Genomic DNA, 57025 nt, shown 5'->3' with positions numbered 1-57025 from the left:
CACCCTGGATGAGGACGGCGACCAGGTGACCGCGTACGGCGTTCTCGTGGGTCGAGTCCGCGGCCGGCCAGGTCGTGCGCGGGAAGAGACCGAGGATCTTCTCGTCGCGACGCTTGAGGATGTTGCGGTCGCACAGCCGTGCGGCGAGCGCCTCGTGCAGGCCCTTGCCGAGGTTGGTGACGGCGTTCTTCGCCGCGAGCGGCTTGGCGGCCAGCGAGTCGTATGCAGCGGCAAGGATCGGCTCGTCCGGCCGCCGCCCGGGCACGACGACGGCCTTGGCCGGGGTGAAGCCCGACTTGGGCTCGACCTGGACCGAACCCGTCAGGACGAGCTCGGTGAGGATCGCCCCGCCCAGCGCCTGCTGGACCCAGGAGGAGGTGAGCGTGCCCTTCTCGTCGTCGAGCACGAGCAGCAGCAGATCTTCGGCGATGAGCATGCCTCAGACGTTACGGCGGAGCGATCGCGGACGCCTCCTACGAAAGGCGGAACTTGTCTCGGACCTTCGTCTAGGCCCTCCAAGCGTGAAGTCAGGAGCCGGCTGACTCCGGGCTGGCGACATCGAACATCCAGGTCACGCCGAACTTGTCCTCGAACTGACCGAAGTAGTCCCCCCACGGTGCCTGCTCGAACGGCATGGTGGGCGTCCCGCCCGCCGACAGCTTGGCGAAGTAGTCGGCGAAGCGCGGCTGGTCGCCGGGGTCGGAGCTGGTCATCGCGACGGTGACGCCAGCCGTCGGCGCAACGTACTCCATCCCCATGTCCGGAGGCGTGTCGGCGGCCATCAGGACGAGGCCGTCATCGAGGGTGAGCGAGCCGTGCATGACCAGGTCCTTCGCCGCCGGCGGAACCGGACCCATCGCGTCGCCCATGGAGTCGAAGGTCATCGTCTCGACGGTGCCGCCGAGCACCGACCGGTAGAACTCGAGCGCCTCGGCGGCCTCGGACTTGAAGCTGATGTACGGGTTGAGCGTTGCCATCCGGATCGTCTCCTTTGATCGATTTCCGACCCCGTTGGCTCACAGTAGGCGCACCGAAGGATGCTGAGAAGGGGAATTTGCGTCAGTTTGCCCCAGCTGTGCGTATCTTTCGGCCGCACGGTCAGTGGCGGGCGATCTCGACGCCCAGCCATCCGGCCAGCGCCTCGATCTCGGCCTCGACCGCGTCCCCGATCTCGGCGGTCCAGCCGAAGTCCTCGTGGACGGCGAAGACGTTCAGCACGCCCTTCTTGTGGTCCACCTTCGCGTCGAGCTTCCCGACCAGCCGCTCGCCGTGCAGGATCGGAAGGGCGAAGTAGCCCCAGCGGCGTTTGGCTGCCGGCTTGTACATCTCCAGGACGTATTCGAACCCGAACAGGTCCAGCGCACGGTCGCGGTCGTAGACGAGGCGGTCGAAGGGAGAGAGCAGAGCAGTACGCGGCGCGAAGACGTCCTCGAGGGCGGCCAGCGCCTCCGGGTCGACCCGCCACTCGCCGTCGGCGCCGGCCACGGTGCACGGCACGCCGGTGTCCCCGGCACCGAGCATCTCGCCGCCGGACGACTCCTTCCGACCCGGACGGGCGATCCCGAGCGAGGCGAGTCTGCGCACGGTCTCCACGTGGAGTGCCTCCTCGGGGGAGGGCAGCCGCAGGTCGGCCGGGTAGACACGTTCGGCCAGGTCCCAGGTGCGCAGCTTGCCGCGCCGGCCCGCGACCGCGACCTCGCCCATCCGGTTGAGCAGCTCGATCATCCGTAGGACGTTCTTGTCGTTGGTCCAGCCGGTCGAGGCCCAGGGCACCTCGGCGGTGTCCTCGATCTCGCCGGCGACGAGCGGGCCGTCGGCTCGCAGGCGATCCAGGACCTGCGTACGGAATCTGTTGTTGGCCTCCACCCACTCGACGGCCGTGGGGTGGATCCGGCCCGGAGACAGGGCGAGAACCGTCTCGATCTCGTCCATCGGGAAGACGAAGCTGGAGAACTCCACCAGCGAGCGCTCCTGCTCCAGCGCGAAGGTGAGATCCGAATGATCGTACGCATCACCGAGCCGCGACCACGCCACCAGATCCGCGCTCGGCGCGATCGCCTTGGTCGGGTCGATCTGCAGGAGCGTCAGCTGGTCGACGGTCGCCACCAGCGAGACGGGCCGCCGCGCGTCGAGGAGCTGCGCGCGGACCGCGATCCGGCGTGCCTGTTCCGGAGCCAGGGTGAGCGTCATGGTCGACACATTATGGGGAGTTCCGGACGACCTGCTGCCGATTCGAACCGATCTTCCGATTCCGCTTGACCGCCAGGATGTTAACGCTCACACTGAGTCGCATCGTGACGACGGTCACACTGGGCCGCCGCAGTGAAACACTGGAGGACGACAGTGAAGAAGACCCTCATCTCCCTGTGTGCGCTCGCCTTGGGCGGGATGTCGCTCAGCGCATGCGGTGGCAGCGAAGCCGCCGACGACGGCAAGATCACCATGGGCTTCGCCCAGGTCGGCGCCGAGAGCGGCTGGCGCACCGCGAACACCACCTCGATCCAGGACTCGGCCAAGGAGGCCGGCATCGACCTGAAGTTCTCCGACGCGCAGCAGAAGCAGGAGAACCAGATCAAGTCGATCCGGTCCTACATCCAGCAGAAGGTGGACGTGATCGCGTTCAGCCCTGTGGTCGAGACAGGCTGGGACGCGGTGCTCCAGGAGGCCAAGCGCGCCAAGATCCCCGTGGTCCTGACCGACCGCGCCGTGGACACCGAAGACACCTCGCTCTACGTCACCTTCATCGGCTCCGACTTCGTCGAGGAGGGCGAGAAGGCGGGACAGTGGCTGGTCGACAACGCCGAGGCATCCGACGTCGACAAGGACGGCGCGATCAACGTCGTCGAGCTGCAGGGCACCACCGGATCGGCGCCGGCGATCGACCGTAAGAAGGGGTTCGAGGACGTCATCTCCTCGGACTCGACGATCAAGATCACCTCCTCCCAGACCGGTGACTTCACCCGCGACGGCGGCAAGCAGGTCATGGAGGCCTTCTTGCAGTCCGACCCGAAGATCGACGTCGTCTACGCCCACAACGACGACATGGGCCTGGGTGCGATCGAGGCGATCAAGGCAGCCGGCAAGAAGCCCGGCACCGACATCAAGATCATCACCGTCGACGCGGTCAAGGACGGGATGACCGCGCTGGCGGCAGGAGAGATCAACTTCATCGTCGAGTGCAGCCCGCTGCTGGGGCCGCAGCTGATGGACGTCGCCGAGAAGGTCGTCGCCGGCGAGGAGGTCCCCGAGCGGATCGTCACCGAGGAGACCACCTTCACGCCGGAGCAGGCCGCGGAGGCGCTGCCCGACCGGAAGTACTGACCGTCAACCGAGGCGGTGCCCCGAGCTTGTCGAAGGTTCCCTCGGTGGGTTGTCGCTTTCCTCGTGGAACTCCACGAAAGAAGCGGGCGCCCACCGAGTTACCTCGGTGAGCATCCATCCCGCCGCAGCCGCCCCGAACCGCCAGGAGCCAGCACGACATGAGTCAGGCAGAAGTGAAGCCGCCCCCGCCGGTGGTGGAGATGCACGACGTCTCGATCACGTTCGGGGCGGTCCGGGCGCTCGACGGGGTCTCGCTCCGCCTGCTTCCGGGGGAGGTGCACGCGCTGATGGGCGAGAACGGGGCCGGGAAGTCGACGCTGATCAAGGCGCTGACCGGGGTCTACACGATCGATGCCGGCCGCGTCCGGATCGACGGCGTCGAGACCCAGTTCGCCACCCCCGCCGCGGCACAGCGCGCCGGGATCAGCACGGTCTACCAGGAGGTCAACCTGGTGCCCAACCTCACCGTCGCCGAGAACATGCTCCTCGGGCGCGAACGGCATCGCTTCGGCCGTCTCGGGCCGATCGACCGACGGGACATGAATCGTCGCGCGGCCGCCTCGCTGCAGAGCCTCGGGATCGACGTCGACCCGGGTTCGGAGCTCGGCAGCCATCCGATCGCCGTCCAGCAGCTCGTCGCGATCGCACGGGCTGTCGACACCGATGCTCGGGTGCTGATCCTCGACGAGCCGACCTCCAGCCTCGACGCCGACGAGGTGGCCAGGCTCTTCGACGTGATGCGCAGGCTCCGCGAGCAGGGCACCGCGATCGTCTTCGTCTCCCACTTCCTCGACCAGGTCTTCGAGATCGCCGATCGGATGACGATCCTGCGCAACGGCCGCGTGGTGGGCGAGCGACTCGTCGCCGAGACCACCCAGCTGGAGCTCGTTCAGCTGATGATCGGCCGCGACCTCCAGGTCCTCGAGCGTCTCGACCAGGCCGCTCACGAGGCCACCGAGGAGGCCGCCGAGCAACGCCTCCCGGTGCTGAGCGCCCTCGGGCTCGGCCGGAAGGGAAGCCTGGAGGCCACCGACCTGACCCTGTACCCCGGGGAGGTCGTCGGCATCGCCGGACTGCTCGGCTCGGGGCGTACCGAGCTCGCCCGGCTGCTCTTCGGAGCCGATGCCCCCGACACCGGCGAGCTGACGGTGAAAGGCTCCAGCGGTCGGCGGCTGCGCAGTCCTCGGCACGCCATCGACCGTAAGCTCGCCTTCTGCAGCGAGGACCGCAAGGCCGAGGGAGTCTTCGAGGAGCTCTCCGTGGCCGACAACATGCTGCTCGGGCTGCAGGCCAGCCGAGGCTGGCTACGGCCCATCCCGACGGCGACCCGTTCGGCGCTGGTCAAAGAGTTCATGGCGGCCCTCGACGTACGGCCGGCCGACTCGAGCCTCCCGATGCGAAGTCTCTCCGGTGGCAACCAGCAGAAGGTCCTGCTGGCGCGCTGGTTGATCACCGAGCCCGACGTACTCCTCCTCGACGAGCCCACCCGCGGCATCGACATCGGTGCCAAGACCCAGATCCAGCAGCTCGTCGCCGATCTCGCCGAGAAGGGGATGAGCGTGGTGTTCATCTCCGCCGAGCTCGAGGAGGTGTTGCGGTTGAGCCACCGGTTGGTGGTTCTCAAGGACCGCCGCAAGATCGCCGAACGGCCCAACCGAGGGATCGACATCAACGACGTACTCGAGATCATCACCGGCGAGCCCGGCGGTGTCGCCGAGAAGGAGCGAGCAGATGCCTGAGATCCTCAGATCGGGCAGGGCGATCGGCGCCCGCATGATGGCCCACCGCCTCTTCTGGCCGCTGGCCGCGCTCGGCGCGCTGCTGGTGGTCAACCTGATCGCGACGCCGACGTTCTTCAACGTACGCATCCAGGACGGGCACCTCTTCGGCAGCCTCGTCGACATCGTCCGCAACGGTGCGCCGGTGCTGCTGGTCGCGATCGGGATGACGCTGGTCATCGCCACCCGCGGGATCGACCTCTCGGTGGGCGCGGTGGCGGCGATCGCGGGCGCGGTCGCCTGCGTCTACATCGTCGAGAGCCCCGCCGATGGGGCCGCCGGAGCTGCCGTCATCGCGGTCTCGATGGCGCTCGCGGTCTGCGTCGCGCTGGGGCTGTGGAACGGCTTCCTGGTCGCAGTGGTCGGCATCCAGCCGATCATCGCCACGCTGGTGCTGATGGTCGCGGGCCGCGGGATCGCGATGCTGGTGACCGGCGGCCAGATCACCACTGTCAACAACGACGCCTTCGCCGCCCTGGCCTCGGGCCACCTGCTCACGCTGCCGGTCGCGGCCCTGATCGCGCTCGGGGTCTTTGCGGCCACCCAGATCGTCGTACGCCGCACCGCGCTCGGGCTGCTCATCGAGTCCGTCGGGATCAACCCGGAGGCTAGCCGACTGGCCGGCGTACGCTCTCGCACGATCATCTGGACGGTCTACGTCTTCGCGGCGCTGTGTGCAGGGACCGCCGGCCTGATCATCGCCGCCAACACCCACTCGGTGAACGCCAACAGTCTCGGGTTGTGGATCGAGCTGGACGCCATCCTGGCGGTGGTCATCGGAGGAACCTCACTTGCCGGTGGCCGGTTCTCGCTGACCGGCACGCTCGTCGGGGCCATGCTCATCGCCACCCTCACCCGGACCATCCCCAACATCGGGATCCCGGCCGAGGCGAACTATCTGTTCAAGGCGCTCGTCGTGGTGATCGTGTGCCTGCTGCAGTCGCCGAAGGCGCGGGCGGTGCTGCAACGACGTCGTGAACCCGTCCCGACGAGCCGCGGGGAGGTGGTCGCGTGAGCACCCAGGTCGCTACGGCCGAGGCCGGGTTCCTCGCCCGGGTCTCCCGATTCAGCCCGCCACGGCGCTACCTCCCCGTGCTCGGCACGTTCGCCCTCTTCATCGGCATGTTCGGCGTCGGTGGGATCCGCTACGACGGGTTCGCCGATCCGCAGGTCTTCCTGACGCTGCTGCTCGACAACGGGTTCCTGATCGTGCTCGCGGTGGGGATGACGTTCGTGATCCTCACCGGCGGGATCGATCTCTCGGTCGGCTCCAACGTCGCGCTCTCGACGCTGATCGCGGCCAGGACGCTGGAGGTCGGCTGGCCGGTGGCCGCCGTGATCGGCGTCGTGCTCCTGTCCGGCACCCTGCTCGGCACCGCGATGGGCCTGCTGATCCACTACTTCGACATCCAGCCGTTCATCGCGACCCTGGCAGGCATGTTCCTGGCTCGCGGGCTCTGCTACCTGATCAGCGTCGAATCGATCCCGATCGAGGACGGGACCTTCAAGACGATCGCGTTCGGCTCGATCACCCTGCCCGGTGGCTACTACCTCGGCTGGACGGCGGTCTTCGCGCTGGCGGTCGTCGCCGTGGCCGCGTACGTCCTCTCCTCGACCCGCTTCGGGCGCACCGTCTACGCGCTCGGCGGTAGTGAGTCCTCGGCGCTGCTGATGGGGTTGCCGGTCGCCGCGACCAAGGTCGGGGTGTACGCGATCAGCGGACTGTGCGCAGCGCTCGGAGGGTTGCTGTTCGCGCTCTACACGCTCTCGGGCTATTCGCTGCACGCGGTCGGGATGGAGCTGGACGCGATCGCCGCAGTGGTCATCGGCGGGACGCTGCTCACCGGTGGGCGTGGGTTCGTGGTCGGGTCGCTGCTCGGGGTGCTCGTGCTCGGGACGATCCAGACCTTCATCTCGTTCGACGGCACGCTGTCTTCTTGGTGGACTCGGATCTCTATCGGGGTGCTGGTGCTGGTCTTCGTTGTTGCGCAGAGGGTGCTGACGAGGCGCTGAGAGGGGTGGATGTTCACCGAGGTACCTCGGTGAAGAGTCGCTTCCTTCGTGGAATTCCGCGAAGGAAGCGATGCTCGACCGAGGTACCTCGGTGAACATCCACTGCTCGACCGAGTTACCTCGGTGAGCGTTCAGAGCCGAGCCAACGCCGCCCGCAGCGGATCCAGCCCGAGCGAGCCGAGGTCGAGCGCAGCGCGGTGGAAGGCCTTCATGTCGAACGCGGCACCGGCACGGGCCCGCGCGTCCTCGCGGGCCTGGAGCCAGATCCGCTCACCGACCTTGTAGGACGGCGCCTGGCCCGGCCAGCCGAGGTAGCGGGCTACCTCGAAGTCGAGGAAGGCGTCCTCCATCAGGCAGTGCTGTCCGATGAACTCGCGGCCGAGAGCGGGCGTCCAGACCTCGCCGGGGTGGAAGCCGAACGGGTTGTCCTCCGGGATCGTCAGCTCCAGGTGCATGCCGATGTCGATGATCACCCGTGCGGCCCGGAAGGACTGGCCGTCGAGCATGCCGAGACGGTCACCGGGATCATCGAGGTAGCCGAGGTCGTCCATGAGGCGCTCGGCGTAGAGGGCCCAGCCCTCACCGTGGCCGGAGACCCAGCACATCAGCCGCTGCCAGCGGTTGAGCAGCTCGGCGCGGTAGGCGGTCTGGGCGACCTGGAGGTGATGACCCGGCACGCCCTCGTGGTAGACCGTGGTCAGCTCGCGCCAGGTGCCGAACGAGGTGACCGACTCGGGCACCGACCACCACATCCGGCCGGGACGGGAGAAGTCCTCGGAGGGGCCGGTGTAGTAGATCCCGCCGTCGGTGGTCGGAGCGATCATGCACTCGATCCGGCGGACCGGCTCGGGGATGTCGAAGTGCACGTCGGCCAGCTCCGCGATCGCGCGGTCGGCGGTGGTCTGCATCCACTTCTTGAGCGCGTCGGTCGAGGTCAGCTGCCGCGCGGGGTCCTTGTCGAGATGGGCGGCCGCCTCGACGACGCTCGATCCCGGCAGGATCCGGTCGGCGGTGGCCTCCATGTCGTCGGAGAGTCGCTTGAGCTCGTCCCAACCCCAGGCGTACGTCTCCTCCAGGTCGATCTCGGCGCCCAGGTAGCGCCGTGAGGCCAGCTGGTAGTGGTTGCGCCCGACGGCCTCCTTCGGCAGCCCGTTGGGGAGCAGGTCAGCGGCCATGAAGCGGCCGAACTCGGCGAACGCCTCGTTGGCCTTCACGGCCGAGGCCTCGAGGTCGGCGCGCAAGGACGCGGGAACGGCCTCGGGGACACGTGAGACCAGGCCGGTGAAGAAGTCGCCGGCCGTCTTCTGTCCGGTCCAGCTCAGGATCTGGTCGACGACCTTCTCGTACTGAGCCGTCGCCGAGACTCGTCCGGCCGCGGCCTCGTCCCGAAGGGTCGCGGTGTAGCCCGCGACGGCGTCCGGCATCCCGGCCAGCCGGGCGCCGATCGCGGCCCAGTCGTCCTCGGTGTCGGTCGGCATCAGGTCGAAGACCTCGCGCAGGTTGTGGATGCCGCTGGTGATGACGGAGACGAACTTCCGGTCCAGCTGCGCCTCGGCGAACTCGATGTCGAGCCCGACCCGCTCCAGGAATGCATCCTTGGCGACCTGCTCGCGCTCGTCGACCGGCTTGATCGCGGCCACGTCGGCGTAGGCCGCCCGGTGGAGCTCCTCCACCGCCTGCATCCCGTCGGGGGAGAGGTCGGGGAGCTCAGCGTCGTGGCCGGCGACACCGACGAACGTCGCGGTCAGCGGGTCGAGGGCACAGAGCTCCTCGACATAGCGGTCGGTGCGGGCGTCTACTTCTCGGGTCACCCGGCCAACCATAGGTGTGGGGCCGGTCACGGCAACTCAATTCCGGGCTACACGCAACGAACGCGCCAGACTTCGCGTAGGAGGTGTGTGAACGTGCCAGAGGAGGTGTCCGTGGATGCCGACGAGCAGGAGGGGAGCCTGGCCAAAAATGTGGATTTTGGGGCCTGGGTGGCCTCGAGGGGGCCCGCGCTGCAGCGGTTCGCCTATCTGGTGACCGGCAACAACTCCGACGCTCCTGACCTGGTGCAGGACGCCCTCGCCCGTGCGCTGCCGCGGTGGGAGTCGCTGGCGGCGTCCGGGACGGCGGAGGCGTACGTGAAGAGGAGCATCGTCAACGGGTCGATCAGCGGCTGGCGCAAGCGGCGCCGGCTGGTGCTGGTCGAGGACGTCGAGCCGATGGCGACCAGCCATGAGCCCGGCCCCGAGGAGCGAGACGCGGACGAGGCGTGGGAGCTGGTGCAGACGCTCCCGTCCAACCAGCGAGCGGCGGTGGTCCTCCGGTTCTACGAGGACCTGTCGTTCGCGCAGATAGCGACGGTGCTCGACTGCGCCGAGGCGACCGCCCGCTCACATGTGCACCGGGCGCTGGCCAAGCTGAGGCAGCGCTTGAACGAGCAAGGCTCTGTTGATCAGAGAGGGAACGAGGGGGTTGACAATGAGTGACTTCGAGCGCGAGGAGCGGGCCTTCCGGGCCGCCTTGGCACGCGCGGCCGACGGCTTCGAGCCGCGGGAGCTCGCGATCCCCGGGGCCGCTGAAGAGCCCGACGGGGCGACCGAGGCCGAGGAGAAAGCACCCGTACGCCGGCGGAGCACCTGGATCCTAGCCGCGGCCGCCGCGGTGGTGGCCGTCGTCGGACTCGGCGGGGTGGTGACCAGTCTGCAGAACGGCGGCAGCAGCGGGGACGGCACGGTCGCGAGCGACGCGTCCGGTGACGAGGACAGCGCCGGCGACGCGCCCAGGCCGCTCGGCAAGAAGGAGGCTGCGGCGCCGGAGGGTACCTATGACGAGGGTGGCCGCAACGACCTTCCCGCGCCCGCGGAGGGGAACCGCTGGGCGGTCCGCTACGACATCGCCTTCCAGGTGCCGGAGGAGTGGGCCGACGCGACGGCACCGGCGCTGCCGGAGTGCATCGCGAAGCCCGGCGACCGGTGGGACACCGTTCCGCGGACGCCGTACGTCGCGAACGTGACCAACCAGCCGGTCCCGAGCATCGCCTGCAACGAGACCGATGACCGAGACTTCCCACCGCAGTTCGGCAAGGTGCCGTTCGCGTTGTGGCAGCCCTACGTCCTGATCGAGAAGCCGGACAAGGGCGCCAGCCTCCAGACCGGTTCCTTGAAGCACGAGGGTTGGCTGCTGACCCGGGTCTTCATCGAGGATGCATACGCCACGATCCTCACGGGTCCCGGAGACGACGAGATCAACAGCCAGATCAAGAGCTCGCTGCGGACGACACCGAAGGACCCCTACGGCTGCGAGACCGCCTCGCCGCTGGCTGAGGGCGACCCGGTGCGCCCGAAGACCGAGCCGAAGACCTCACCGCTGGAGGGCGATGCTCCGGAGTCGATCGCGATCTGCCGCTACGAGCCGTCCTCGGCATCGCTGACCGGCTCGCGCGAGATCTCCGGCGCCGAGGCTGCCGGCCTCGTGGAGGCTATTCGGAGTGCGCCTGACCGCTCCGGTCCCAACACGCCGCAGAACTGTGCGCCCGCGCAGCCGGTCACGGCGTACGTGATCCTGCGGATCTTCCGTGACGGGGACGAGCCCCAGGACGTCTACGTGAACTACGAGAACTGCGACGACCACGGGTTCTACGACGGGATCGGCGTGCACGAGCTCACCGCGGCGGCCTGCCGGCCGGTCTTCGCCGAGGAGCCGGTCACGATCTACTCGGTTCAGGGCGACGTCGCCAAGGTCTGCCTCTCCTGACCCTCGGTTGCTGGCCGGCCCCGCTCGGGGAGGGCGGCCAGCAACCGAGTGGTGCGCCACGCGGCGTAGAGGAAGAGGAGCACCAGCAGGCCGTTGCGCCACGCCAGCACCTCGGTGATCCACGGTGTGCCGACGTCATTGAAGGTGAGCATGTAGCCGTACATCCGCGGGAAGATCTCATGGGTCAGCAGCGTCACCGCGACCAGCACGACCGACCAGATCCCGAGCCGTCTGCGGGCACGGCCGCGGAGCAGGACCAGGCCGGCGGAGGCGGCGGGGAGCAGCCAGAGCATGTACTGAGGGCTGAGCACCTTGTTGGTCACCAGGAACGCGGCCACGGTCGCGAGCACCAGCCACACGATCGTCTCCTCGGTCTTCTCCCCGTTGGGAAGGCGGCGCCAGGCGAGGACCCACCAGACGATGACGAGCGCCCCGGCGACCACGGAGGCAACCGTCGCCGCGAGGAGCAGCGCCTCGACCATCGGGCCGCTGACGTCGTACGCCTTCCACTCGGTGTAGTCGACGGTGAGACCGCTCGCCGGACCGTCGTGCCCCCACGCGACCATCGCCGGGGTCGCGAAGACCGACTCGATCTGAAGCCCCCGTTCGCCCTGGTAGTTCAGTGGTGTCCAGAGCCGGTCCCAACCGCCGAGGACCAGACTCAGACCCGCCAGTACGACGCCGGTGCCGGCGACGGTCAGGACGACCTGTCGGCGCGTGGTCCGATTGGCTGCCAGCGCCGGGATGACCAGGATCGGCCAGTACTTCGCGCCGGTCGCGAAGGCCGCGAACGCAGCCGCCACCTTCGGCCCCCTGATCGCGTAGAGCACCGCCAAGCCGACCATGATGCCGGGGAAGAGGTCGAAGCGGGCGTACGCCGTCGCTCCCAGTGCGGGCACCGCGGCGAGCCACAGTGCCTCGCCGCCGGAGACCCCGAACCGGGGGTGCTCCCGGCGCCGGTTCCAGACGATCAGCACCATGAAGAGCAGATCGGTCAGCACCGCCATTGCCAGCACCGCCACGATGTAGGCGTCGCCGCCCAGGCCGAACAGGTCGATCGCTGCGTACGGGACCCAGAGCAGCAGCAGCGCCGGCACCGGATACTCGATCAGCGTGCCCGCGACGCCATCCTGGGTGAGCGCGTCGAGGCTGTCTCGGTAGTAGTTGACGTCGCCCACCACGCCCCACTCGGCGCCCCACCAGTCGAACCAGCCTTCAGCTGCCTCTGGGAAGCCGTAGAGGACCACCACCCACCCCCGGGTCACCAGCCATGCCAGGGTGACCAGGAGATATCGCCGAGAGAACGTGATCACCCCGGGATCATATGCAGGTCAGCCCAGGGTGAGCGCGGTGTACGCCGCTTCCGCGAGCCGACTCTCCGGGGTACCCACCGGTGCGTTGCGCAGATAGTCGTAGGTCGGTCCGTCGTAGCGGATCTGGCCCTTGCTCATCACGGTCACATGGGTTGCGTCCTCCGCGAGGTCCGCGACGTCGTGAGTCGACATCAGCACCTTGACGCCGCGATCAGCGATCGTGGTGAGGATGTCGCGGAACGTACGCCGCTGAGTCGGGTCCATCCCAGCCGTCGGCTCATCGAGGAGCAGGACGCTGCTGCGGTGAATCGTCGCGGATGCAACGCCGAGACGGCGCAATTGCCCGCCGGAGAGAGTCTTCGTCTTGTGATCGGCTTGGTCGGCCAGGTTGACCGTCGCGAGTGCGTCCAAGGACGCCGCCCATGCCTCCGAACGGCTCATGCCTTTGAGCCATCCGGTGTACGAGACCTGTTCGCGAGCGGTCAGTGCGGTCATCGCGGTGACGTTCTGCGGCATCCACGAGACGTGCCGCCGGAACTCGCGGGTCTTGGAGGAGATGCCATCGACATTGACCTGCCCTCGTCGCGGGTACGTGACCGACGCCCCGAGCCGAAGCAGGGTCGACTTTCCGGCACCGTTGGGTCCCAAGAGGATGGTGAGTCCATCTGGGAGTTCATAGTCGAACCCGGCGAGCACGTCCGTGCGCCATGGCCGGTAGCGATAGCTGATGTTGTCGAAGTGCAGGGTCATGGGAGCTTCCTTGCGGTGAGGTAGGTCAGGAGTACGCCGAGGGTGATCGCGACGACGGCGGCGATCGTCGCGTGCCAGGCGCCGATCGGCAGGCCGGTGACTGCCCATGAGAAGAACTCCGTGGGTGTGCGGTGGCCGACCAGAATCACCACCAGCACCCAACCGGTGGCCACGACGATGCCGCCTCGCGCGGTGAAGGATCTGGCGGCCAGCATCAGACCGGTCAGGAAGACGGTATTGCGGGCGAGGACCAGTGCCTCGTCGGCGTGGGTGAGGAGGTACCCCACTCCAGTGATTGCGAGAGTGCCGGCGAGCGCGGTCGTGATCAGGAGGGTGTCCAGGATCGGGACAGGGCGGATCGAGGTGAGCTCAGCCTCGGGCAGCCGGGACTCGAGACAGAGCGCGAGGGTCGCGGCGAGGATGAGCGGCGCGAACGTCAAGACTGGGACGGTCTGGTGGCTGACGGTCCATGAGACCAACGGTGCGCTTACATCGGTGAAGAGGGCAGCGGCGAAGGCGATCAGCACCAGCCCGGTGCCCAGGACCGCGGCGACCCTGCGTGCCCTGATCCACAAGATCATTTGGCGTCCTCGCAGGCTTTGGACTTGATCCTCTGGAACCATTTTCGCTGCGCCGGATCTGGCTTGGCGGAGACCGTCGCAACCGTCCGCATCAGGTCGGCGTGCTGTTTGCGGGTGTAATAGGGGTCCTCGCCGGCGTACGACTCGAAGGTGCGCGTGATGCCGAGCTTTTCGCCGAGCCACATCTGGACGACGCGGTAGGCAAGGTGATCGTCCGCATCGCAGCCGAACCGAACCTCTTCGACGAGCAGTGGGCCGACGACCGAGCCGTTCTTGTGTCCCTGAAGCAGAAAGACGTACCTCGTTCCGTCGATCGCTGGGGGATCGAAGCGGCCGTAGATGCTTCGCTCGGTGACGGTTTCAGGCACGGTTGTTGTCACACCGTACGCCGTGAGTACTTTGTAGGCCGAGTGCACGGTCCGACGGACCTCATCGAGGTCCCCGCCCGCCTGCACAGGAAGACAGACCTTCGGGCGTTCGCCCGCGCAGGTGAGCGGGACGTTGCCCGCGTTCATGCTGGGGTTGTAATCCCAATCCTTGACGATCGAGTAGCTGGCGAAGGTCGAGACCAGTATCAAGGCGCCACCGGTGACGAGCGTGACCAGCTTCGGAAGCCGACTCCACAGCAACGCAACTGCCGTGGCCAGGCCCGCGGTGGGCAGGACTTGCGCAACCATTGAATCGATGGTGGCTGACTCACCGAATCCGGGGCCATCCAGGTAGTAGCCACTCATGTGGCGTACGAACATCGGATCGACCGCAACCGTCACGGACACCAGATAGAACACGGCGCACGCCAGAATTGGTGCCGCAATGATCGGGCTGACGTTTCGACCTACGGTGAACCCGATGACGGCCCAAGATGCGGAGAGCGCAAGGCCGAGGAACAGAGGCTGCGGGCTGTCCCATGTCGGCATCGTCGGTCGCTCGACGAACGCGGCGACGACCGGAACCAAGAACATGAGCCAAGCCATCGCAACGACGGGGGTCAAGGCGGTCGCGATGACAGTCGCAGACTGTCGCAAGGGAGCGATCCCCCAAACTCCGTCGCGGTTGAGACGAGCGCCCTGCCATGCCCCAGTTGCGGCAGCGAGAGCATATGCGACGGGATACACCGTCGCGACCGGGGCCGCGACGAGCATGGGAGCTGAGGCAATGGGGACGTAGAGGACTTGGTCTCGACCATTGACGAAGTAGTAGAACACCGCTGCGGCGAGGGCGACTGGGAGGATCGGCAGAGCAGCGGAGGAACGGAATAGCGCGCGGAAACGCATGCGGATCTTTCATGTTCGCGCGGGGCGCCGGCCGAGCACGGCAAGGCGGTTGGACCGACGCCCCGGTTGTCCGAGAGATGTCTCGGCTAGTCGGCCAGGGAGGTGTCCACGCCAACCCAGCTGACGTGGAGGAGCCCGTTGTTGTCGGTGCCGTAGGTGCCTACCCGCGGGGTTTTGAAGTAGTACGGGTAGGTCCCACTCGTAAGGTTGTTCCACTCGCCGATGCTTCGCGTCGTGTCGCTGTTGAAGCACTTCACGTACTCCTTGCTCCCGTAGTGCACGTCGGGTTGGAGATTGATATCGCGCCACACGCGGACGTCAGCTTCCTGCGCCTGGCCATAACCCTGGACCTCGCAGTCCTCCCACTTGATCTGGGTATAGGGCCCGGTGTCGTTCCATCGCCGTGACTCGCCGACGCCGTCTGACCAGCCGGACAGGGAGCCGGTCCAGTTCGCCATGGCGGCGGGGGCTGAGACGGCAAGGATGGCTCCTACGGCTCCTACGGCGGCTACGGCGAACAGGCCACGCTTGACGCTACGGGTGGGGAATACTCGCATCGAGACTCACTTCCATAGATGGGTGCAGGGGTATGGCGGCCCGGAATCTATGGTTCCCGCGTTGTCCTTGCCGGTGTAGTGCTGAGGTCGTGGGGAGCGTGTGTATGAACTGTGGACATGGGTAGTCGAGTCGCGGCTCGAACGGTCGCGTGAAAAGCGCCCGTTCGCGACCAGAGGTCACGAACGGGCGCGGGTGATGCGATGGCGGTCTGTCAGTGCGGGAGGCCGCTGGCGCGCCAAGCATTGGAGCCGGGGTGGAGGGGCGTACGTAGTTGGGGGGTTGCCCAGAGGGAGCGCTGCTTCTTCTTCGGTGCCCCGCCGGCGGAGCCCAGGGCTGAGAAGACGGCGACGATCGCGGCTACGTCTTCGGGGGTGGCGTTCTGGTCGATGACCTTGAGCAGGGGCTTCTGCTCTTCGTTGTCGGTCATTCCGTGACCACCTTTCGTTGCTTCGATTGCCTTACGTCGGGCTTTCGCCGAGTCGGCGCAATACGGTCCTCGCTCGCTTCGCTTCGCTGCGGTCCGTTTGCGCCGACTCGGCGCGCTCGCGAAGAAGCAGGCAATATCCCGCTCCTCGCTTGCTTCGCTCACATCAGAGCGGGATATTCCCATGCTTCTTCGCGGGAAGGGTCTCGCGCTTGGTGCGCAGGAGACGGAGCGCGCGGGTGACCTCGGCGCGGGTCTCGTGCGGCGGGATGACCGCGTCGACGTAGCCACGCTCGGCGGCGATGTAGGGGTTGGCGAGCGTGGTCTCGTACTCGTCGATCAGCTCGGCGCGCTTGGCCTCGACGTCGCCGCCGGCGGCCTCGACCTCGGCCAGGGTGCGGCGGTGGACGATGTTGGCCGCGCCCTGGGCGCCCATGACCGCGATCTGGGCGGTGGGCCAGGCGAGGTTGATGTCGGCGCCGAGGTGCTTGGAGCCCATCACGTCGTAGGCGCCGCCGTAGGCCTTGCGGGTGATGATCGTGACGAGCGGGACGGTGGCCTCGGCGTAGGCGTAGATCAGCTTGGCGCCGCGGCGGATGATGCCGTTGTGCTCCTGGTCGGTGCCGGGCAGGAAGCCGGGGACGTCGACGAAGGTGATGACGGGGACGTTGAAGGCGTCGCAGGTGCGGACGAAGCGGGCGGCCTTCTCGGAGGCGTCGATGTCGAGGCAGCCGGCGAACTGCATCGGCTGGTTGGCCACGATCCCGACGGGACGGCCTTCGATGCGGGCGTAGCCGATGATGATGTTGGGCGCCCACAGCGCCTGGACCTCGAGGAACTCCTCGTCGTCGACGATGTGCGAGATGACCTCGTGCATGTCGTAGGGCTGGTTGCCGCCGTCAGGGATGAAGGTGTCGAGCTCGCGGTCGAGGTCCGAGATCTCCAGGTCCGCGGTCTCCTCAAAGGCCGGCGGCTCCTCCATGTTGTTGGAGGGGAGGTGGGAGAGCAGCGCCTTGACGTACTCGATCGCGTCCTCCTCGTCGGAGCCCATGTAGTGGGCCACACCCGACTTGGAGTTGTGGGCGAGCGCGCCGCCGAGCTCCTCCATGGTGATGTCCTCGCCGGTGACGGTCTTGATGACGTCGGGGCCGGTGATGAACATGCCGGAGGTCTTGTCGACCATGATCGTGAAGTCGGTGACGGCCGGGGAGTAGACGTGGCCGCCGGCGCAGTTGCCCATGATCAGGCTGATCTGCGGGATCACGCCGGAGGCGTGGACGTTGCGCTTGAAGATCTCGCCGTAGAGCCCCAGGCTCACGACGCCCTCCTGGATGCGCGCGCCGGCGCCCTCGTTGATGCCGATCAGCGGTGAGCCGGTCTTGATCGCGAGGTCCATGATCTTGGTGATCTTCTCGCCGTAGACCTCGCCCAGCGAGCCACCGAAGACGGTGAAGTCCTGGGAGAAGACGCAGACCTGGCGGCCGTCGATGGTGCCGTAGCCGGTCACCACGCCGTCACCGAAGGGACGGTTCTTCTCCAGCCCGAACGCCGTCGAGCGGTGGCGGGCCAGCTCGTCGACCTCCTGGAAGGAGCCCTCGTCGAGCAGCATCTCGATGCGCTCGCGGGCGGTCTGGCGCCCCTTGGCGTGCTGCTTCTCGACAGCCTTGGCGGAGCCGGCGTGGACGGCCTCGTCGAGACGACGCTCCAGCTCGGCCAGCTTCCCGGCGGTCGTGTGCAGGTCGATCTCGGTCTCAGGGGTTGCTTCGGCGCTCACGGTGCTCCTTTGGACTTCGGGCGGTGCGGAGGCCAATCTAATGCCCGTGCCACCTTCTGCGATGCGACGCCCGTCACTTGACCACACCCGGCTCGATGGTCTATCGGGCGGGTGGCGGGTCGAGATCCTCGAGTCGACCCCGTCGACGAACGCCGAGCTGGCCTCGCGGGCGCGCTCGGGCGAGGCATCGGGACTGGTGATCACCACCGAGCACCAGACCGCGGGCCGGGGACGCCTGGATCGGGGCTGGACCACCCCGGAGCGCTCGGCGCTGACCGTCTCTGCGCTGCTCCGTCCAGACCCGTCGATCTCGGTGGAGCGGTGGCCGTGGCTGCCTTTGATGACCGGCGTCGCCGTTGCTTCCGGGTTGCGGAAGATGGGGTACGCCGCCGGGCTGAAGTGGCCCAACGACGTACTCATCGAGGGTCGCAAGGTGTGCGGAATCCTGATCGAACGGATCGAAGGAGCGACCGCCGAGTCGGGGGCGGCAGCCGTGATCGGGTTCGGGCTCAACACCTCGCTGACCCGCGAGGAGCTGCCGATCAAGACCGCCACCTCGTTGGAGCTGGATAGCGGTGCACCCGTCGACCGCACCGCGGTGCTGGCGGCGTTGCTCGAAGAGCTGTGGGCGGCGTACGAGATCTGGGGGTCCGATCCTGCCGAGCTCGCTCGCCGATACCGCGAGCTGTCGGTGACCGTCGGCGAGCAGGTGCGGGCCGAGCTGCCGGGTGGGGAGGTCTGGGAGGGCGTGGCCACCGAGATCGACGACTTCGGTCGGCTGGTCATCGCGACCGGTCAGGGGTCGCGGGTGGTCGGCGCGGGCGACGTGATCCATGCCCGGCTCCGTCCCCGGCCGTGACCAGCGCTCGTACGAGCCGGATGGCATGATCGGTTCGTGGCGAAATCGAAGCAGCCCGTCAACCTGACCTCGGCGGAGGTCGCCGAGAAGGCAGGCGTGAGCCCCGACCAGGCGAAACGTCTGTGGCGCGCGCTGGGGTTCCCGGAGATCGGGGATGACGAGGCGTTCTTCGACGAGGCGGACGTGAACGCTCTCACCAAGGCCAACGAGATCGCCGGCAACGGGCTGGTCAGCTTCGACCTCGTCGTCAACCTGACCCGCGGCATCGGACAGTCGATGGCGCGACTCTCCGACTACGAGGTCTCCGCGCTGCTGCACCACGTCGAGACTCAGAACGAGGACGACCGTACGCCTGCCGAGCTGCTGAAGGCGACCGTCTCCGTTTCAGAGCAGTTCGAGAGCGCCTTCGAAGAGATGATGATCTTCGCCTGGCGGCGGCACATGCGCGCTGCCCTGGCCAGGGCCGAGGCGTCGGTCGCCGGGCCCGAGGAGCAGCTCGGCACGGTCTGGCAGACGGTCGGCTTCGCCGACATCGTCTCCTTCACCGCGCTGTCGAACACGCTGACCGAGGAGAAGATCGGCGACCTCGTCGAGCTCTTCGAGTCGCGGTGTGCCGACGTGGTCGCGACCTGGGGCGGCCGGATCATCAAGTCGCTTGGCGACTCGGTGCTCTTCGTCAACGACGACCCGCTGCAGGCCTACGGCACCGCTGAGGGGATCATCAACGTGATCGGCCGCGACCCGCGGATGCCTGACGTACGGGTCGGGCTGGCCTCTGGCAACGTCGTCTCGCGCCTGGGGGACGTCTTCGGGCCGCCCGTGAACATGGCCGCGCGGCTGACCGCCGTCGCCCGTCGCAACCGGATCATCGTCGACGAGGCGACGGCCGGGACCATGCCCGAGGACGAGTTCGAGACCCGGCGGCTGGCTGCTCGACCGGTGCGAGGCTTCGGGATCGTGGAACCCGTCGCGGTCCGTCGTGTCTGAATCGTTACCATCCAGGGTGCTGCTGACCTGCGGTTTCGTAAATTTGTTCACATTCTGTTGTAGTTAACAGTCGACCAACGAGGCGCCCTGATTCCTTTACCTCGTCGGGCCTTCGTGGGCATGGTGGAGAGCGCCGTTCGGGGGTGCACGTTTGTCATGCCCAATTCGTTGCGCTGTGGCATGAAGATGTCACTGGCAATATCGTGCAATCCTTTGCCAAGGGCTCTTTACCTCCCTAATGTCGATCTCATGATCGAGGTACAGGAGATCAAGCTCGACCCCGAGACGCGGCGAGCATGGCGGAACGATGAGGAGCTGACGCTCTCTCGCAAGGAGTTCGACCTGGTTCATGCCCTGATCAAGAGGGCTGGCAACGTCGTCTCCCGTGACGAGTTGATGAGGGACGTGTGGAACGCGACCTTCTACACCTCGTCGAAGACCATCGACGTACACCTGGGATGGGTGCGTCGCAAGCTGGGCGACGACCCCCGGAAGCCCCATCTGATCACCACGCTGCGCGGCAAAGGGCTGCGCTTCGAAAAGGCCTGACCCCTCTCGGGGCCCGCCGCGGCCGGTTTCGCGGATAGCGTGAGGGGGATCCGCGAAATCGGCCCCGGCGGGGCAGTCTCATTATTCTGTCGGTCGTGACCCTCGCACCGACACTTGCGATCATCGGCGGCGGCCAGCTGGCCCGCATGATGGCTCAGCCTGCAATCGCGCTCGGCCTCCCGCTCCGGCTTCTCGCCGAGGGCGAGGGCGTCTCGGCGGCTCAGGTGATCCCTGACCAGCTGGTCGGCGACTACCGCGATCTGGACACGTTGAAGAAGGTCACCGAGGGCTGTGCGGTTGTCACCTTCGACCACGAGCACGTCCCGACCGAGCACCTGCACGCGCTCGAGGCTGCCGGCGTCGCGGTCCGCCCCGGGCCTGACGCCCTCGTGCACGCCCAGGACAAGGGCGTGATGCGCGCTCGGCTGACCGAGCTCGGCATCCCGTGCCCGCGCAACGCCATCGTGTCGTCCGTGGCCGAGGTCGAGGCGTTCGGTTTCCCGTGCGTCCTCAAGACCACCCGCGGCGGTTACGACGGCAAGGGCGTCTGGGTCGTACGCGACGTCGTCGACGTCGCCGAGCCGCTCCGCGTCGCGGAGGAGGCGGGTGTCCAGGTCCTGGCCGAGGAGCTGGTCGACTTCCGCCGGGAGCTCTCCGCGATCGTCGCCCGTTCGCCGAGCGGCCAGGCCGCTGCGTACCCGGTCGTGCACACCTACCAGGAGAACGGCGTCTGCAAGGAGGTCATCGCGCCGGCGCCCGACCTCTCGCCCGAGCTCGCCGTCCAGGGCGAGCAGATCGCGCTGCGCATCGCGGGTGAGCTCGGCGTCGTCGGCATCCTGGCGGTCGAGATGTTCGAGACCGTCGATGGCCGGCTGCTCGTCAACGAGCTCGCCATGCGTCCGCACAACACCGGCCACTGGACCCAGGACGGCGCGGTCACCTCGCAGTTCGAGAACCACCTGCGCGCGGTCATGGACCTGCCCCTGGGCTCGCCAGCACCCCGCGCCAAGTGGTCGGTGATGGTCAACATCCTCGGCTCGACCAGGGAGAACGTCGGCCGCCTCTACGACGGCTACCCGCACGCCATGGCCCGCGACCCGCACCTCCGCGTCCATCTCTACGGCAAGGAGATGCGGCCAGGTCGCAAGGTCGGCCACGTCAACGTCTACGGCGACGACCTCGAGGAATGCCTCGAGCGCGCCCGCCACGCCGCCGACTGGTTCCAGGGCGACCTCGGCAACGACTCCGACTGATCGCCGAGGCGTCACTCGCGTCGGTCGAGACGTCACTCAGGTCGGCCGATATGTCGCACCGGTGCCAACTCGGCCTGCGGAAGTGACGTCTCGGCCGACGTACCTGACGTCTCGGCGGGGCTGGGATTGTCAGACGCCGAGGCGCTGGCGTTCGGTGGCTATGACGTCGCGGGCGATCTCGGCGTCGGAGGCTTCGGCGGCGAGGGCGGTGGAGAGGTCCTCGGGGTGCGAGGTCTCGTACGCTTCCGGGCTGCTGGCTGCGGTGGCGCTGACCCGGGCGAAGTCGTCGAAGAGCTCGGCCTTGGCGGCGAGGATGTCATGGACGCGCTGGTCGACGCCGACCTCGGAGAGCAGGCGGTGGACCTGGACCGACTGGAGCTGGCCCATCCGGCGCGCGCGGGCGATCGCCTGCCACTCGATGGTCGGTTTGAGCTGCGGCTCGCAGATGACGACGACGCTGGCCGACTGGATGTTGAGGCCGACGCCGCCGGCGACGATCTGGGTGACCAGGACGGCGCCGTGGCCGGCCGCCGAGAACTCGTCGACCATCCGCTGGCGGTCCTCGGCCGGAACCGACCCGGTCAGAGGCCCGAAGACCTCGCCCGGCAGCAGCGTGACCAGGTCGTCGAGGACCTTCCTGAAGTGGGAGAACACGATCACGCGGCGCCCGTTCTCCTCGGCCTCGCCGACGATCTCGACCAGCCGTTCGACCTTGGCCGACGCGATGCCCTGGAGCATCGCGGCCTGGCGCATGGCCATGAAGTTGCCGTCGCGGACGCACACGGCGTACGCCTGCACGTCGGCCGCGGACAGCGGCAGCCAGTCCTCGATCTCGACGAGGTCGGGCAGCTCGGTGAGCACGTCCTCCTGGTTGCGGCGCAGGTAGACGGGTGCGACCTGCTTGCGGAACCGATGGGGGTTGAACTCGTCGGCGGAGAGGAGCAGGTCGGGGCGGAGGTAGGAGACCAGATTGCGGAACTCGTCGATCCGGTTCTCCAGCGGCGTGCCGGTGAGCAGGATGGCGCGATCGGAGGAGTCCAGCACTCGGCGTACGCGTTCGGTGCGCTGGGTGCGTGGCGACTTGATCATGTGTGCCTCGTCGACCACGACGCAGGCGATCTCGACCTGGTCGAGGAAGGGCCGGATGGCATGGAGCGTCTCGTAGGTGGTGACCGCGACGCCGCCCTGCTCGACCCAGGTCTTGGCTGCTTTGAGCCGCCGGTTGCCGTGGAGCCGGTGGGGGATCAGGGTCGTCTTCGAGTCGGTCTCGCGCACCCAGTTGGTGACCACCGCGGCTGGACAGACCACCAACGTGTGCGACGCGCTCATGGCATGCAGGTGGGCGAGCACCGCCAGCGACTGGAGCGTCTTGCCGAGCCCCATCTCGTCACCGATGATCACCTTCATCTGCACCAGCGCGAAGCGGACGCCGAAGTGCTGGTAGCCGCGCAGCGATGCGGTCAGGTTATTGGTGCGCAGCTCTTGGGCCCGGACCGCCTCGATGATCTCGGCGGACAGGTCGCCGTGGATCTTGTCCTCGTCCTCGGTGAGAAAACCGAGCTCGGAGAGCATCGCGTAGTAGTCGGCCGGTCGCTTCTGGAAGTCCTCCCAGGGGTCGGCCGGCCGGTTGCCAGGGCGCACCCGCCGCGCCATCTCGGCTCGGTGTGCGATCGCCCGCAGCGCGCTCTGGAAGTCGTCGAGGCTGGCCGCGGCGGCCAGGATCAGGTGGAACTTCGCGGCGCCGTTGGCGGAGTGGGTGAGCGACCGGGTCAGCGGCCGCAGCGACTGGACCAGGGCGAGCTCCGCTCCCGCGTCCTTCGTACGCCGCCCGGCCTCCCACTCCGCCAGGCGCGCGAGCAGCCTGGTGGCTGCAGGGGTGCGGCGCTCGTTGTCGATGGCGAGAGGCATCTCGTCGTAGGTGCGCTGCCACAGCGCCTGCGCCGCCTCCTGCATCCGCATCGCGGTGGCAGGGCCAACTCCGGGGAGCTCGCGCAGGTCGGAGACGGGATGGATGACCTCGTGGACGGTGCGGATCCCGGCCGCGAGGAGGGGCTCGATGCGTACGAGGTCGGCGAGCTCCTCGACCGGGATCGACCTGACCGCGATGTCGGTGTCGGCGCTCCTTACCGCGTTGCCGGCCTCGGTCGCGGCCCGGCGAGCGGGTTCCTCGGAGCGCCTGGCCTCGTCGAGCGCCTCGCCCTCGTTGCGCAGGGCCTCGATGCCTTTGCGATGGGAGAGGACGGCGTCCGAGCCCAGACTTTCGAGGGCAGGGATCAGACCGACGCTCGGCAGCAGTGCCTCGCGGATCCGGACCCGGCGCCGATCCGGCAGCTTGGACAGCTCACCGAGCAGCCGGGTGGCATCGATGTCGCTCGCCCACCGGTGGAGGTCGAGAACCCGCCTGCCCGACAGTTCGGCCTCCTGTCGGCGGCTCGCGCGCAGCAGCAGGCGCCGGGCGCCGTAGGCCGTCTTCGCCTGTCCGATGTCGCAGGCGAGATCGGCCAGCGCAGTGACCAGCTCCTGAGTGACATCGTCGACGGGTTCGAGCGAGTGGTGGCGGGCGATCGCGGCCAGCCGCGGCCCGTCGCTCCGGTCGAGCGCGATGCTGCGCCAGGCCACCTGGGCCGCCCGCTTCAGCTCGGCCGCGCTCGCCCGGTAGTGGTCGACCGCCGCTGCCGCCTCCCGCTCGATCTCGGCCCGCGCACCTGTTGCCGTCGTCGCCTTCCTGGACCATGACGAGACCTGCCGCAGCCGGGACGGCAGCGCTTTCCGCTCCGCCTTGGACAGCCTGGTGAACCGCTCGACCATGGTCGGAGCAGGTGGCGCGATGACGACGACGTCGGTGCTCGTAGCTGGGTCCATCTGCCTTTGTGGGGGTCGTTGGGGACTGCGGGACGGCGTCGGATGACCCTAGCGGGCAGCACCGACATCGAGATGACGGGCGGAGGGCGGACCGATGACGCCCGCGACGCTGGCCTCCACATAGCCTGTCCCCATGAGTGCACGCGTGGGAATCGTGATGGGGTCCGACTCCGACTGGCCGACGATGAAGGCGGCAGCCGAGCTTCTCGACGAGTTCGGGATCGAGTGGGAGGCCGATGTGAAGTCGGCCCACCGGATGCCGCAGGAGATGCTCGACTACGGCCGCGAGGCTGCCGGTCGCGGCCTGTCGGTGATCATCGCCGGCGCGGGCGGCGCAGCCGCGCTCCCAGGCATGCTCGCCTCCGTCACCCCGCTTCCGGTCATCGGCGTCCCGGTGCCGCTGAAGTACCTCGACGGCATGGACTCGTTGATGTCGATCGTCCAGATGCCCGGTGGCATCCCCGTTGCCACCGTCGCCATCGGCAACGCCAAGAACGCCGGCATCCTCGCCGCCCGCATCCTCGGCGTCTCGGACCCCGGGCTGCAGCAGAAGCTGGTGGCGTACGAGAAGTCCCTCTCCGAGCTGGCGGCTGCCAAGGGTGAGGTCGTCCGCAACGCCACCCGATCGTGAGTTGTGAAGCTCAGCGCGGTCTATAGGCCGCGCTGAGCTTCACAACCCTCCCGCTGTCGCGGCCGGTCCCGGGCAGCGACGGATTCAGTCGAGCGCGCCCTCGAGAACCGGCACGGTCAGGCGGGATCCACGGGCACCCAGGTCGACGGATACCCGCCCGGACGGTGCGACGGAGTCGATCTCGGGATAGTCGTCGCTAGAGAGCCGGACCGTCAGCCGATGTCCCGCGATCAGACGGTAGTGGGTCGGCCAGACGTGCACACCGAGGTCATACGTCTTCCCAGGCCGCACCGGGAGCGGCTCGGCGTGCGATCGCCGGTGACTGGCCTTGAGCCAGCCTTCGGTGACGCGCGTCCGGGTGCCGTCCGGCGCCTCGTCGTAGATCACCAGCGCGAGATGGCCCTCGGTGGCGGTGAACGAAGCCCGGATGGTCGACTCGATGCTGCCCGCGATGACGACGTCCCGGCTCACCGGACGGGTCCGGAAGAGGAGCTGCTCGTGAGCTTCGGGCAATGTGGTCTCGGTGTTGACGGTGAACTCTCGTGTCCCGGGCCGTCCACCGCCGGCTCGCAGACTTCCTACAGCGCTCAGCGCCAGGTCGACCTCATCGGTCCCCGCGGGCGGCCACTGGGCGTACTGTTCCCAACCCTCACCGGCACCCGGCCCGGGAATCTCGTACGAGGTGACCTTCGCCGCGGGCAGCGGAGCGCTCTCGTCACCCCGCAGCCAGTGGTCCCACCAGGCCAGATAGCCGCCGCGGCCGATGTCGGCGCGCTGGCCCTCGGGGTAGCCGTGCACCCACGGGCCGGAGACGAGCCAGACATTGTCGGGCTGCGCGAGGAAGTTGCCGACCATCCCATCGCGATAGCGGTCGTACCAGCCGTTGATCTCCAGGGTGGGCACTGTGAGCCGGTCCCAGCGCGACTTGACGCTGCGCCCGCGCCAGAATTCGTTGTACGTCGGGTGTTGCGGGTAGGTCACGAGCGTGCCGGGCGCCGTGCTCGCCTGCCAGCCGCGGATCTGGGCGTTGGGGATCCCGCCGCGGTAGATGGTGTTCTCGTACCAGTCGCTCAACCCGTTGATCGGGATGATCGCGCGAAGGCTTGGCGGCCGATTCACCGCCGCGAGCAAAGTGGCGTGCCCGCCGTAGCTGAGCCCCATCTGACCGATGTCGCCGGTCGAGCTCGGGTGGTCGGCCAGCCACTCGATGACGTCATAGTTGTCGCGCTGCTCCTGCGGGCTGAAGGGGTCGAGCTCGCCGGGCGAGGCGCCGGAGCCACGGACCTGGCAGACCAGAGCGTTATAACCCCGCTCGACGAAGTAGGCGGCGCCCTCACCGAACGCGCCCGCGTTGGCGGCGTACGCGGTGAACTCGTAGACGATCCCGGGGAACTCTCCCGGCGCCGGGTCGGTCGCGGACGTACCGGGGCGGTAGAGTTGGCAGGCCAGCGCGTTCCCGTCGCGGACCGGGACCTGCACGTCCTCACGGACGACGTCATACGTCGAGGCGCGCGCGTAGCCGAAGAACGGATCTGCGGGCGGCTCGTCGGTGGCGGTGGTCGACTGGCCGGTCGCGCCCGCCGGAGCGATCCCGTGGAGCGTGGCGACGACAGCCGCGGTGGCCGCGGCCGCGGCGAAGGTGCGTCGGAGCATCAGCGGGTCCTTTCGAGGCGGAGCATCAACAGGTGGTAGCCGAGGGTCTTGCCGTGGCCGTCCAAGCCGGAGTAACCGGTGACACCGCCGGCGAGAACGGTCGGAACCCGGAAAACCAGCGCGGGAAGGTGCGGCAGGTCGGTGCGGACGACGGGTTCGGTGACGGCGAAGTGGTGGGCCACCGCCTCCGGTGTCAGCGCGCTTTCGAGAACGGCGTACGCCTCCGCGTCCCGCGGTAGCACGGCGAGGATCAGGGTGTCGCCCTTGTCGCCGGCGCGGACGTCGGCGAGGTCATCGACGGTGACCTGGTCGAAGGTCCGGTCGTTCATCGCTCCTCCATCAGGGTCACGGTCGTGGAGACCAGGTCGCGGGGGACCAGGCAGGATCGGACCACCAGCGTCTGCTGGATGCCCGTGCGGGCTCCGCCACCACCCGCCGGTCCGTTCGTGTAGAGCGACTCGACCTCCCAGCCGACGGTGCGCGCCTGGGCCGCGTCGGCGGTGCGGGCCGTGACGCGGAGACGCACCTCGAGCGGCTCGCTCGTCGGCGCCAGTCCGCGGAACGCTGCACCCGCGCCGATGAGCTCGACGCCGATCGCGTCCGGGGCGACGCCGTGCACGACTGCGAGACGCTCGCGGACGATCTCGGCGCCCAGTTCCGCCCGCGCCAGGGCACGAGGTCCGGCGTAGGAGATCTGCCCTTCGCCGAGCCAGCCACCGCGGAAGCCGAGGGTCACCTTGAGCTCGTCCGGCCTCGCGGCGCCGCTCGCACCGGCCACCTCGACCCGGTCCGGGCCCGCCTGCTGGAACGAGACGCCGGAGAAGTCCGCGACCACGTCAGGAGTGAGGTACGCCTCCGGTCGGTCGACCTCGTAGAGCAGCTGCTCGGTGGCGGTTCGCACGTCGAGCCGGCCGCCGCTGCCGTCGAGCTTGCCGAGCGTCGCGGTGCCGTCGGGGCGTACGTCGGCGAAGGGGAAGCCGAGGCGCGCCAGACCGGGAACCGGCTTGGTGCCCGGATCGGCGAAGTAGCCGCCGGTGAGTTGGCCGGCACATTCCAGGAGGTGGCCGACGACGATGCCTCCGGCCAGCCGCTCCCAGTCGTCAGAGGCCCAGCCGTACTCGTGCTGCAGCGGTCCCAGATAGAGCGCCGGGTCCGCGACCCGGCCGGTGACCACGACATCGGGGTCCTCGGTGAGCGCCTGACGGATCCCGCCGGCGCCCAGGTAGGCGTTGGCCGAGACCAGCTCGTCGGTGCACCTGGAGAGCGGTTCACCGGTCTCCCACACGACAGGGTCGAGGCGGCGTACGGCCGCCAGGGCGTCGTCGCCCGTGACGATCGCGACCCGGGTGGGCCGGCCCAGCGCTCGAGCGACGTCGACGACGCGACGGCCCGCCGCGAGCGGGTTGGCGGCGCCGGAGTTGGTGATGATCCGGGTCCGCCCGGGCTCGATCACGGGAAGAACGGCGCGCATCCGCGCCTCCAGCATCGGGTCGTAGCCGTCGTCGGGGTCGGCGAGACGGCGCAGCTGCCCGGCAGCCACGGTCCGCTCGCCCAGGCACTCGAAGATCAGGTAGTCCAGCGAGCCGTCCCGGGCAAGCTCGACCGCGGGATCGATCCGGTCGCCGGCGAACCCGGCTCCCGCTCCCAGCCGGATCACGAGGCCCACACCGGGATGACGCCGGTGATCAGCGCGACGGCGAGCATGACCATCGAGACCAGCCACGCCCAGCCGATGAGGTGCCGGATGTGCTTGCCGATGTCGACGCCGGCCAGGCCGACCAACAGATAGAACGAGCCGGTGAGCGGGCTGATCGGGAAGCCGACCGTCTCCTCGCCCAGGATCGAGGCTTGGGCGATGTCGGCCGCGGCAATGCCGTGGAGCTCACCGACGCTGATCAGGACCGGGAGGACGCCGAAGTAGTACGGGTCGGGGCCGAACACCAGACTGAGCGGGACGGCCAGCACGGCGACCAGGACCGGAAGCACCGGGGCGGCTCCGTCGGGAAGCGCGCCGGCGGCGGTCTCGGCCATCGCCTCGATCATGCCGCTGCCTTCTAGGACGCCCAGGAAGACACCGGCCGCGATCAACGTGGTCGCCATGAGCATCGCGCCCTTGGCGTGCGCCTCGATGCGATCGGTCTGATCCTTGAGGCCCGGGTAGTTGATGAGGAGCGCCACCACGACGGCGATGAGGAAGACCAGCTCGGGTGTGGCCGCGGCGCTGACCAGAGCGGCGATGACCGCCACGGTGAGGGCGATGTTGACCCAGAACAGGCGGGGTCGGCGCAGTTGCTGCTCCTCGGGGCTGAGGGTGCCGATCCCGTCGAGCGGAACGTCGGTGGTCGGGAGCTCCTCGGTGCCGGCGGGCGCTGCGGCGATCCGACGGGTCTCGCGCCGACCGAGGAACCAGGCGATGACCAGGACGGCGACCATGCCGGCGAGCTGGGCCGGGATGAGCGGCACCCACAGCTCGTTTGCCGGTACTCCGGAGGTGGCGGCGGCGCGGGCGGTGGGGCCGCCCCAGGGGACGATGTTCATGACCCCGGCGCCGAGACCGACGCAAGTCGTGAGAACCAGTCGGCTCATGCCGAGCCGGTCGAAGAGCGGCAGCATCGCCGGAATGGTGATCAGGAAGGTGGTTGCGCCGGCGCCGTCGAGGTGGGCTGCCATGGCGAGGGTCGTCGTGGCCAGACAGACAGTGACGGGCGCATTCCCTGCGAAGGCGACGATGCGGCGGATGATCGGGTCGAACATGCCGGCGTCGCGCATGATGCCGAAGTACACGATCGCGAAGACGAACATCGCCACGACGCCGACGACCCCGCCGAGACCGCCGGCGACGACCTCGCCGATCTCGCTGGGGGAGAAGCCGGCGACGACCGCCGTCAGGACAGGAACACCGGCGAGCGCGACGACCGCCGCGACCCGGTTGGTCAGGAGGAGGGCGAGGATCACCGCGACGGTGATGAAGCCCATGAGGGAGAGCATGGAACGAGTGTGATGATGCTCACTTGTTCCCGTCCAACACCAATACCCGATAGATTGATGTGCTGTGAGCATCGATTTGACCTTGCGTCACCTTCGAGTGGTGATCGCCGTCGCCGACGCGGGTGGCTACACGCCCGCGGCGCGCGAGTTGCACGTCGCTCAGTCCTCCCTGAGCCGTACGGTGCAGGAGGTCGAGCAGCGGATCGGCGTCCCGCTCTTCGAGCGGACCACGCGCCGGGTCGATCCGACGTTGGAGGGCGAGGAGTTCCTTGCGACCGCCCGACGGCTCGTCGCCGATTTCGACACCGCGCTCAACCACTTCGAGGGCTACCTGGCGGGCACCCGCGGCGCGGTCTCCGTGGCCGCGCTCCCGTCCCTGGCTGGCTCGATGCTCCCGCCCGTGCTCGCCGCGTTCCGCCGCGGTCACCCCGAGGTCGCGGTGTTGGTGAAGGACGGATTCTCGGGGGAGGTCCTCGACCTCGTGGTGCGCGGCGAGGTCGACCTCGCCGTCTCGGTCGCTGCTCATGTGCCGGCCGCCTTGGACGTACGCCACATCGCGGTCGACGCCTTCGCGGGCGTGCTGCCGGCCGGCCACCCGCTCGCGGCCAGGGATGAGCTGCGGTGGGCGGATCTGGCGGGTCAGCCGTTCGTCGCCTTCGAACGCATATCGAGCATCCGCAGCTATGTCGACCGGGTGCTGGCCGAGACCGGCACCCGGACCGGGGCGCTCACGGAGGCGCGCAACATCGGCGCCGTCGCGGGCCTCGTCGCCGCGGGGCTCGGGGTCTCCGCCGCGCCCAGCCTGGTGCTGCCGATGATGATGTTCGCCGACGTGGTGGTGCGGCCGTTGGTCGCTCCGGTGGTCGAGCGCGACATCTGCCTCATCCACGATCCGCGGCGGCCGATGTCACGGGCGGCGCAGGCGCTCATGCATCTCCTGGTCAGCGCGGGAGAGCGCGAGATCGCCTCGCCACCCGGAGTGCGGTGGGTGTCTACGGAGCCGGCTCAGGCCTGAGCGCGCTGCCGCTCGAACCAGATCTTGCTGGGGCAGGTGTCCATGACCATCGGTACGCCGGCCGCGGTGGTGCGCTCGAAGGCCGATTCGTCGACCACGCCCATCTGGAACCAGACGCCGCCGGCGCCGATCGCCACGGCCTCGTCGGCGAACTGACCGGCGGCCTCGGAACGGCGGAAGACGTCGACGACGTCGATCTTCCCGACGGCCGCGGCGGCATCGGCGAGGGTCGCGTAGACCTTCTCGCCGAGCACCTCCTTGCCCTCGGCTGCAGCCCCAGGGTGGATCGGGACGATCCGCTTGCCGTGCTGCTGGAGCTCCTGCGCGATCGAGTAGGCGGTGCGGTAGGGGTCGCCCGAGAGGCCGACCACGGCCCAGGTCTCGGAGTCGTCGAGGAGTGTGTCGATGGTGTCCTGGTCGAGCCATGCGGCAGTCATGTCGGCGTAACGAACCAGCCGGCTGAGGGATTCCATGCGGACGGGCATTACCCGTGAGTAGTTAATGGTCATAAACTGCGACACATGAGCGCTGACTACCCGCTGTTCGCCCTCTCCGAGGAGCACCAGGAGATCCGTAAGGCCATCCGCGAGATCTGCGACGCCAAGATCGCGCCGGCCGCGGCGGCCGTCGACGAGGAGGCTCGCTATCCGCAGGAGGCGCACGACGCCCTGGTCGAGACGGAGTTCTTCGCGCCGCACGTGCCGGAGGCGTACGGCGGTGTCGGGGCCGACGCGCTCGCGACGGTCCTGGTCATCGAGGAGATCGCCCGCGCTGACGTCTCGGCCTCGCTGATCCCTGCGGTCAACAAGCTCGGCTCGCTGCCGGTGCAGATCGGCGGCTCGGAGGAGCTGAAGAAGAAGTACCTCGGCAAGCTCGCCGCCGGCGAGGGCAACTTCTCCTACTGCCTCTCGGAGCCCGATGCCGGCTCGGATGCGGCCAACCAGAAGACCCGTGCCGTACGCGACGGCGACTTCTGGGTGCTCAACGGCGTCAAGCGCTGGATCAGCAACGCGGGCGTCTCGGAGTTCTACACCGTGCTGGCGGTGACCGACCCCGAGAAGCGCTCCAAGGGCATCTCCGCCTTCGTCGTCGAGAAGTCCGACGAGGGCGTCAGCTTCGGCGCGCCGGAGAAGAAGCTCGGCATCAAGGGTTCGCCGACCCGCGAGGTCTACCTCGACAACGTACGTATCCCCGCCGACCGGATCATCGGCGAGGAGGGCAAGGGCTTCGGCTACGCGATGCAGACCCTTGACCACACCCGCGTCACCATCGCCGCCCAGGCCGTCGGCGTCGCCCAGGGTGCGCTCGACTACGCGCTCGGCTACATGAAGGAGCGCAAGCAGTTCGGCAAGCCGATCGCCGAGTTCCAGGGCCTGGAGTTCATGATCGCCGACATGGGCATGAAGATCGAGGCCGCCCGGCAGCTGACCTACGCCGCCGCCGGCCGCTCCGAGCGCGGCGACGCGGATCTGACCTTCTTCGGTGCCGCGGCCAAGGCGTTCGCGAGCGACGTAGCGATGCAGGTGACGACGGACGCCGTCCAGCTGCTCGGCGGCTACGGCTTCACCCGCGACTATCCGGTCGAGCGGATGATGCGCGACGCCAAGATCACCCAGATCTACGAGGGCACCAACCAGGTCCAGCGGATCGTCATGGCCCGCCAGCTCCTCGCCGGCATCCAGTCGACGCTGTGACCGGGTTTCGGCTTCGCGAGTGGGAGGAGTCGGACGCGGCGGTCCTGCTCGCTGCGTACGCCGGCGCCGGCATGGCGACCGAGCGGCCGGCAGACGTGGCGACCGTCGAAGATGCCGGACGGTTGATCGCCGGGTGGGCTGAGGACGCGGTCGCGGACCGGGCCTACACCTTCGCGGTCGTGGACGGCGCCGACATCCTCGGGCAGATGCGAGTCACCACCCACCTGCGTGTCCACAGCATCGGGTGGATCTCCTACTGGACCCTCGAGAAGCACCGCGGACGAGGTGTCGGCAGCACCGGTCTGAAGCTGCTGGCCAGGCACTGCTTCGACGAGCTCGACCTCTTCCGCCTCGAGACCGGCCACCGGGTCGACAACCCCGGATCGTGCCGTGTCGCCACCGCGGCAGGGTTCCTCGTCGAGGGCCGAGAACGCCAGAAGCTGCTCTACGACGGCGTCCGCTACGACACCGAGACCCACGCCCGGCTGGCCACCGACCCCGACCCTGCCTGACGCCGAGAGGGCGCGTACGTCGGCCGAGGCGTCACTCCGGTCGAGCGAGGCGTCACTCCGGTCGAGCGAGAGGTCACGCACGTCGCGCGAGAGGTCACGCACGTCGCGCGAGAGGTCACGCACGTCGGTCGAAGCGTCACTTCGGTGAATCGAGGTGTCTGTAGGTGCCATCTCGGCCGACGTACGTGACGCTTCGGCTGACGTGCGTGACGTCTCGGCCGACCCGCGTGACGTCTCGGCCGACCCGCGTGACGTCTCGGCCGACCCGCGTGACGCTTCGGCCGACCTATGTGACGTCTCGGCTGACGTACGTGACGCCTCGGCTGAGCTCGGCGAAGCCTCGCCCGACCTACGTGACTTTTCGGGCGACGCGACTGACGTCTCGGCCGACGTAGGTGACGTCTCGATCGACGTAGGTGACGTCTCGATCGACGTAGGTGACGTCTCGGCCGACGGGGGTGACTTCTCGGCTAGTCCTGGACGCGGCCGCGGAGCTGTTTGGTCTGGCCGCGCTGGCGCTTGGCGTCGAGGCGGCGCTCCTTGGAGCCGCGGGTGGGCTTGGTGGGGCGGCGGGTGGGAGGTGGCGGGGCGAGGAGCTCGCGGATGCGCAGGGCGAGACGCTCGCGGGCGGCTACGCGGTTGCGGTGCTGGGAGCGCTGCTCGTGGGAGACGATGACGAGCGGGCCCGGGGAGCGGGCCAGGAGGCGGGCGAGCTGGCGCTCGTCGAGGGCAGTTGACGCGGACGGGTCCCAGGAGAGCTCGACGCGGGAGTCGGTGGTGTTGACCGACTGCCCGCCGGGGCCGGGGGAGCGGGAGAAGCGTTCGACGAGCTCGGTGTCGGGGATGACGAGACCCTCGGGCAGCCCAGGGCCCGGTGGTACTCGAAGATCCTTCACTCGAAGAACCCTAGACCGCGGGTCTACCGAGCGGCGGGCCCGGTCGAGTCGCGCACCACGAGCTCGGCGGGGACCCGCTGCCGTCGGGCGCGTGATCCGGGCTCCTTCAACGCCAGCGTCAGCGCTCGGGCGCCCATCTCGGCCATCGGCAGGCGGACGGTGGTGAGCCCGGGGGAGAGGTCCTGGGCGACGGCGACGTCGTCGAACCCGCTGACCGAGACCTCGCCGGGCACCGAGACCCCGGAGCTGCGCAGCTGGGAGAGGCACCCGATGGCCATGTCGTCGTTGAGGGCGATGACAGCGGTCGTACGCGGGTGGTCGGCGAGCATCCGGCGGATGCACTCGCGCCCGCCCTCGCGGGTGAACGGCCCCTCGAGGACAGGTACGTCGCCGGCATCGAGCCCCGCCGCATCGAGCGCGTCGCGCACTCCCTCGAGGCGGTCGGCGACGGTCGTCAGCTCCAGCGATCCGGAGACGACCACGATGCGCCGGTGCCCCAGGCCGAGGATGTGCTCGGCGACGGCGCGGCCGCCGGGGCGGTTGTCGGGAAGCACGCTGTCGACCCCGAGGTGGTGCCGGCCGACGACCGCGACCCGGCCGCCCGCCTCCGCGTAGCGCTGCACCTCGAACCGCATCGGCGCCTCCACCGAGGCGTCCACGAAGCCCGACCCCGCGATCAGGATCGCGCCGACGCGGTTGGCCACCAGGCTGCGTACCTGCTCCACCTCGGCCTCGGGGTCGCGGCCGGTGTGGCAGATCTGGACGGTTCGTCCGTGCTCGGCCGCGAGGCTGAGCACGCCGCTGGCGATCTCGGAGAAGTAGGGGTCGCCGATCTCGTGCACGACGAGCCCGATGGTCGCGGTCGATCCGCTGGCGAGCGAGCGGGCATGAAGATTGGCCACATAGCCGAGCTCGCGTGCCGCCTGGCGGACCTTCTCGGCCACCGAGTCGCTGACACCAGGGGTCCCGGAGAGTGCGCGGGACGCGGTTGCGATGGAGACGCCGGATGCGTGCGCGACGTCGATCAGGCGGGGGGAGCTGTTGGTTCGGACCATCGGTGCCCCTTGTCGTCAGGAATGTGACTCTTGCCACACTAAGCGAGAGTGGGTAACGTCATCGTAAACGCTTACGTAAGCGCTTTCGTAGAGGAGACCCGCAGATGCGCTTCACGAAGACCCCCACCGCGAGCAAGCGGTTCAGAGCAACCCTGGCTGCCGCCGCGGCCGTGACTCTCGCCTCCACCCTCGCCGCCTGTGGCGCCGCCGAGGAAGGAGGCGGCGACGACGAGATCGTGATCGGCATCTCGCTGCCCCTGACCGGCGACTTCAGCGAGCCCGGCAAGGGCATCCAGCGCGGATACGAGGCCTGGGCCGAATACGTCAACGCCAACGGCGGCCTGCTCGGCCGCGACGTACGGCTGGAGATGCTCGACGACCAGTCCAGCGCCGAGCGCGTCGCCGCCGACTACGAGAAGCTGATCAACCAGGAGCAGGTCGACCTGGTCGTCGGTCCGTTCTCCACCCGCCTGGTGATCCCGGCGGCCCAGGTCGCCCAAGACTACGGCTACCTCTTCGTCGAGCCTGCCGGCGCCGCGCCCGAGGTCTTCGAGGAGGGCTTCGAGAACCTCTTCTACGCCGCGCCCGCCGTCGCGAACGACCACTACAAGCTCCTCGCCGAGCACATCCTGGCGATGCCGGAGAGCGAGCGCCCCAAGACCGCGGCGTACGCCTCGATGGACGACCCGTTCGCCCAGGGCACCGCCTACGGGCTCAAGGACGCGCTGGAGGAGGGCGGCATCAAGACCGTCGTGGACGAGGTCTACCCGCCCAACACCACCGACTTCAGCAGCATCGCGGCCAAGGTCGCCGACAGCAAGGCCGACATCGTCGTGGGCGGCAGCCAGTACCAGGACGGCGTCAACCTGATCGTCGCGCTGCAGCAGCTCGACTACCAGCCCAAGCTGGCCGCGTTCTCGACCGCGCCGACGGAGACCGAGTTCGCCGAGGCGATCGGCGACAAGACGCAGGGCATCATCGCGCCGACCGGTTACACCACGAAGGCGGACTACCCCGAGAACCAGGAGTTCGTGAAGTTCTACGAGGAGAAGCACGGCGAGGCGCCCGGTGAGGACGAGGCCAACGCCTGGACCACCGGTCAGGTCGTCGCGGCAGCGGTCGAGGCAGTCGAGTGCGCCGAGCCCGACCCCGACTGCCAGTCCAAGCTGATCGACTGGTTGCACGAGAACGAGGTCGAGACCGTCGTCGGTCCGCTGAGCTGGGACGACAAGGGTCGCCCGCAGAGCGCCCACATGATCCAGCAGTGGGTGGACGGCGAGATCAAGATCGTCCTGCCCGAGGACCAGGCCGAGGCCGAGTTCATCTACCCGAAGCCGGCGTGGTGAATCGATGTCAGGCCCACTCCTCCTGCAGAGCCTGATCCTGGGGCTGCTGCTCGGAGGCCTCTATGCCCTGCTCGCCGCCGGCCTGACGCTCTACTTCGGCGTCATGCGGGTCGTGATGATCGCCCACTCCGCGTTCCTGATCCTGGCTGCGTACCTGGCCTGGTTCTTCACCACGCAGACCGGGCTCGACCCGCTGCTCTCGCTGATCATCACCGTGCCGCTCTTCTTCGCGGCCGGCTACGGGATGCAACGGGCGCTGCTCTCGAGGCTGCGGCCGGCGACGCTGACGATGATGTCGGTGCTGCTGACCTTCGCGATCGCGCTGATCATCGAGGGCGGCCTCGGCTACCTCTTCTCCGGCACCCAGCGGCGGATCCAGCTCGGCTACTCGAGCGCGAGCCTGGAGCTGTGGGGAGCGCGGATCGCGGTGGTGAAGCTGGTCGCCTTCGGGCTGGCCGCGATCTCGCTCCTGGCGCTCTACCTGCTGCTCAAGAAGACCCGCTTCGGCCAGGCGCTGCGCGCCACCATCCAGCACCGTGAGGCGGCCCAGCTGCTCGGCATCGACACCGACCGGATCGCCGGGTTCGGCTTCGGGCTCGGCCTGGCGACCGCGGCGGTCGGTGGCACCGCGCTCGCGCTCGACGCCACCATCTATCCCTCGCTGCACTGGCACTGGATCGGACCGCTGATGGCGATCATCGTGATCGGCGGCCTCGGCAGCATCCCCGGCGCCGCGGTCGCGGCGATGGTCCTCGGTGTGACCCAGAGCCTGCTGCAGATCCCGATGGGCACCACCTGGGCGCAGACGGTCTTCTACCTCGCCCTCTTCGCCACCCTCATGTTCCGCCCCCAGGGATTCTTCGGAGGTCGCCTTGCTCAGCGCTTCTAAGCACGAAGAGAGCCGTACGCATCCGGGCCGCTCCGTCCTGGTGATGAAGCTCGTCGCGGCAGCCGTCGCGCTGGGCCTCGTGCTCGCCTTCCCGGCACTCGCGCCGGACCCGTTCATCCTGTCGGTGGGCGTGGTGATCGCCAGCTACGCCGCGCTCGCGGTGGCGTGGAACTTCGTCGGCGGGCTGACCGGCTACATCTCGCTCGGACATGCCGCCTACTCCGGGCTGGGTGGCTACGGCACCGCGCTGCTGATCACCGAGGCCGGGGTGAACCCGTGGGTCTCGATGGTCGTCGCGGCCGTTCTCGTGGGCCTGGCGGCGGTGCCGATCGGGATCGCGTCGCTGCGGGTCCGGGGCGCCTCGTTCGTGATCGTCTCGATCGCGCTGGTGCTCATCCTGCTGCTGGTCGCGCAGAGCTGGGCCGACGTGACCGGCGGGTCCAACGGGCTGCGGGTGCCGCGGCCGTTCGGCACCGACGTGCTCCGGCCCGAGCAGCACGAGCGGTTCTTCTACCTGTTCGTGGCGCTGACCCTGGTCGCCCTCGTGCTGTGGTGGGTGATCGACCGCTCGCGCCTCGGCACCGGGCTGAAGGCGATCCGTGAGGACGAGGACAAGGCCCAGGCGCTGGGTGTGCCGACGTTCGCGTACAAGCTGGTCGTCTTCGTGGTCTCGGCGTTCATGACCGCGATGGCGGGCGGGATGTACGCCCTCTGGTTCGGCTCGCTCGACCCGATCTTCCAGTTCTCGATCCTGACCGGCTCCTATCTGGTGCTGATGTCGCTGCTCGGCGGCGTACGGAGCCTGCTCGGTCCGGTCGTCGGTGCGGTGATCGTGGGCTATGCGGTCGAGTTCTTCAAGAACCAGTACGGCGACACCCAGCTGCACCTGGTCGCGCTCGGTCTGCTGCTCGCCCTGGTCGTGCTCTTCATGCCCGACGGGGTCATCCCCTGGCTGACCGCGCAGTTCGACCGGTTCCGCCCGGGCGACACCTCGATCCGCGAGGTCGACGCTGCCCAGCTGGCCGAGGAGCGCAAGGCGCTCGAGGAGGCGAAGTCATGACCGATCTGAACAAGCACAGTTTGGAGACGGAGGGACTGACCAAGGCCTTCGGCGGCGTACGCGCCGTGGACGACGCCACGGTCAGCTTCCAGGAGGGCAAGATCAACGCCCTGATCGGCCCGAACGGGTCGGGCAAGACCACGTTCTTCAACTGCGTGACCGGGATGATCCGGCCTGACTCGGGGACCGTGACCTACCAAGGCCGCAACGTGACCGGCCACGCGCCACATCGGATCGCGCGGGCCGGGCTCGGGCGCAGCTTCCAGCTGTGCCGGATCTTCCCGCGGATGACGGTGCTCGACAACGTACTGGCCGGGGTCCGGTCCAAAGGCCTGGTCCACCGGCTGCGCGGGGCGCACAACCCCGACGACATCGCCCGGGCGCGGGAGCTGCTGGCCCGGGTCGGCATCGAGCACCTCGAGCGCAGCGAGGCCCGTGACATCTCCTACGGCCAGCAGAAGCTGCTCGAGCTCGCCGGGGTGCTGATGGCCGAGCCCGACACGATCATGCTCGACGAGCCCGCCGGCGGCGTGAACCCGGCGCTGATCGGCCGGATCGCCACGCTCGTTCGCGAGCTCAACGCCGAGGGCCGCACCTTCGTCATCGTCGAGCACAACATGGAGCTGGTGATGAGCCTCTCCGACCACGTCGTGGTCTTCGACCGCGGCCGCCCGATCGCCTCCGGCGCCCCTGCCGAAGTCCAGAACGACCCCCGAGTCCTGGAGGCCTACCTTGGTGTCTGAACCTCTTCTCGAGCTGCGCGACATCGAGGCCGGCTACGGCCGGGCGGCGCTGGTGCTGCGAGGCCTCACCGTCACCGTTCCCGCAGGTCAGATCGTCTGTCTGGTGGGTCCGAACGGGCCGGCAAGTCCACCGTGCTCAAGGTCGCCAGCGGCATGCTGACGCCTCGCTCGGGGACCATCACGGTCGACGGCGTCGACGTCACCCGCAACGGGCCGCAGCAGATGCTCCGCGCGGGCATGGCCCACGTCCTCCAGGGCCACTCCGTCTTCAAGGAGATGACCGTGGCCGAGAACGTCGGCCTGGGCGCCTACACGGTGCGCGACGCGGCCGCGATCCAGGAGCGGACCGACTTCGTGAAGACGCTCTTCCCGGTCGTCGCCGAGCGGTGGAACACCCTCGCCGGCGCGCTCTCGGGCGGCCAGCAGAAGCAGGTCGAGTTCGCCCGCTCGCTGATGGTGAGCCCGAAGGTGGTGCTGCTCGACGAGCCCAGCATGGGCCTGGACCCGAAGACCACGGCGACCGTGTTCGAGCAGGTCGTACGCATGCGGGACGCCGGTCTGGCGGTCCTGCTCGTCGAGCAGAACGCCCGGCGGGCCCTGGAGTCGGCGGACCTGGGGTGCGTACTCGATCTGGGGAAGGTGCACATCGCCGGGGCCGCCGCCGACCTGCTCGCCGACCCGCGGATGGCGGAGCTCTATCTCGGGGGAGCCGCAACGACCTCAGCAGGGACCACCGACGGTCCCGATTAGGGGAAGGGAAAGCAACCATGAGTTGGAACAGGAGATCGACGCTGAACCGAATGGTGGGGCGAGGCGTACGCGCCGGTGTGGTCGCCCTCGCAGTGGCTCTGGCCGCTCCGCTCGCCGGAGCCCAGGCCCAGACACATGCACAGCCGACCGAAGGACCCGGCCTGGCCGTGGTCAAGCCCAGGGCGAGCCTCGCCGACTGGGACCCGGTGACCGAGGACAAATGGGCCTTCGAGAACGGCCAGGTGATCCTGACCGAGCCGGGGACGGCGCAGCCCGGCCCGCGGCGTCCCTTCGAGTACGCCGTCGTGACCAAGGGCCCCGAGCTCGGCTCGCTGACCTACCGCGCCGAGGTCCGTATCGACGAGGCCGTCGCGGTCAGCAACCGTGACGTGATCCTGGTCTGGAACTACCAGTCCCCGACGCGTTTCTACTACGCCCACCTCTCGACCGACAACACCATCTACCCCCACAACGGCATCTTCGTGGTCAACGACGCCGACCGGCTCCGCATCGACCACCAGTGGAACGGCACCGTCGGCGCAGCGCCGTCGATCACCGACGCAGAGTGGCACGACGTACGTCTCGACTACAACGCCCGCACAGGCGCGATCGCGGTCTATCTCGACGGTGCCGACGAGCCCCGGATGACCGCCACCGACACCACCTTCTCCGGAGGCCGGTTCGGCTTCGGTTCCTTCGACAACTTCGGGCGCATCCGTGACGTCACCGTCGCGGGGGTGCGCCACCGCTGATCGCAGAACCTCGGTAAGGAGAGAACAACCCATGGGATCCTCACGTCTATGGGGCGGTCTCGCCGCGGGCGCAATGCTCGCCGCGCTGCTCACCCCCACGCTCTCTGCCAACGCCGCCATCCCCGGCAGCGACCCCGTCCCCGACCCCATCCCCGAACAGCCCGTACGCAGCAGCCTCGGCCTGGTGCTCGAGGAGGTCGCCCAGCTCCCGAAGACCGAGCCCTATCCCACCCCGACCGACCCACGGATCATCCGCCACAACCGGATCAACTTCATCGGCGAGGTGCCCGACGGGTCTGGCCGGCTCTACGTCCCCGACCTCAACGGGCCGATGTATCTGCTCGAGAACGGGCAGCAGCACGAGTACCTGAACGTCAAGGACCACTTCCCCGACTTCTTCTCCGGCGCCGGCATGGGCAGCGGGGCTGGGTTCATCACCTTCCATCCCGATTTCGAGAAGAACGGCCTCTTCTACACCGCTCACACCGAGCGCTTCGGTGGCTTCGCCAAGACGCCGACCTTCCCGTCGCAGACCAACCCCGGCTCCGGACGCACGGTCAGCGTGGTCACCGAGTGGGATGCCACCGACCCTGCGGCCGACACCTTCGCGGGCACCAGCCGTGAGGTGATGCGGATCGACTTCGCCGGCCAGATCCACGCCATCCAGCAGATCGACTTCAACCCGACGGCGGTGCCCGGCGACGAGGACTACGGGCTGCTCTACATCGCCTCGGGCGACGGCGGCAACGGCGTCCGGAGCGACGACCCGCAGAACCTCGGCAAACCGTTCGGCAAGATCCTGCGGATCGACCCGCTCGCCCGCGACGGGCGCAACGGGGCGTACGGGGTCCCGGACAGCAACCCGTTCGTCGACCGCGAGGGTGCGATCGGCGAGATCTGGGCGTACGGCATGCGCGACCCGCACCGGTTCTCCTGGGATGTCGAGAAGGGCACCCTCCTGCTCGGCCACATCGGCCAGCACGCGATCGAGGGCGTCTACGACGTACGGGCCGGGGACAACCTCGGCTGGAGCGAGATCGAGGGCCGGCTCCTCTACGACAACAGCGACCAGTGCAACCTCTACACGGTGCCCGACGACTACGACATGTCGGGCTTCACCCTTCCGGTGGCCTCCTTCGACCACGACCCGCCGGCCAACTTCTCCTGCACCTCCGACAGCGGCCACGCCGTGAGCGGCGGCGTCGTCTACCGCGGCCGGTTCGACGACCTGAAGGGCAAGTACGTCTTCGGCGACCTGGTCAACGGCGAGGTCTACTGGACCGACGCCCGGCAGATGCGCCGCGGCAGCAGCCGCGAGGCGACTCTGCACCAGATGCAGCTCTTCGACACCTCCGGCAAGCGCCTCTCGATGCAGGACTTCGTCGACGACCCGCGTGTGGACCTGCGGTTCGGAACCGACTCCGACCGCAACCTCTACCTGCTGGCCAAGGCCAACGGCAAGGTGTGGAAGGTGGTCGACACGGTGCACCGGCCGTGGCCGAACGAGGTCCTGCCGTCGATGCGCGAGGACCTGGTCAGCTTCTACGACTTCGAGCACCCCTTCGCTCCGGGAGCGCGTGAGGAGGACCAGGGCTTCTCGCGGACGCTGCTCAACCAGGTCAACGGTGGCAACGCCATGCAGGTCACCGACTCGGCCTACCGGACCAGCAACAACGCGCTGCAGACCCAGCAGCTCGACCCGGAGGTCAACGGCAACGACGACTGGAAGGCGGGAACGTTCAACCAGAACGGGGTCGCGTCGCTGGCGCCGTTCGCCGGAGCCGAGCAGATCACTCTGGCCGGCTGGTTCAAGGTCGACATGGACGGGCCCGCGCTCAACTCGGTGACCGCCGACCCGACCGACCGGTTCAACGCCATCGGGCTCTCCGGCATCCTGTCGGGCAACTCCGACGGTCACGGCGTACGTGCCCTGCTCGAGCTCATCAACGTCGACGGCACCCTGCGCCTGGTCGCGCTCGGACGCCGGCTCGACGAGGGGGCATCGCAGACCTTCGCCGCCTCGGCCGACTGGCAGACCCTGCTGCCACGAGGTCAGTGGGTGCACCTGACGGCGACGTTCGACTACACCACGGGCAAGATGGCGCTCTACCGCAACGGCAAGGCCGTCGAGGGGTTCTACACCACCGCCGGTGACCCGTGGCAGGTCGACGGCACCGGCACCTCCGACACGTTGCCGCGCGGCTACAAGGTCGGCGGGTCCTTCCCGCAGGACACCGTCGAGCGGAACCCCTGCAACTGCCGGATGGACTCGCTGATGTTCCTCGACCGGGCGATCACGCCGGATGAGGCGCGAGCCCAGTATCAGCGGTTCGTCAACGGCCGCTGATCCTGTCGGGGTCCACGGCCCGGTTCATCGAACCGGGCCGTGGACCTCGCTGCGTAGCCGGGCCATGGTGGCGTCGAGGTCGGCCGCGGTGCGGGCGGCGGCGCCGAGCTCGTCGCGCAGGGTCGTGGGGACGGTGCCGTCGTACTTGTAGTAGATCGAGTGCTCGACGCTGGCCCAGAAGTCCATCGCGATCGTGCGGATCTGCAGCTCGACCGGCACCTCCACCGCACGGTCGGAGAGGTAGACCGGCACCTTGATGATCAGGTGGAGGCTGCGGTAGCCGTTGGCCTTGGGCTCGGCGATGTAGTCCTCGACCTCGACGACGTCGACATCGGACTGGCTGGCCAGCATCTCCATGATCCAGTAGACGTCGGAGACGAACGGACACACCACCCGGATCCCGGCGATGTCGCGGATGTGCTGCCCGAAGGCCTCGAGCGTGAGCGGGCAGCCGATCTTGCGGGCCTTCGCGAGCAGGCTGTCGGGCGACTTGAGCCGGGTGCGTACGTGCTCGATCGGACTGTGGTCGTGGGCGTGCTCGAACTCCTCGCGCAGGATCGCGATCTTGGTCGAGACCTCGTCGATCGCGAACTTGTAGCGCATCCGGAACCTGGCCAGCTCACGCGCCATCTCGTCGCTGCTCGCCTCGACGAGATCGACCAGCCCGGTGATCAGGTTGTGCTCACCCGCGGAGTCGGGCGCCGACCGAACGGTCGCCAAGGTGCTGTGCCTCCCGCTGATCGGGTCGACTGTCGTCATGGTCCCCCTCCTGACAGAGTCATCTTTGCAGGCCGTGACAAGACGATGTCATGGTGCCCGGCACGAGACCGGGGCGAGCGACCCGGGGTTCACCAGGTCTTCCGTCCTCTCTCTTGGACGCCGACGTGCATCCGGCTCGGTGCTCTCGATACAGTTACACCCCTCGGGGGATATATACCCCTCGGGGGATAAGAGGTCTGTTCGGGCTACCTACGAGAAGGACACTTCCCCCACATGCGCATTCTGCTGCTCGTCTCCGCGTTCAACGGCCTGACCCAGCGGGTCTGGTGCGATCTGAAAGAGACCGGCCATGACGTCGGTGTCCTGCTGGCTCCGGTCCACGACGACTCCTCGCTGGTCGCCGCGGTCGACGCCATCGAGCCCGACCTGATCCTGTGCCCGTTCCTCAAGCACCGGGTGCCGGAGCAGGTCTGGGGCCGCTACCCGACCGTCGTGATCCACCCGGGCCCGCTCGGCGACCGCGGCCCGTCCTCGCTCGACCACGCGACGCTGGACGGTCGCGACCGCTGGGGCGTGACCGCGCTGTCCGCCGTCGAGGAGATGGACGCCGGCCCGGTCTGGGCGACCACCACCTTCGAGATGCCTGCGGCCCCGATCGCGAAGAGCGCGCTCTACAACGGCCCGGTCGCCGACGCCGCGATGGACTGCGTCGCGGAGGTCCTTCGGATGGTCGCCGCGGGGGAGCCCCCGAGGCCCGCCGAGGAATGGCCCGCAGAGGTCGAAGACACGGGCGAGCTGCCGCTGCTGCGCCGCACGGCCTTCGAGGTCGACTGGTCGGCGCCGGCCACCGAGATCGCCCGGCGGATCGCCGCGGCCGATGGCGCCCCGGGTGCTCCCGCGACCGTCGACGGCAGGCGGTTCTGCCTCTTCGATGCCGCCACCACTCCTGACGAGCACGCTGACGTGAAGCCCGGCACGATCGTCGGTGTCGACACCGACGCGGTCGCGTTCGCCACCGGCGAGGGCACCCTGTGGGTCGGCTACGCCGCGACCCTCGAGAAGAAGCGCGGTCCCAAGCTCCCGGCGGCCTGGGTGCTCGACGCCCGGCACGCACCGTTCGCGGAGATGCCCGAGACGCTGGCCGAGACGACCTACGAGCGCGACGGCGACGTCGGCTACCTCACCCTCCGCTCCTACAGCGGCGCGATGCACACCCGGCAGTGCCGCCGGATGACCGACGCCGTCCGCAAGGCGCTGGTCGAGGACACCAAGATCCTGGTCGTACGCGGCACCGAGCACGCCTTCTCCAACGGCATCCACCTCGGCGTGATCGAGGCGGCCCAGGACCCGGCGGCCGAGGCCTGGGACAACATCCGTGCCATCGACGAGCTCTGCCTGGCGATCGCCGAGGCCGAGCAGCTCACCATCGCGGCATTCACTGCCAACGCGGGCGCCGGCGGGGTGATGGCGGGCCTGTGTGCGGACGTCACGGTCGCGCGCGCCGGCGTCGTGCTGAACCCCTACTACGACATGGGCATCTTCGGTTCCGAGCTGCACACCTGGGGTCTGCCGAGCCGGGTCGGCGACGAGCTGGCCGATCAGCTGCTCGGTGCGAAGCTGCCGATCTCTGCGACCGAGGCCCGGCGCATCGGCATGGTCAGCGACCTCGGTCCGCGGGACGCGGCGGAGTTCGACGGCTGGCTGCGCGACCTCGCTCGGCTTCGCGCCGAGCCCGAGGCGTACGACGCGGCCCTGGCTGCCCGGGAGTCTCGCCGTGCCGAGGCGATGCCGATGTCCTACTACCAGAGCATCGAGCTGGCCGAGATGGCGCGCGACATCTTCGACGACCGCTACGGGTTCGCCGCGAAGCGGAAGGCGTTCGTCAGCAAGGCTGCGCCGACCGAGACGCCGGCGAAGATCCGGTTCTGACGGTTGACAGACTAGAACGTGTTCCACCAACCTGGTGGTGTGTGACCTGACTCACACGCCACCAGGAGGAGCACGTGACCCAGGCGCCCCCGCCGCCCGAGATGACCTTCCAGCGATCGGGCCGCGATCCCGCGGCGATCGGCGCGAAGCTGGAGCAATGGCTGGTCACGGCGCTCCCGCCCGGCGCCGACCCTTCGGTCTCGCTCCTCGGCGGGATCGACGCCAACGGGCTCTCCAGCGAGACGGTCCTGCTCGACGTCACCTCCACCCATGCCGGGGTCAGGGACACGAAGGCGTACGTCCTCCGGGTGACACCCCGCCCGGAGGACATCCCGGTCTTCGCGAGCTATGATCTGCAGGCGCAGTACGACGCGATGCGCTTGGCCGGGTCGCTGTCCGACGTGCCGGTGCCGGAGGTCGGCCTCGCTGAGATGAGCGGCTCGGTCCTGGGGACGCCGTTCTTCCTGATGGAGCGGGTCGACGGTGTCGTCCCGCCGGACGTGATGCCCTACAACTTCGGCGACAGCTGGCTCTTCGGCGCCTCGCCGGCTGAGCGAGCGGCGCTTCAGGCGCGCTCGGTCGAGGTGCTCGCCGGGCTCCACTCGATCCCGGACGCCGCCTCGCGCTTCGACTTCCTCGACCCTGCCGCGGCCGGGCATGCCGGCGAGACGCTGGTCGCCCGCAACCTTGCCAAGACCCGGGACTGGTACGCCTTCGCCTCCACCGCCGAGGAGTGGGGTGGCCGCTCGCCGCTGGTCGAGCGGGGCCTGGCCTGGCTCGAGGCCAACCTTCCCGCAGATGTCGGCGAGCCGGTGCTGTGCTGGGGCGACGCCCGGATCGGCAACATCATCTATCGCGACTTCGCCCCGGTCGCCGTCCTCGACTGGGAGATGGTCAGCCTCGGGCCCCGCGAGATGGACGTGACCTGGATGATCTTCGCCCATCGCATCTTCGAGGACCTCGCCTCGATGCTGGAGCTGCCCGGGATGCCGGACTTCCTCACCGCCGACGAGGTCCGGGAGGCCTACGCCGCGGCGGCCGGTGTCGAGCTCGGCGACCTGACCTGGCACGAGGTCCATGCCGCGGTGATGTGGGGTGTCATCTACCTGCGGATCGCGGCCCGGCAGATCCACTTCGGCGAGATCGAGGCGCCCGAGGATCCGGAGTCGGTCCTCTATCACCGGGCGATGTTCGAGGCGATGCTGGACGAGGTGGGGGCGTGAGCGGGGCGCACGGGGAGTATGTCGGGGTCGGTCCGCTCGATGAGTACCCGATCCACCAGCTCCCGCGCCCGGTCGCCTGGGCGGGCAGCAGCGACCGCAACTTCTACGACCGCTGCTACCTCAACGCCCACGACCGCACCGGCGACCTGTTCCTCATCACCGGGATGGGGTTCTATCCCAACCTCGGCACCAAGGACGCGTACGTCCTGCTCCGCCGTGGCGACGAGCAGACCGCCGTGCACCTCGGTGACGGCGCCGACCCGCGGGGCGGTGACCGGCTGGAGCAGCGGGTCGGGGCGTACCGGATCGAGGTCGCCGAGCCGCTGCGGAGGCTCCGGCTGGTGATGGAGGAGACCCACGGGATCGCGCTGGACCTGCGCTGGGAAGGATCGTTCGGCGTAGTCCAGGAGCAGCCGCACGTGATGCGTCAGGGGGCCGCGACCGTTCTCGACGCGCAGCGGTTCGCGCAGGTCGGGACCTGGGAGGGGGTGATCGAGGTCGACGGCGAGACGATCGTCGTCGACCCCGATCGCTGGGTCGGCACACGGGACCGGTCCTGGGGGATCCGCCCGTCGGGCGAGGCCATGCCGCCGGGCAAGCCGGCCGAACCGGGCTTCGACGGGATGTGGTGGCTCTACGTGCCGCTGCGGTTCGAGGAGTTCGCCGTGGTGCTGATCATCCAGGAGACCCCGGACGGTCATCGCACGCTCAACGACTGCACGCGTACGTTCGCCGACGGGCGGGTCGAGCAGCTCGGCTGGCCGCACGTCCGAATCCACTACCAAGACGGGACGCGTCTTCCCGAGGGGGCGACGATCACCTGCACCACGCCGGCGGGAGAGCCGCTGGTGCTCGAGGTCTCGTCCCTGCTGGGGGCGCCGATCCATGTCGGCGGCGGCTACGGCGGCGACACCGACTGGTCCCACGGCGTCTGGAAGGGCGACGGGTTCACCGAGCGGCTGACCTACGACATGAACGCGCCAGAGGTCGTCGGGCGGGTGCCGTTCGGGGTGATCGATCATGTCGGGCGCGCGGTCGCGCACGGTCCCGGGGTCGTGGATCCCGATGGCGCCGTCGGCTGGGGGCTCTTCGAGCACGGCATCCTCGGCCGCCACGACCCTTCCGGCTTCACCGACTGGCTCGATCGGATCTGAGGACAACGATGACCTACGACCACGACGCACTCTTCATCGGCGGCACCTGGACCAAGCCCGCCACCGACGCGACGATCGAGGTGATCTCGCCGCACAGCGAGGAGGTGGTGGCGCGGGTCCCCGAGGGTTCGGTGCAGGACATCGACGCCGCCGTCGCTGCGGCGCGTACTGCGTTCGACGAGGGTCCCTGGCCCCGGATGTCACCGGCGGAACGGATCGAGATCGTTCAGGCGCTGTCGGGCCTCTACGCCGGAAGGCTCGGCGAGATGGCCGAGGTGATCACCGCCGAGATGGGCTCGACGATCTCGTTCAGCAACCTCGCCCAGGCACCCGCGCCGTGGATGCAGATCGAGGCATTCCTCGCCATCGCGCGAGAGTTCCCCTGGGAGTCGCGGCGGGCCGGCGCGCTCGGCTCGGACGTCGTCGTACGCCACGAGCCGGTCGGCGTCGTCGCTGCGATCGCGCCCTGGAACGTCCCGCAGTTCACCGTGCTGTCCAAGCTCATCCCCGCGCTGCTGGCGGGCTGCACGATCGTGGTCAAGCCGGCTCCGGAGACTCCGCTCGACGGCAACCTCCTCGCCGAGATGCTGATCGAGGCCGGGGTGCCCGAGGGTGTGGTCAGCATCGTCGCCGCGGGACGCGAGGTGGGTGAGCACCTGGTGACCCACCCCGGCGTCGACAAGGTCGCGTTCACCGGGTCGACCACGGCCGGCCGGCGGATCGGTGCGTTGTGCGGCGAGCGGCTGAAGCGGGTCTCGCTCGAGCTCGGCGGCAAGTCGGCCGCGATCATCCTCGACGACGCGGACCTCACGGCCACGCTCGAGGGCCTCAAGTTCACCGCGCTGATGAACTCCGGGCAGGCCTGCGTCGCCCAGACCCGCGTCCTCGTCCCCGTCGGTCGCCACGACGAGATCGCCGGCGCCCTGGCGGAGACGGTCGCAGCGATGAAGGTCGGCGACCCGTCTGACCTGGAGAGCGAGATCGGACCGATGGTCGCGCGCCGCCAGCAGGAGCGGGTCGAGAGCTACATCGCCCTCGGCCAGGAGGAGGGCGCCCGCCTGCTCACCGGAGGCACCGGTCGTCCGGCCGGTCTCGACACGGGCTGGTACGTACGCCCGACCGTCTTCGGCGGCGTCGACAACCGGATGCGGATCGCCCAGGAGGAGATCTTCGGCCCGGTCCTCTCGGTGATCCCCTACGGCTCGGTGGAGGAGGCCGTACGCATCGCCAACGACTCCGACTACGGGCTGGCCGGGACGGTGTGGACCGCCGATCAGGAGGCCGGGCTCGAGGTCGCTCGTCGGGTGCGGGCCGGGACGTACGGCGTGAACACCTACACGATGGACTTCGCGGCGCCTTTCGGTGGTTCAAGGCGTCCGGGATCGGGCGGGAGTTCGGTCCGGAGGGCCTGGCTCAGTACACGGAGCTGAAGTCGGTCTACCTCTGATCCCTGGGGCGTCTCGTCCGCCGGCGGCACGTCTCAGGATCCGAGCGGTGGTTTTATAGCCAATCTCTACTGACTTACTCTGGTTTGGACGGACCAACCAGAGGAGAGCCATGATCCGCCCCACCCCACCTCGCCTGACCGCCATCGCCGCCATCCTCACCACCCTGCTCCTGGGATCGACGGCGTGCGGTGGTGCCGAAGCGACCGACGCCGCCAAGCTCGCCGCCGACGCGGAGCTCCCCGACCAGGTCCCTGAGGGAACGGTCCTGCGCCTCGGGATCCCGCCGGTCGAGGTCGCCCTGAAGGAGTCCGGCCTCATCGACGAGGTCGAGGGCTACGAGATCGAGTGGGCCAACATCTCCGGTGGCCCGAAGAGCATCGAGGCGTTCCGCGCGGGCGCGCTCGACGCGAGCTATGTCGCCGACATCCCGCCGCTGTTCGCGACCTGGACCGACACCCCGGTCCGGATCGCCGCGGTCACCGAGAACCCGGACCCGCTCGAGGACCCGATCTACGAGCTCGGCATCGCGCCCGAGTCGAAGGTGGAGACGCTCGAGGACCTGAAGGGCAAGAAGATCGCCTACTCGCCCGGCCAGGCCCAGGGTGCGCTCGTGCTCAAGACGCTCGACTCGGTGGGACTCACCCAGGACGACGTCGAGCTGGTCGAGATCCAGAGCGTCGACGACACCTACGCCAACGCGCTCGCCTCCAACCAGGTCGACGTCGCACCGCTGGGCGGGCCCCAGCTGACGTCCTATCTGGCCAAGTACGGGCGCGACGGCGCCACCTCGGTCCGCACCGGCATCCGGGACGACGCGATGCTGTTCTACGGACCCGAGGAGACCTTCCAGGACGCCGCCAAGGCGGCCGCGTTCAAGGACTTCCTCGGATTGTGGGTCAAGGCCGAGAAGTGGATCGACGAGCACCCCGACGAGTGGGTCCAGGCCTACTACGTCGACCACGAGGGCCTGACCTTCGAGGACGGCAAGGCGGTCTACGAGACCTCTGGCCAGCGGATCATCCCGGAGGGCTGGGACGAGTTCATCGAGCGTCACCAGGAGACCGCCGACATCCTCGTCAAGGACCAGGGCCAGCCCGAGATCGATGTCGAGGAGCTCTACGACCGCCGTTACGAGACGGTCATCGCCGACGCCGTGCAGGAGGGGCAGTGATGGCCACGACGGCAGTCGAGGCGCCGATCGTCGGCGCCGCCTCCGAGAAGGTCACCGACAAGAGGGTCGTACGCCGCCGGCTCGGCCCAGGGCCGCGGATCCCCGGGACGCTGTGGATCGGGCCGGTCCTGCTGCTCGGCCTGTGGAGCCTCGCGTCGGCGACGGGCGTGCTCGACCCGCGTACGTTGTCCGAGCCGTGGGTGGTGGTCGAGACCGCTCAGCGGCTGATCGCCGACGGGCGGCTCCCCGAGGCCCTCGCGACCTCGGCCTACCGGGCTGCGCTCGGACTGGTGATCGGGGTCGGCGTCGGGCTGGCGCTGGCACTGGTCTCCGGGCTCAGCCGGGTCGGTGAGGCGCTGATCGACGGTCCGGTGCAGGTCAAGCGGGCCATCCCGAGCCTGGCACTGATGCCGCTGCTGATCCTGTGGCTGGGGATCGGGGAGCCGATGAAGGTGATCACGATCGCCCTCGGCGTACTCATCCCGATCTACATCCACACCCACAACGGTCTGCGTGGCATCGACAGTCGCTACGCGGAGCTGGCCGAGACCGTCAGCCTGGGTCGCGGCGCGTTCGTCCGGCACGTGGTGCTGCCGGGTGCTGCCCCGGGCTTCCTGCTCGGGCTGCGGTTCGCGGTGCTCAACGCGCTGCTGGCCCTGGTGGTCGTCGAGCAGGTCAACGCGACCAGCGGCATCGGCCACATGATCACCCTCGCGTCCAGCTACGGCCAGACCGAGATCATCGTCGTCGGCCTGGTGGTCTACGCCCTGCTGGGCCTGGTCGCCGACGGCATCGTCCGCTTCACCGAGGGAAAGGCACTGGCATGGCGACGCACGCTGGAGAGTCACTGACGGCATCCGAAGGACCCGCCGTACGCGTCGAGGGGCTGCGGCGCAGCTTCTCCGAGGCGGGCGGGGTGCTCAACGGGCTCGACCTGACCATCGAGCGCGGCGAGTTCGTGGCGCTGATCGGACGCTCGGGGTCCGGGAAGTCCACGCTGCTGCGGGCGTTGGCCGGTCTCGACCGCTCCGTCTCGGGATCGGGTGTCGTGGAGGTGCCCGAGCGGGTCTCGGTGGTCTTCCAGGACTCCCGGCTGCTGCCGTGGCGGCGGGTCCTGGACAACGTGGTCCTCGGGCTGTCGGGTGCCGACGCCCGTGCCCGCGGTCTCGAGGCGCTGGCCGAGGTCGGGCTCGGGGGCCGCGACCAGGCTTGGCCGCACCAGCTCTCCGGTGGCGAGCAGCAGCGGGCGGCGCTGGCACGGTCGCTGGTCCGTGACCCGCAGCTGCTTCTGGCCGACGAGCCGTTCGGTGCCCTGGATGCGCTGACCCGGATCAAGATGCACAAGCTGCTCGAGAACCTGTACGCCGCCCACCACCCCGCCATCCTGCTCGTCACCCACGACGTCGACGAGGCGATCACGCTGGCGGACCGGGTGATCGTGCTGGTCGACGGTGTCGTCGGCTCGGACATCCGGATCGACCTCGGGGCCACGCGGAGCCCGGGCGACCCACGGTTCGCGTCGCTGCGGGCCCAGATGCTGGCCGAGCTCGGCGTGGTCGAGTCGGTCGAGGAGGAGGTGGCCTGATGGGTGCCCGACAGCTCCACCTCAACCTGTTCCTGCTCGACACCGGTCACCACGAGGCGTCATGGCGGCTGCCCTCGTCGGACCCGCACGCCAACCTGTCGCTGGAGGCTCATCAGCACCTGGCCAGGGTCGCGGAGGAGGCCAGGTTCGACTCGCTGTTCCTGGCCGACTCCCCGGCTCTGTTCGGCGAGCCCGGCCGTCGGCCGTCGGGGCGGCTCGAGCCCACGGTGCTGCTGTCAGCGCTGGCGGTCTCCACGCAGCACATCGGTCTGATCGCCACGGCGTCGACGTCGTACAACGAACCGTTCAACCTCGCCCGGAGGCTGGCCTCGGTGGACCACATCTCCGGTGGGCGGGCAGGGTGGAACATCGTGACCACCGCCGGGGACGCCGCGGCGCGGAACTTCGGTCTCGAGGGGCAGCCGCTGCACAAGACCCGGTACGAGCGGGCCTCGGAGTTCCTGGAGGTGGCCACCAAGCTGTGGGACAGCTGGGCCGACGACGCGATCGTGGCCGACAAGGAGGCCGGGGTGCATGCGGTCGGTGACCGGATCCGCCCGATCTCTCACGTGGGACCTCACTTCTCGGTGGAGGGTCCGCTCAATCTCGCGCGGTCGCCGCAGGGTCACCCGCTGCTCGTCCAGGCGGGCTCGTCCGAGGACGGCAAGGAGTTCGCGGCTCGTTGGGCCGAGGCGATCTTCACGGCCCAGCCCACCCTGGCCGAGAGCCAGGCTTTCTACGCCGACATCAAGCGTCGGGTCGCGGAGGTCGGCCGCAACCCCGACCACGTGCTGGTGCTGCCCGGGATCGTCCCCATCCTTGGTGAGACCGAGGCCGAGGCTCGTGAGCTGGAGGCGGAGCTGGACCGGTTGATCGCTCCGGAGTACGCGGTCTCACAGCTCGCTCAGCTGCTGCGTGTCTCGCCCGATCGGCTCTCGCTGGACGAGGAGCTGCCCGACGATCTTCCTGCCGAGGACGAGATCGAGGGTGCCAAGAGCCGCTACACGCTTGTCGTCGACTGGGCCCGGCGTGATCGGCTGACCGTGCGTGAGCTGATCGGGAAGCTCGGTGGCGGGCGTGGGCATCGGACTGTCGCGGGGACTTCTGTCCAGGTTGCTGACACCATCCAGCACTACTTCGAGAACGGGGCTGCTGACGGGTTCAACATCATGCCTGCTGTGTTGCCTTCGGGGCTCGAGGCGTTTGCATCCTCTGTTGTGCCTATCTTGCAGGAGCGTGGGCTTTTTCGGACTGAGTACGGCGGGGGGACTCTTCGGGAGCACTATGGGTTGCCTCGGGGTCAGCGCAACGTCTCGCTTCGGTGGGCGAGCAGCCGGGGACGCTAGGTGGCGGTGTGTTCAACGGGAGGCTTCGGTGGTCGAGCTTGTCGAGGCCCCGTTGCCCCGCTGGTCGAGGCCCCGTTGCCCCGCTGGTCGAGCCGCCGTTGCCCCGCTGGTCGAGCCGCCGTTGCCCCGCTGGTCGAGACCCTCTTTTGCCCCGCTGGTCGAGCCGCCGGAGCCGCTAGGCGGAGGCGTGTCGAGACCAACACGGTTCTCTGCCGGATCGTCTGGCCACCGGTGGTCGAGCTTGTCGAGACCATCCCTGCCGGAAGGGTTCTTCTGAGGCCGGCGGGGCCGCCGACCCGAGTTCTACGGTCTTCTCGACGGACCCCGGAGTAAAGGACGGCCTGCGGCCGCCGGCTTCGCCGGCCGCTTTCGCGGTCCTTGACACCGGGGCCCGTCGAGAAAATATTTGGCTGGCTATCGGGGCGGCGGCCCGGGTGTGGCGCAGCGGAATCATGCTTCGGAAGGTGCTGTCGTGGAGGTGGGAGGGTGGCCCTTCGGGCCACTTAACGTCCACAGATCCGATGCTCGTTCGCTAACCGCGAAAAACGTGTTTGACCTGGGAAAATAGATGGATTCGCGGGTTTATGAAGGGTAGAATCAGACCCATCACGACACGCCTTCGAACAGCTCGGAAGGGAGGGCGGCGATGAGTCTGGACAGCAGCATCGATCACTGGGGCACCAACCCCGCTGATGCGATCGGAGCGGCTCTTGACGCCATCGAAACCTCCCTCGCTGGGTTGCTTGCGATGGACCCGGACTATTGGCGGACCAGGCAGAAGAAGGACGTCCTGGCCCGGGTCGAGAAACTCCAAGCCCAGCAGGCCGCGTTGAGGCTGCGGATTCTGGCTTCCTCTGGAGATATCGCTGCTGAGACCGGTGACAAGGACGCCTCGGCCTGGATGCGGGCCGAGCTGGTTGTCGACAAAGGTGCCGCCCGCGCCCAGATCAAGCTCGCTGTTGCCGTGGCTCGGTATGAGCTGGTCGCTGCCGGCTTGGCTGAGGGTGTCGTCTCCCAGGACAAGGCCCGGGTCATCACTCGTGCGCTCGACAAGGTCGATGCTGATCCAGTCGCGACTAGCGAGGACCTGGTCCTGGCGGAGAAGCTGCTGGTCGAGTACGCCGCAGAGATGACCGCCAACGAGCTGCGGATCGTGGGCAAACGGATCCTGGTCGAGGTCGACCCTGTCCGGTTCGAGGATGCCGAGGCCAAAACACTCCTGGCCGAGGAGGAACGTGCCCAGCAGAAGACCGCGCTACGGGTCTGGGACAACCACGACGGCACCATCGGGTTCGACGGTGTGCTGCCGACCGCGATCGGGATGCGGTTCAAACGGCAGGTCGAGGCGTGGGCACAACCCCGTAAGCAGCAGCTCATCGTCAAAGGCTCCCCGTTGCCGCCGTGGGAACGGCTCATGGGGCAAGGGTTCGCCAGGTTGATCGAGACCATCGACCCCAGCACGTTGCCTCGTCATGGTGGTGACGCGACCGTCGTCAACGTGGTGATCTCCCTCGAGGAGCTCCGCAAGGACCTCGGCATCGCCACGCTGGGCTACGACGAGACCAACGGCACCACCATCACCGCCGCCGAGGCCCGGCGGATGGCGTGCAACGCCACCATCATCCCCTGGGTCCTCGGCGGAGAAAGTGAAGTCCTCGACGCCGGCCGAGACAGCAGAATCTTCGTGCCCATCCAACGCAAAGCCATGCGACTCCAGCAGAAGTGCTGCCAAGCCGAGGGCTGTGACATGCCCCCGGAATGGTGCGATGCGCACCACCTCAACCCCTGGGTCGCCGGCGGAAGGACGGATCTCAAGGACGGGGTCCTGCTGTGTCCCCACCATCACCGCCTGGCGCACAACCCTGCCTACACCCATGAACGCCTACCGGATGGCACCGTCCGGTTCGCCCGCCGCTCCTAGAGGTGTGGGATCAAGTCCGATCGGATCGAGATCAGCGATGAGCGTAATCTCGGCCCGATGGATGTGGACAAGACGCGACGACCCCGCGTCGTGATGATGTGCGGGCCGGGTGGTGCCGGCAAGACGACCTACGCCAAGCGCCTGGAGGAAGAGGGGTGGACGCGTTTGTCGTTCGAGGTGGAGTTCTGGGATCGCGGAATCACGACGATGCCCTCCTCCGAAGTGGTCGCCGAGGTGGCGGCCGAGCTGAAGGTGCGCTTGCTGCGCCATGTAGCGGCCGGGGACGATGTCGTGCTCGACTTCGGATTCTGGTTCCGCCGGCAACGCGATGAGTTCCGCGCACTGCTCGCACCGCAGGGCATCGTGCCGGAGACCGTCTACATCGCGACGAGTCTCGAGACCATCCTGAGCCGGCTCGGCGACAGACACGGCAGGAGGGCGGACGACTGGCCGCTCACCGAGCAGACGGCGGTGGAGTACTTCGAGAGGTTCGAGCCGCCGACGCCCGAGGAGGGGCCGCTCGAGGTGGTCCGCTAGCTAGGCCGGCGTCTTGAGGGTGCTTCGCAGGCCTCCGGCGATCGCGTAGTCGCGGCACTGCCGGCACTCGTCGACGACCGGGTGCACACACTCCGCGGTGTGGCGCAGGAAGGACGCCGCGGCATTGAGTCGGTCCGCCTCGGCGGCCATTCGCTCGGCCGAGGCTGTCAGTCGGGCCGAGCGGTGGCCTGGCGGGGATGATCGGAGCTCTCTGATCTCGGCGAGGCCGATGCCGGCTTGGCGAAGGCGATGGATGATTCTTGCCTCGTTCACGTGCTGGTCGGTGAAGTCTCGCTGGTTTCCGTTCCGCCGACTCGGCGCGAGCACCCCTTCGTCCTCCCAGTGTCGGAGGACGTGGGCGGGTACGCCGACGAGGTCGGCGGCCAGTGAGATTCGCATGGAAACATCTTGCCTTCAGGTCGACCTTAAGTTCTAGCGTTCGAGGCATGGAACTACGCACCCGGCCCAATCCCTTCGCAGGACTCGACTCGCTGCCCGCCGCCTACACCTCACGCCAGCTGGTGGAGACGGCTGTCGCGGGAGCACGCTCGTTCGTGGCGCCGAGGCGAGCCGACCGCCGTCTGCTGTCCTCGTTGTCGGAGCGTGCTCAGGAGCCGCTGCCGACTGCGACGAGGACCGTCCGGCTGCAGACGTTGCGGCAACGGCCGCGGCCGGTGCCGAGTCGGGTGTTGTACGAGGGGATGCCGGGGGCCGGGCGGCTGAGCCTGCAGTCGTTCGTGGTCCACCATCCGGAGGCGACGGTTCTCATCGACCCGGCGGTGCCGCGAGACGCTGATGCGCAGGCGGTGGCCGAGCTCCAGCCGCTGCTGCGGCGGATCGTACGGCCGCCGGCGACGACGATCCCGACGGTCGAGGCCCTCGACGCGGCGGGGGTGAGGCCGGACTTCGCGCTGAGCACCCACGCACACTGGGACCACGTCTCCGGGCTGCTCGACCTCCCGGGTCTGCCTGCCGTCCTCCACGACGAGGAGCTGGCGTGGGCGGCCGCCGGAGAGCAGGCGCCGGTGGGCGGCGTACGCCGTGGGCTCGCGGATCGAGAGCTCCGGGAGTTCACTCTCGACGGGCCACCGCTGCTCACCTTCGAGCGGAGCCACGATCTCTTCGGCGACGGCAGCGTCGTGCTGGTGGACCTCGCCGGCCACACGCCCGGCAGTGTCGGCGTCCTGCTCGCCACCGAGGAGGGCCCCGTCCTGCTCGTCGGGGACGCCGCGTGGCACGGGCTGCAGATCGATCATCTGCGTCAGCGCTCCGGCTTCCCCGGCTGTCTCGTGGACGTGGACCGTGAGCAGACCTGGCGCACCCTGCATCGTCTCCACGCCCTGCCGTCCTCGGTGAAGGTGGTCCCTGCCCACGACCACGAGCGGGCATCGGAGTGGCGATCCGATGAGTGACCGATCCGGCGAGTGACCCGCCCGGCTCAGCGGACGACGTCGGGCGTCAGCAGGTCCGGGTTGTCGTCGGCCCAGGCGGCCATCCGGTCCTCCCGCACAGCGCGCCACAGGTCGCGGTCGCGGGAGGGGTCGAGGCGTACGACCGACTGGTCTCCGACCATTCCGGTGCCGTCGGTGGGGACGGTGAGGTAGCTGATGTCGTTGGTTCGGA

Annotated in this window: 54 protein-coding genes (2 of these 54 only partly in view); 32 read left to right on the top strand and 22 right to left on the bottom strand. The window is 68.7% G+C overall.

Features of this window, described 5'->3' with window-relative positions; genetic code table 11:
• From IEY84_RS00770 to IEY84_RS00760, 3 genes are all read right to left on the bottom strand, one after another.
• On the bottom strand, positions 1-436 hold the 5' portion of the coding sequence (locus tag IEY84_RS00770; RefSeq protein ID WP_183541297.1) for a GOLPH3/VPS74 family protein. It extends 230 nt beyond the left edge of the window; the window shows 436 of its 666 coding nt (coding positions 1-436); the start codon lies at positions 434-436; the stop codon falls past the left edge of the window.
• 91 nt (positions 437-527) lie between these two features.
• The gene (locus tag IEY84_RS00765; protein ID WP_183541295.1) at positions 528-977 is read right to left on the bottom strand and encodes a VOC family protein; all 450 of its coding nucleotides are present in this window, start codon (positions 975-977) and stop codon (positions 528-530) included.
• A gap of 121 nt (positions 978-1098) precedes the next feature.
• Positions 1099-2190, bottom strand: coding sequence for a DNA glycosylase AlkZ-like family protein (locus IEY84_RS00760; protein ID WP_183541293.1), 1092 nt, complete (start codon positions 2188-2190; stop codon positions 1099-1101).
• Between the two features lie 153 nt (positions 2191-2343).
• On the opposite strand from IEY84_RS00760, the gene IEY84_RS00755 reads away from it, so the two are divergent.
• The 4 genes from IEY84_RS00755 to yjfF all read left to right on the top strand — a co-directional run bounded on the left by IEY84_RS00755 (position 2344) and on the right by yjfF (position 7112).
• A complete protein-coding gene (locus IEY84_RS00755; RefSeq protein WP_229788196.1) occupies positions 2344-3321 on the top strand; it encodes an ABC transporter substrate-binding protein in 978 nt (325 codons plus the stop codon).
• Between the two features lie 158 nt (positions 3322-3479).
• Positions 3480-5060: a sugar ABC transporter ATP-binding protein gene (locus tag IEY84_RS00750; RefSeq protein WP_183541291.1), complete on the top strand. Its 1581-nt coding sequence runs from the start codon at positions 3480-3482 to the stop codon at positions 5058-5060.
• Complete coding sequence (locus IEY84_RS00745; protein WP_221208415.1) at positions 5053-6114, top strand: ABC transporter permease; 1062 nt, start codon at positions 5053-5055, stop codon at positions 6112-6114. Before IEY84_RS00750 ends, IEY84_RS00745 begins: the two co-directional genes overlap by 8 nt.
• Positions 6111-7112 (top strand): galactofuranose ABC transporter, permease protein YjfF, encoded by a 1002-nt coding sequence (gene yjfF, locus IEY84_RS00740; RefSeq protein ID WP_229788195.1) that lies wholly within the window; start codon positions 6111-6113, stop codon positions 7110-7112. Before IEY84_RS00745 ends, yjfF begins: the two co-directional genes overlap by 4 nt.
• 131 nt (positions 7113-7243) lie before the next feature.
• Here the strand turns inward: yjfF and IEY84_RS00735 are convergent, their stop codons facing one another.
• Positions 7244-8923, bottom strand: a complete 1680-nt coding sequence (locus tag IEY84_RS00735) for a DUF885 domain-containing protein (protein WP_229788193.1) — start codon at positions 8921-8923, stop codon at positions 7244-7246.
• A 93-nt stretch (positions 8924-9016) separates the two neighbouring features.
• Here IEY84_RS00735 and IEY84_RS00730 point away from each other — a divergent pair, with 93 nt between their 5' ends.
• Complete coding sequence (locus IEY84_RS00730; protein WP_229788191.1) at positions 9017-9586, top strand: SigE family RNA polymerase sigma factor; 570 nt, start codon at positions 9017-9019, stop codon at positions 9584-9586.
• On the top strand, positions 9579-10853 hold the full coding sequence (locus IEY84_RS00725) for a hypothetical protein (protein ID WP_183541289.1): 1275 nt from the start codon (positions 9579-9581) through the stop codon (positions 10851-10853). The genes IEY84_RS00730 and IEY84_RS00725 overlap by 8 nt, the downstream gene beginning before the upstream one ends.
• Here IEY84_RS00725 and IEY84_RS00720 read toward each other — a convergent pair.
• The 7 genes from IEY84_RS00720 to IEY84_RS00690 form a co-directional block, all read right to left on the bottom strand.
• Positions 10820-12166, bottom strand: coding sequence for a glycosyltransferase family protein (locus IEY84_RS00720; protein ID WP_183541286.1), 1347 nt, complete (start codon positions 12164-12166; stop codon positions 10820-10822). The two genes, IEY84_RS00725 and IEY84_RS00720, sit on opposite strands and share 34 nt — an antisense overlap.
• Positions 12167-12184: 18 nt before the next feature.
• Positions 12185-12916, bottom strand: a complete 732-nt coding sequence (locus IEY84_RS00715; protein WP_183541282.1) for an ATP-binding cassette domain-containing protein — start codon at positions 12914-12916, stop codon at positions 12185-12187.
• On the bottom strand, positions 12913-13497 hold the full coding sequence (locus IEY84_RS00710; RefSeq protein ID WP_183541279.1) for a hypothetical protein: 585 nt from the start codon (positions 13495-13497) through the stop codon (positions 12913-12915). The genes IEY84_RS00715 and IEY84_RS00710 overlap by 4 nt, the downstream gene beginning before the upstream one ends.
• Complete coding sequence (locus IEY84_RS00705) at positions 13494-14771, bottom strand: hypothetical protein (protein ID WP_183541276.1); 1278 nt, start codon at positions 14769-14771, stop codon at positions 13494-13496. The genes IEY84_RS00710 and IEY84_RS00705 overlap by 4 nt, the downstream gene beginning before the upstream one ends.
• A gap of 86 nt (positions 14772-14857) precedes the next feature.
• Entirely contained in the window at positions 14858-15328 is a 471-nt protein-coding gene (locus tag IEY84_RS00700) for a hypothetical protein (RefSeq protein WP_183541273.1), read from the bottom strand.
• A gap of 212 nt (positions 15329-15540) precedes the next feature.
• Entirely contained in the window at positions 15541-15756 is a 216-nt protein-coding gene (locus IEY84_RS00695; RefSeq protein ID WP_183541270.1) for an acyl-CoA carboxylase subunit epsilon, read from the bottom strand.
• Positions 15757-15919: 163 nt separating this feature from the next.
• Positions 15920-17527 (bottom strand): acyl-CoA carboxylase subunit beta, encoded by a 1608-nt coding sequence (locus IEY84_RS00690; RefSeq protein WP_183541267.1) that lies wholly within the window; start codon positions 17525-17527, stop codon positions 15920-15922.
• A gap of 61 nt (positions 17528-17588) precedes the next feature.
• Here IEY84_RS00690 and IEY84_RS00685 point away from each other — a divergent pair, with 61 nt between their 5' ends.
• From IEY84_RS00685 to IEY84_RS00670, 4 genes are all read left to right on the top strand, one after another.
• Positions 17589-18386 carry a biotin--[acetyl-CoA-carboxylase] ligase gene (locus tag IEY84_RS00685; protein WP_183541264.1) on the top strand — a complete coding sequence of 266 codons (798 nt, stop codon included), beginning with the start codon at positions 17589-17591 and terminating at the stop codon, positions 18384-18386.
• 36 nt (positions 18387-18422) lie between these two features.
• Complete coding sequence (locus IEY84_RS00680; RefSeq protein ID WP_183541261.1) at positions 18423-19373, top strand: adenylate/guanylate cyclase domain-containing protein; 951 nt, start codon at positions 18423-18425, stop codon at positions 19371-19373.
• A 249-nt stretch (positions 19374-19622) separates the two neighbouring features.
• On the top strand, positions 19623-19922 hold the full coding sequence (locus IEY84_RS00675; protein WP_229788189.1) for a winged helix-turn-helix domain-containing protein: 300 nt from the start codon (positions 19623-19625) through the stop codon (positions 19920-19922).
• A gap of 95 nt (positions 19923-20017) precedes the next feature.
• Positions 20018-21175 carry a 5-(carboxyamino)imidazole ribonucleotide synthase gene (locus IEY84_RS00670; RefSeq protein ID WP_183541257.1) on the top strand — a complete coding sequence of 386 codons (1158 nt, stop codon included), beginning with the start codon at positions 20018-20020 and terminating at the stop codon, positions 21173-21175.
• 129 nt (positions 21176-21304) lie between these two features.
• On the opposite strand, the gene IEY84_RS00665 is transcribed toward IEY84_RS00670, so the two are convergent.
• Positions 21305-24037, bottom strand: a complete 2733-nt coding sequence (locus tag IEY84_RS00665) for a DEAD/DEAH box helicase (protein WP_183541254.1) — start codon at positions 24035-24037, stop codon at positions 21305-21307.
• A 133-nt stretch (positions 24038-24170) separates the two neighbouring features.
• Between IEY84_RS00665 and purE the strand changes: the two genes are divergently transcribed.
• Entirely contained in the window at positions 24171-24668 is a 498-nt protein-coding gene (purE, locus tag IEY84_RS00660; RefSeq protein ID WP_183541251.1) for a 5-(carboxyamino)imidazole ribonucleotide mutase, read from the top strand.
• An 84-nt stretch (positions 24669-24752) separates the two neighbouring features.
• On the opposite strand, the gene IEY84_RS00655 is transcribed toward purE, so the two are convergent.
• From IEY84_RS00655 to IEY84_RS00640, 4 genes are read right to left on the bottom strand one after another with little or no spacing between them, the layout of a single operon-like run.
• Positions 24753-26321, bottom strand: coding sequence for a CocE/NonD family hydrolase (locus IEY84_RS00655; RefSeq protein WP_183541248.1), 1569 nt, complete (start codon positions 26319-26321; stop codon positions 24753-24755).
• Positions 26321-26650: an AtuA-related protein gene (locus tag IEY84_RS00650; RefSeq protein ID WP_183541245.1), complete on the bottom strand. Its 330-nt coding sequence runs from the start codon at positions 26648-26650 to the stop codon at positions 26321-26323. The genes IEY84_RS00655 and IEY84_RS00650 overlap by 1 nt, the downstream gene beginning before the upstream one ends.
• The gene (locus tag IEY84_RS00645; RefSeq protein ID WP_221208414.1) at positions 26647-27987 is read right to left on the bottom strand and encodes an acyclic terpene utilization AtuA family protein; all 1341 of its coding nucleotides are present in this window, start codon (positions 27985-27987) and stop codon (positions 26647-26649) included. Before IEY84_RS00645 ends, IEY84_RS00650 begins: the two co-directional genes overlap by 4 nt.
• Positions 27975-29309 (bottom strand): CitMHS family transporter, encoded by a 1335-nt coding sequence (locus IEY84_RS00640; protein WP_183541242.1) that lies wholly within the window; start codon positions 29307-29309, stop codon positions 27975-27977. Before IEY84_RS00640 ends, IEY84_RS00645 begins: the two co-directional genes overlap by 13 nt.
• A gap of 64 nt (positions 29310-29373) precedes the next feature.
• Between IEY84_RS00640 and IEY84_RS00635 the strand changes: the two genes are divergently transcribed.
• Positions 29374-30324 (top strand): LysR family transcriptional regulator, encoded by a 951-nt coding sequence (locus tag IEY84_RS00635; RefSeq protein ID WP_183541239.1) that lies wholly within the window; start codon positions 29374-29376, stop codon positions 30322-30324.
• Here IEY84_RS00635 and IEY84_RS00630 read toward each other — a convergent pair.
• The gene (locus IEY84_RS00630; RefSeq protein WP_183542193.1) at positions 30315-30761 is read right to left on the bottom strand and encodes a CoA-binding protein; all 447 of its coding nucleotides are present in this window, start codon (positions 30759-30761) and stop codon (positions 30315-30317) included. The two genes, IEY84_RS00635 and IEY84_RS00630, sit on opposite strands and share 10 nt — an antisense overlap.
• An 84-nt stretch (positions 30762-30845) precedes the next feature.
• On the opposite strand from IEY84_RS00630, the gene IEY84_RS00625 reads away from it, so the two are divergent.
• Together IEY84_RS00625 and IEY84_RS00620 are read left to right on the top strand one after the other, a co-directional pair.
• Complete coding sequence (locus IEY84_RS00625) at positions 30846-32018, top strand: acyl-CoA dehydrogenase family protein (RefSeq protein ID WP_183541236.1); 1173 nt, start codon at positions 30846-30848, stop codon at positions 32016-32018.
• On the top strand, positions 32015-32530 hold the full coding sequence (locus IEY84_RS00620) for a GNAT family N-acetyltransferase (RefSeq protein WP_183541233.1): 516 nt from the start codon (positions 32015-32017) through the stop codon (positions 32528-32530). The genes IEY84_RS00625 and IEY84_RS00620 overlap by 4 nt, the downstream gene beginning before the upstream one ends.
• A gap of 470 nt (positions 32531-33000) precedes the next feature.
• On the opposite strand, the gene arfB is transcribed toward IEY84_RS00620, so the two are convergent.
• A complete protein-coding gene (gene arfB / locus IEY84_RS00615) occupies positions 33001-33426 on the bottom strand; it encodes an alternative ribosome rescue aminoacyl-tRNA hydrolase ArfB (protein ID WP_183541230.1) in 426 nt (141 codons plus the stop codon).
• A 23-nt stretch (positions 33427-33449) separates the two neighbouring features.
• Positions 33450-34481 (bottom strand): LacI family DNA-binding transcriptional regulator, encoded by a 1032-nt coding sequence (locus IEY84_RS00610; protein WP_183541227.1) that lies wholly within the window; start codon positions 34479-34481, stop codon positions 33450-33452.
• A gap of 104 nt (positions 34482-34585) precedes the next feature.
• On the opposite strand from IEY84_RS00610, the gene IEY84_RS00605 reads away from it, so the two are divergent.
• The 7 genes from IEY84_RS00605 to IEY84_RS00575 all read left to right on the top strand — a co-directional run bounded on the left by IEY84_RS00605 (position 34586) and on the right by IEY84_RS00575 (position 42368).
• Complete coding sequence (locus IEY84_RS00605) at positions 34586-35827, top strand: amino acid ABC transporter substrate-binding protein (protein WP_221208413.1); 1242 nt, start codon at positions 34586-34588, stop codon at positions 35825-35827.
• A gap of 4 nt (positions 35828-35831) precedes the next feature.
• On the top strand, positions 35832-36716 hold the full coding sequence (locus IEY84_RS00600; protein WP_183541224.1) for a branched-chain amino acid ABC transporter permease: 885 nt from the start codon (positions 35832-35834) through the stop codon (positions 36714-36716).
• A complete protein-coding gene (locus IEY84_RS00595; RefSeq protein ID WP_229788188.1) occupies positions 36700-37776 on the top strand; it encodes a branched-chain amino acid ABC transporter permease in 1077 nt (358 codons plus the stop codon). Before IEY84_RS00600 ends, IEY84_RS00595 begins: the two co-directional genes overlap by 17 nt.
• Positions 37773-38519, top strand: a complete 747-nt coding sequence (locus IEY84_RS00590; protein WP_183541222.1) for an ABC transporter ATP-binding protein — start codon at positions 37773-37775, stop codon at positions 38517-38519. The genes IEY84_RS00595 and IEY84_RS00590 overlap by 4 nt, the downstream gene beginning before the upstream one ends.
• Before the next feature lie 153 nt (positions 38520-38672).
• On the top strand, positions 38673-39269 hold the full coding sequence (locus IEY84_RS00585) for an ABC transporter ATP-binding protein (RefSeq protein WP_221208412.1): 597 nt from the start codon (positions 38673-38675) through the stop codon (positions 39267-39269).
• A gap of 17 nt (positions 39270-39286) precedes the next feature.
• Complete coding sequence (locus IEY84_RS00580) at positions 39287-40021, top strand: hypothetical protein (RefSeq protein WP_229788187.1); 735 nt, start codon at positions 39287-39289, stop codon at positions 40019-40021.
• Positions 40022-40052: 31 nt separating this feature from the next.
• Positions 40053-42368 (top strand): PQQ-dependent sugar dehydrogenase, encoded by a 2316-nt coding sequence (locus tag IEY84_RS00575; protein WP_183541220.1) that lies wholly within the window; start codon positions 40053-40055, stop codon positions 42366-42368.
• Between the two features lie 24 nt (positions 42369-42392).
• On the opposite strand, the gene IEY84_RS00570 is transcribed toward IEY84_RS00575, so the two are convergent.
• Complete coding sequence (locus IEY84_RS00570; protein ID WP_229788185.1) at positions 42393-43127, bottom strand: GTP pyrophosphokinase; 735 nt, start codon at positions 43125-43127, stop codon at positions 42393-42395.
• Positions 43128-43361: 234 nt separating this feature from the next.
• On the opposite strand from IEY84_RS00570, the gene IEY84_RS00565 reads away from it, so the two are divergent.
• The 10 genes from IEY84_RS00565 (at position 43362) to IEY84_RS00520 (ending at position 55402) form a co-directional block, all read left to right on the top strand.
• Positions 43362-45017 carry an enoyl-CoA hydratase-related protein gene (locus IEY84_RS00565; protein ID WP_183541218.1) on the top strand — a complete coding sequence of 552 codons (1656 nt, stop codon included), beginning with the start codon at positions 43362-43364 and terminating at the stop codon, positions 45015-45017.
• Positions 45018-45091: 74 nt separating this feature from the next.
• Positions 45092-46240 (top strand): phosphotransferase family protein, encoded by a 1149-nt coding sequence (locus IEY84_RS00560; RefSeq protein WP_183541216.1) that lies wholly within the window; start codon positions 45092-45094, stop codon positions 46238-46240.
• Positions 46237-47394, top strand: a complete 1158-nt coding sequence (locus IEY84_RS00555) for an Rv3169 family protein (protein WP_183541214.1) — start codon at positions 46237-46239, stop codon at positions 47392-47394. Before IEY84_RS00560 ends, IEY84_RS00555 begins: the two co-directional genes overlap by 4 nt.
• A gap of 8 nt (positions 47395-47402) precedes the next feature.
• The gene (locus tag IEY84_RS00550; protein WP_229788184.1) at positions 47403-48824 is read left to right on the top strand and encodes an aldehyde dehydrogenase; all 1422 of its coding nucleotides are present in this window, start codon (positions 47403-47405) and stop codon (positions 48822-48824) included.
• A gap of 127 nt (positions 48825-48951) precedes the next feature.
• Positions 48952-50013, top strand: a complete 1062-nt coding sequence (locus IEY84_RS00545) for an ABC transporter substrate-binding protein (RefSeq protein ID WP_183541212.1) — start codon at positions 48952-48954, stop codon at positions 50011-50013.
• On the top strand, positions 50013-50864 hold the full coding sequence (locus tag IEY84_RS00540; RefSeq protein WP_221208411.1) for an ABC transporter permease: 852 nt from the start codon (positions 50013-50015) through the stop codon (positions 50862-50864). The genes IEY84_RS00545 and IEY84_RS00540 overlap by 1 nt, the downstream gene beginning before the upstream one ends.
• On the top strand, positions 50837-51598 hold the full coding sequence (locus IEY84_RS00535; RefSeq protein ID WP_183541207.1) for an ABC transporter ATP-binding protein: 762 nt from the start codon (positions 50837-50839) through the stop codon (positions 51596-51598). Before IEY84_RS00540 ends, IEY84_RS00535 begins: the two co-directional genes overlap by 28 nt.
• Complete coding sequence (locus tag IEY84_RS00530; RefSeq protein ID WP_183541204.1) at positions 51598-52944, top strand: LLM class flavin-dependent oxidoreductase; 1347 nt, start codon at positions 51598-51600, stop codon at positions 52942-52944. The genes IEY84_RS00535 and IEY84_RS00530 overlap by 1 nt, the downstream gene beginning before the upstream one ends.
• A gap of 646 nt (positions 52945-53590) precedes the next feature.
• Positions 53591-54865 (top strand): HNH endonuclease signature motif containing protein, encoded by a 1275-nt coding sequence (locus tag IEY84_RS00525; RefSeq protein WP_183541201.1) that lies wholly within the window; start codon positions 53591-53593, stop codon positions 54863-54865.
• 57 nt (positions 54866-54922) lie between these two features.
• On the top strand, positions 54923-55402 hold the full coding sequence (locus IEY84_RS00520; RefSeq protein ID WP_221208410.1) for a P-loop nucleotide/nucleoside kinase family protein: 480 nt from the start codon (positions 54923-54925) through the stop codon (positions 55400-55402).
• Here IEY84_RS00520 and IEY84_RS00515 read toward each other — a convergent pair whose 3' ends face one another.
• The gene (locus IEY84_RS00515; protein ID WP_183541198.1) at positions 55403-55801 is read right to left on the bottom strand and encodes a helix-turn-helix domain-containing protein; all 399 of its coding nucleotides are present in this window, start codon (positions 55799-55801) and stop codon (positions 55403-55405) included.
• A 47-nt stretch (positions 55802-55848) separates the two neighbouring features.
• On the opposite strand from IEY84_RS00515, the gene IEY84_RS00510 reads away from it, so the two are divergent.
• The gene (locus IEY84_RS00510) at positions 55849-56814 is read left to right on the top strand and encodes an MBL fold metallo-hydrolase (protein ID WP_183541195.1); all 966 of its coding nucleotides are present in this window, start codon (positions 55849-55851) and stop codon (positions 56812-56814) included.
• A gap of 26 nt (positions 56815-56840) precedes the next feature.
• Here IEY84_RS00510 and IEY84_RS00505 read toward each other — a convergent pair whose 3' ends face one another.
• Positions 56841-57025 carry the 3' end of an LCP family protein gene (locus IEY84_RS00505; RefSeq protein WP_183541192.1) on the bottom strand. It continues 871 nt past the right edge of the window, so only the last 185 of its 1056 coding nucleotides appear in the window; the start codon falls outside the window, past its right edge; the stop codon is at positions 56841-56843.

It is taken from the genome of Nocardioides albus (assembly GCF_014648255.1).
GTDB lineage: Bacteria > Actinomycetota > Actinomycetes > Propionibacteriales > Nocardioidaceae > Nocardioides > Nocardioides albus.
Note: the sequence above shows the minus strand (reverse complement) of the source record. Positions and strands in the feature narration are given on the sequence as shown.

Coding starts and splice junctions, on each gene's coding strand:
- IEY84_RS00605 (WP_221208413.1), top strand. CDS start 34,586: ATGCGCTTCACGAAGACCCCCACCGCGAGCAAGCGGTTCAGAGCAACC.
- IEY84_RS00570 (WP_229788185.1), bottom strand. CDS start 43,127: ATGACGACAGTCGACCCGATCAGCGGGAGGCACAGCACCTTGGCGACC.
- IEY84_RS00655 (WP_183541248.1), bottom strand. CDS start 26,321: ATGCTCCGACGCACCTTCGCCGCGGCCGCGGCCACCGCGGCTGTCGTC.
- IEY84_RS00610 (WP_183541227.1), bottom strand. CDS start 34,481: ATGGTCCGAACCAACAGCTCCCCCCGCCTGATCGACGTCGCGCACGCA.
- IEY84_RS00750 (WP_183541291.1), top strand. CDS start 3,480: ATGAGTCAGGCAGAAGTGAAGCCGCCCCCGCCGGTGGTGGAGATGCAC.
- IEY84_RS00510 (WP_183541195.1), top strand. CDS start 55,849: ATGGAACTACGCACCCGGCCCAATCCCTTCGCAGGACTCGACTCGCTG.
- IEY84_RS00590 (WP_183541222.1), top strand. CDS start 37,773: ATGACCGATCTGAACAAGCACAGTTTGGAGACGGAGGGACTGACCAAG.
- IEY84_RS00535 (WP_183541207.1), top strand. CDS start 50,837: ATGGCGACGCACGCTGGAGAGTCACTGACGGCATCCGAAGGACCCGCC.
- IEY84_RS00710 (WP_183541279.1), bottom strand. CDS start 13,497: ATGATCTTGTGGATCAGGGCACGCAGGGTCGCCGCGGTCCTGGGCACC.
- IEY84_RS00705 (WP_183541276.1), bottom strand. CDS start 14,771: ATGCGTTTCCGCGCGCTATTCCGTTCCTCCGCTGCTCTGCCGATCCTC.
- IEY84_RS00640 (WP_183541242.1), bottom strand. CDS start 29,309: ATGCTCTCCCTCATGGGCTTCATCACCGTCGCGGTGATCCTCGCCCTC.
- IEY84_RS00695 (WP_183541270.1), bottom strand. CDS start 15,756: ATGACCGACAACGAAGAGCAGAAGCCCCTGCTCAAGGTCATCGACCAG.
- IEY84_RS00685 (WP_183541264.1), top strand. CDS start 17,589: ATGCGACGCCCGTCACTTGACCACACCCGGCTCGATGGTCTATCGGGC.
- IEY84_RS00630 (WP_183542193.1), bottom strand. CDS start 30,761: ATGACTGCCGCATGGCTCGACCAGGACACCATCGACACACTCCTCGAC.
- IEY84_RS00585 (WP_221208412.1), top strand. CDS start 38,673: ATGCTGACGCCTCGCTCGGGGACCATCACGGTCGACGGCGTCGACGTC.
- IEY84_RS00675 (WP_229788189.1), top strand. CDS start 19,623: ATGATCGAGGTACAGGAGATCAAGCTCGACCCCGAGACGCGGCGAGCA.
- IEY84_RS00580 (WP_229788187.1), top strand. CDS start 39,287: ATGAGTTGGAACAGGAGATCGACGCTGAACCGAATGGTGGGGCGAGGC.
- IEY84_RS00575 (WP_183541220.1), top strand. CDS start 40,053: ATGGGATCCTCACGTCTATGGGGCGGTCTCGCCGCGGGCGCAATGCTC.
- IEY84_RS00600 (WP_183541224.1), top strand. CDS start 35,832: ATGTCAGGCCCACTCCTCCTGCAGAGCCTGATCCTGGGGCTGCTGCTC.
- IEY84_RS00665 (WP_183541254.1), bottom strand. CDS start 24,037: ATGGACCCAGCTACGAGCACCGACGTCGTCGTCATCGCGCCACCTGCT.
- IEY84_RS00545 (WP_183541212.1), top strand. CDS start 48,952: ATGATCCGCCCCACCCCACCTCGCCTGACCGCCATCGCCGCCATCCTC.
- IEY84_RS00520 (WP_221208410.1), top strand. CDS start 54,923: ATGGATGTGGACAAGACGCGACGACCCCGCGTCGTGATGATGTGCGGG.
- IEY84_RS00725 (WP_183541289.1), top strand. CDS start 9,579: ATGAGTGACTTCGAGCGCGAGGAGCGGGCCTTCCGGGCCGCCTTGGCA.
- IEY84_RS00565 (WP_183541218.1), top strand. CDS start 43,362: ATGCGCATTCTGCTGCTCGTCTCCGCGTTCAACGGCCTGACCCAGCGG.
- IEY84_RS00540 (WP_221208411.1), top strand. CDS start 50,013: ATGGCCACGACGGCAGTCGAGGCGCCGATCGTCGGCGCCGCCTCCGAG.
- IEY84_RS00760 (WP_183541293.1), bottom strand. CDS start 2,190: ATGACGCTCACCCTGGCTCCGGAACAGGCACGCCGGATCGCGGTCCGC.
- IEY84_RS00625 (WP_183541236.1), top strand. CDS start 30,846: ATGAGCGCTGACTACCCGCTGTTCGCCCTCTCCGAGGAGCACCAGGAG.
- IEY84_RS00765 (WP_183541295.1), bottom strand. CDS start 977: ATGGCAACGCTCAACCCGTACATCAGCTTCAAGTCCGAGGCCGCCGAG.
- IEY84_RS00525 (WP_183541201.1), top strand. CDS start 53,591: ATGAGTCTGGACAGCAGCATCGATCACTGGGGCACCAACCCCGCTGAT.
- IEY84_RS00700 (WP_183541273.1), bottom strand. CDS start 15,328: ATGCGAGTATTCCCCACCCGTAGCGTCAAGCGTGGCCTGTTCGCCGTA.
- IEY84_RS00745 (WP_221208415.1), top strand. CDS start 5,053: ATGCCTGAGATCCTCAGATCGGGCAGGGCGATCGGCGCCCGCATGATG.
- IEY84_RS00515 (WP_183541198.1), bottom strand. CDS start 55,801: ATGCGAATCTCACTGGCCGCCGACCTCGTCGGCGTACCCGCCCACGTC.
- IEY84_RS00530 (WP_183541204.1), top strand. CDS start 51,598: ATGGGTGCCCGACAGCTCCACCTCAACCTGTTCCTGCTCGACACCGGT.
- IEY84_RS00550 (WP_229788184.1), top strand. CDS start 47,403: ATGACCTACGACCACGACGCACTCTTCATCGGCGGCACCTGGACCAAG.
- purE (WP_183541251.1), top strand. CDS start 24,171: ATGAGTGCACGCGTGGGAATCGTGATGGGGTCCGACTCCGACTGGCCG.
- IEY84_RS00650 (WP_183541245.1), bottom strand. CDS start 26,650: ATGAACGACCGGACCTTCGACCAGGTCACCGTCGATGACCTCGCCGAC.
- IEY84_RS00715 (WP_183541282.1), bottom strand. CDS start 12,916: ATGACCCTGCACTTCGACAACATCAGCTATCGCTACCGGCCATGGCGC.